The sequence below is a fragment of the Priestia sp. D3YE.R1 genome (assembly GCF_049199565.1).
Lineage (GTDB): Bacteria > Bacillota > Bacilli > Bacillales > Bacillaceae_H > Priestia > Priestia aryabhattai.
On record NZ_JBLTHW010000003.1, the window covers coordinates 1 to 57,671 of the forward strand.

54 protein-coding genes (1 of these 54 running past the window's edge) are annotated in these 57,671 nt (G+C 37.2%); 42 read left to right on the top strand and 12 right to left on the bottom strand.

From position 1 onward, the window contains the following. Nucleotides 1-70: 70 nt before the first annotated feature. The 4 genes from ACOZIR_RS18360 (at nucleotide 71) to ACOZIR_RS18375 (ending at nucleotide 2,696) form a co-directional block, all read left to right on the top strand. Nucleotides 71-1,321: a DNA polymerase thumb domain-containing protein gene (locus ACOZIR_RS18360; RefSeq protein ID WP_421535741.1), complete on the top strand. Its 1,251-nt coding sequence runs from the start codon at nucleotides 71-73 to the stop codon at nucleotides 1,319-1,321. 14 nt (nucleotides 1,322-1,335) lie between these two features. Continuing rightward, nucleotides 1,336-1,668 (top strand): YolD-like family protein, encoded by a 333-nt coding sequence (locus ACOZIR_RS18365; protein ID WP_045289582.1) that lies wholly within the window; start codon nucleotides 1,336-1,338, stop codon nucleotides 1,666-1,668. Between the two features lie 121 nt (nucleotides 1,669-1,789). Continuing rightward, a complete protein-coding gene (locus tag ACOZIR_RS18370; protein WP_045289580.1) occupies nucleotides 1,790-2,305 on the top strand; it encodes an SMI1/KNR4 family protein in 516 nt (171 codons plus the stop codon). 13 nt (nucleotides 2,306-2,318) lie between these two features. After that, nucleotides 2,319-2,696: an SMI1/KNR4 family protein gene (locus tag ACOZIR_RS18375; protein ID WP_045289578.1), complete on the top strand. Its 378-nt coding sequence runs from the start codon at nucleotides 2,319-2,321 to the stop codon at nucleotides 2,694-2,696. Nucleotides 2,697-2,941: 245 nt separating this feature from the next. Here the strand turns inward: ACOZIR_RS18375 and ACOZIR_RS18380 are convergent, their stop codons facing one another. Next, nucleotides 2,942-4,399 (bottom strand): pyridoxal phosphate-dependent decarboxylase family protein, encoded by a 1,458-nt coding sequence (locus ACOZIR_RS18380; protein ID WP_045289576.1) that lies wholly within the window; start codon nucleotides 4,397-4,399, stop codon nucleotides 2,942-2,944. Nucleotides 4,400-4,825: 426 nt separating this feature from the next. Between ACOZIR_RS18380 and hmpA the strand changes: the two genes are divergently transcribed. The 3 genes from hmpA (at nucleotide 4,826) to ppsA (ending at nucleotide 9,631) form a co-directional block, all read left to right on the top strand. Further along, nucleotides 4,826-6,046, top strand: coding sequence for an NO-inducible flavohemoprotein (gene hmpA / locus ACOZIR_RS18385; RefSeq protein WP_045289574.1), 1,221 nt, complete (start codon nucleotides 4,826-4,828; stop codon nucleotides 6,044-6,046). A gap of 357 nt (nucleotides 6,047-6,403) precedes the next feature. Next, on the top strand, nucleotides 6,404-6,679 hold the full coding sequence (locus ACOZIR_RS18390; RefSeq protein WP_237758353.1) for a hypothetical protein: 276 nt from the start codon (nucleotides 6,404-6,406) through the stop codon (nucleotides 6,677-6,679). A 345-nt stretch (nucleotides 6,680-7,024) separates the two neighbouring features. Continuing rightward, on the top strand, nucleotides 7,025-9,631 hold the full coding sequence (gene ppsA / locus ACOZIR_RS18395; protein ID WP_421535742.1) for a phosphoenolpyruvate synthase: 2,607 nt from the start codon (nucleotides 7,025-7,027) through the stop codon (nucleotides 9,629-9,631). A gap of 139 nt (nucleotides 9,632-9,770) precedes the next feature. On the opposite strand, the gene ACOZIR_RS18400 is transcribed toward ppsA, so the two are convergent. After that, complete coding sequence (locus ACOZIR_RS18400) at nucleotides 9,771-10,517, bottom strand: gamma-glutamyl-gamma-aminobutyrate hydrolase family protein (protein WP_421535743.1); 747 nt, start codon at nucleotides 10,515-10,517, stop codon at nucleotides 9,771-9,773. A 291-nt stretch (nucleotides 10,518-10,808) separates the two neighbouring features. Here ACOZIR_RS18400 and ACOZIR_RS18405 point away from each other — a divergent pair, with 291 nt between their 5' ends. From ACOZIR_RS18405 to ACOZIR_RS18450, 10 genes are all read left to right on the top strand, one after another. Next, nucleotides 10,809-12,347 carry an ABC transporter substrate-binding protein gene (locus ACOZIR_RS18405; protein WP_052942365.1) on the top strand — a complete coding sequence of 513 codons (1,539 nt, stop codon included), beginning with the start codon at nucleotides 10,809-10,811 and terminating at the stop codon, nucleotides 12,345-12,347. A gap of 59 nt (nucleotides 12,348-12,406) precedes the next feature. Further along, entirely contained in the window at nucleotides 12,407-13,360 is a 954-nt protein-coding gene (locus ACOZIR_RS18410; RefSeq protein ID WP_013082737.1) for an ABC transporter permease, read from the top strand. Nucleotides 13,361-13,375: 15 nt separating this feature from the next. After that, nucleotides 13,376-14,278 carry an ABC transporter permease gene (locus ACOZIR_RS18415; RefSeq protein ID WP_237758352.1) on the top strand — a complete coding sequence of 301 codons (903 nt, stop codon included), beginning with the start codon at nucleotides 13,376-13,378 and terminating at the stop codon, nucleotides 14,276-14,278. After that, on the top strand, nucleotides 14,275-15,273 hold the full coding sequence (locus tag ACOZIR_RS18420) for an ABC transporter ATP-binding protein (RefSeq protein WP_310878919.1): 999 nt from the start codon (nucleotides 14,275-14,277) through the stop codon (nucleotides 15,271-15,273). Before ACOZIR_RS18415 ends, ACOZIR_RS18420 begins: the two co-directional genes overlap by 4 nt. Beyond that, complete coding sequence (locus ACOZIR_RS18425) at nucleotides 15,266-16,255, top strand: ABC transporter ATP-binding protein (RefSeq protein ID WP_421535744.1); 990 nt, start codon at nucleotides 15,266-15,268, stop codon at nucleotides 16,253-16,255. Before ACOZIR_RS18420 ends, ACOZIR_RS18425 begins: the two co-directional genes overlap by 8 nt. A 182-nt stretch (nucleotides 16,256-16,437) precedes the next feature. Beyond that, on the top strand, nucleotides 16,438-16,920 hold the full coding sequence (gene ybaK / locus ACOZIR_RS18430) for a Cys-tRNA(Pro) deacylase (protein ID WP_045289895.1): 483 nt from the start codon (nucleotides 16,438-16,440) through the stop codon (nucleotides 16,918-16,920). 175 nt (nucleotides 16,921-17,095) lie between these two features. After that, nucleotides 17,096-17,380, top strand: a complete 285-nt coding sequence (locus tag ACOZIR_RS18435; protein WP_045289562.1) for a DUF5316 family protein — start codon at nucleotides 17,096-17,098, stop codon at nucleotides 17,378-17,380. A gap of 87 nt (nucleotides 17,381-17,467) precedes the next feature. After that, on the top strand, nucleotides 17,468-17,878 hold the full coding sequence (locus ACOZIR_RS18440; protein WP_045289560.1) for a GNAT family N-acetyltransferase: 411 nt from the start codon (nucleotides 17,468-17,470) through the stop codon (nucleotides 17,876-17,878). 578 nt (nucleotides 17,879-18,456) lie between these two features. Beyond that, nucleotides 18,457-19,803, top strand: coding sequence for an MFS transporter (locus ACOZIR_RS18445; protein WP_045289558.1), 1,347 nt, complete (start codon nucleotides 18,457-18,459; stop codon nucleotides 19,801-19,803). A 557-nt stretch (nucleotides 19,804-20,360) separates the two neighbouring features. Continuing rightward, nucleotides 20,361-21,329 (top strand): alpha/beta hydrolase family esterase, encoded by a 969-nt coding sequence (locus ACOZIR_RS18450; protein WP_421535745.1) that lies wholly within the window; start codon nucleotides 20,361-20,363, stop codon nucleotides 21,327-21,329. A 136-nt stretch (nucleotides 21,330-21,465) separates the two neighbouring features. On the opposite strand, the gene ACOZIR_RS18455 is transcribed toward ACOZIR_RS18450, so the two are convergent. Next, the gene (locus tag ACOZIR_RS18455) at nucleotides 21,466-21,621 is read right to left on the bottom strand and encodes an aspartyl-phosphate phosphatase Spo0E family protein (RefSeq protein ID WP_016763750.1); all 156 of its coding nucleotides are present in this window, start codon (nucleotides 21,619-21,621) and stop codon (nucleotides 21,466-21,468) included. A 328-nt stretch (nucleotides 21,622-21,949) separates the two neighbouring features. On the opposite strand from ACOZIR_RS18455, the gene ACOZIR_RS18460 reads away from it, so the two are divergent. Further along, entirely contained in the window at nucleotides 21,950-22,396 is a 447-nt protein-coding gene (locus ACOZIR_RS18460; RefSeq protein WP_045289556.1) for a hypothetical protein, read from the top strand. 71 nt (nucleotides 22,397-22,467) lie between these two features. Here the strand turns inward: ACOZIR_RS18460 and ACOZIR_RS18465 are convergent, their stop codons facing one another. Next, a complete protein-coding gene (locus tag ACOZIR_RS18465; protein WP_169746645.1) occupies nucleotides 22,468-22,608 on the bottom strand; it encodes a hypothetical protein in 141 nt (46 codons plus the stop codon). Between the two features lie 525 nt (nucleotides 22,609-23,133). Between ACOZIR_RS18465 and ACOZIR_RS18470 the strand changes: the two genes are divergently transcribed. After that, complete coding sequence (locus ACOZIR_RS18470; RefSeq protein WP_045289554.1) at nucleotides 23,134-24,585, top strand: NADP-dependent glyceraldehyde-3-phosphate dehydrogenase; 1,452 nt, start codon at nucleotides 23,134-23,136, stop codon at nucleotides 24,583-24,585. Between the two features lie 106 nt (nucleotides 24,586-24,691). On the opposite strand, the gene ACOZIR_RS18475 is transcribed toward ACOZIR_RS18470, so the two are convergent. Beyond that, on the bottom strand, nucleotides 24,692-24,988 hold the full coding sequence (locus tag ACOZIR_RS18475) for a hypothetical protein (protein WP_013082749.1): 297 nt from the start codon (nucleotides 24,986-24,988) through the stop codon (nucleotides 24,692-24,694). Nucleotides 24,989-25,478: 490 nt separating this feature from the next. On the opposite strand from ACOZIR_RS18475, the gene ACOZIR_RS18480 reads away from it, so the two are divergent. Both ACOZIR_RS18480 and fsa read left to right on the top strand, forming a co-directional pair. Further along, nucleotides 25,479-25,988: a hypothetical protein gene (locus ACOZIR_RS18480; RefSeq protein WP_045289552.1), complete on the top strand. Its 510-nt coding sequence runs from the start codon at nucleotides 25,479-25,481 to the stop codon at nucleotides 25,986-25,988. 58 nt (nucleotides 25,989-26,046) lie between these two features. Next, the gene (gene fsa, locus ACOZIR_RS18485; RefSeq protein ID WP_013082751.1) at nucleotides 26,047-26,715 is read left to right on the top strand and encodes a fructose-6-phosphate aldolase; all 669 of its coding nucleotides are present in this window, start codon (nucleotides 26,047-26,049) and stop codon (nucleotides 26,713-26,715) included. Between the two features lie 63 nt (nucleotides 26,716-26,778). Here the strand turns inward: fsa and ACOZIR_RS18490 are convergent, their stop codons facing one another. Continuing rightward, a complete protein-coding gene (locus ACOZIR_RS18490; RefSeq protein ID WP_310878924.1) occupies nucleotides 26,779-27,672 on the bottom strand; it encodes a sigma-70 family RNA polymerase sigma factor in 894 nt (297 codons plus the stop codon). 316 nt (nucleotides 27,673-27,988) lie between these two features. On the opposite strand from ACOZIR_RS18490, the gene ACOZIR_RS18495 reads away from it, so the two are divergent. Both ACOZIR_RS18495 and ACOZIR_RS18500 read left to right on the top strand, forming a co-directional pair. After that, the gene (locus ACOZIR_RS18495; protein WP_045289548.1) at nucleotides 27,989-28,513 is read left to right on the top strand and encodes a DinB family protein; all 525 of its coding nucleotides are present in this window, start codon (nucleotides 27,989-27,991) and stop codon (nucleotides 28,511-28,513) included. 189 nt (nucleotides 28,514-28,702) lie between these two features. Continuing rightward, on the top strand, nucleotides 28,703-29,752 hold the full coding sequence (locus tag ACOZIR_RS18500) for an aldose epimerase family protein (RefSeq protein ID WP_045289545.1): 1,050 nt from the start codon (nucleotides 28,703-28,705) through the stop codon (nucleotides 29,750-29,752). A gap of 61 nt (nucleotides 29,753-29,813) precedes the next feature. On the opposite strand, the gene ACOZIR_RS18505 is transcribed toward ACOZIR_RS18500, so the two are convergent. After that, the gene (locus ACOZIR_RS18505; RefSeq protein WP_013056562.1) at nucleotides 29,814-29,939 is read right to left on the bottom strand and encodes a hypothetical protein; all 126 of its coding nucleotides are present in this window, start codon (nucleotides 29,937-29,939) and stop codon (nucleotides 29,814-29,816) included. A gap of 65 nt (nucleotides 29,940-30,004) precedes the next feature. Further along, a complete protein-coding gene (locus ACOZIR_RS18510; protein ID WP_016763757.1) occupies nucleotides 30,005-30,427 on the bottom strand; it encodes a CBS domain-containing protein in 423 nt (140 codons plus the stop codon). Between the two features lie 216 nt (nucleotides 30,428-30,643). Here ACOZIR_RS18510 and ACOZIR_RS18515 point away from each other — a divergent pair, with 216 nt between their 5' ends. Further along, nucleotides 30,644-31,108 (top strand): hypothetical protein, encoded by a 465-nt coding sequence (locus tag ACOZIR_RS18515; protein WP_045289542.1) that lies wholly within the window; start codon nucleotides 30,644-30,646, stop codon nucleotides 31,106-31,108. A gap of 202 nt (nucleotides 31,109-31,310) precedes the next feature. Here the strand turns inward: ACOZIR_RS18515 and ACOZIR_RS18520 are convergent, their stop codons facing one another. Next, a complete protein-coding gene (locus tag ACOZIR_RS18520; protein ID WP_045289540.1) occupies nucleotides 31,311-32,543 on the bottom strand; it encodes a cytochrome P450 in 1,233 nt (410 codons plus the stop codon). Between the two features lie 267 nt (nucleotides 32,544-32,810). Here ACOZIR_RS18520 and ACOZIR_RS18525 point away from each other — a divergent pair, with 267 nt between their 5' ends. Then, nucleotides 32,811-33,707, top strand: coding sequence for a TetR/AcrR family transcriptional regulator (locus tag ACOZIR_RS18525; RefSeq protein ID WP_045289539.1), 897 nt, complete (start codon nucleotides 32,811-32,813; stop codon nucleotides 33,705-33,707). Nucleotides 33,708-33,973: 266 nt separating this feature from the next. On the opposite strand, the gene ACOZIR_RS18530 is transcribed toward ACOZIR_RS18525, so the two are convergent. Beyond that, the gene (locus tag ACOZIR_RS18530; RefSeq protein ID WP_045289894.1) at nucleotides 33,974-35,131 is read right to left on the bottom strand and encodes a xylose repressor; all 1,158 of its coding nucleotides are present in this window, start codon (nucleotides 35,129-35,131) and stop codon (nucleotides 33,974-33,976) included. A gap of 234 nt (nucleotides 35,132-35,365) precedes the next feature. On the opposite strand from ACOZIR_RS18530, the gene xylA reads away from it, so the two are divergent. The 14 genes from xylA to ACOZIR_RS18600 all read left to right on the top strand — a co-directional run bounded on the left by xylA (nucleotide 35,366) and on the right by ACOZIR_RS18600 (nucleotide 52,229). Further along, complete coding sequence (gene xylA / locus ACOZIR_RS18535) at nucleotides 35,366-36,703, top strand: xylose isomerase (protein ID WP_045289537.1); 1,338 nt, start codon at nucleotides 35,366-35,368, stop codon at nucleotides 36,701-36,703. A 57-nt stretch (nucleotides 36,704-36,760) separates the two neighbouring features. Beyond that, on the top strand, nucleotides 36,761-38,263 hold the full coding sequence (gene xylB, locus ACOZIR_RS18540; RefSeq protein ID WP_045289535.1) for a xylulokinase: 1,503 nt from the start codon (nucleotides 36,761-36,763) through the stop codon (nucleotides 38,261-38,263). Nucleotides 38,264-38,564: 301 nt separating this feature from the next. Continuing rightward, nucleotides 38,565-39,986, top strand: coding sequence for a D-xylose transporter XylE (xylE, locus tag ACOZIR_RS18545; protein WP_013082763.1), 1,422 nt, complete (start codon nucleotides 38,565-38,567; stop codon nucleotides 39,984-39,986). Nucleotides 39,987-40,367: 381 nt separating this feature from the next. Continuing rightward, nucleotides 40,368-41,777, top strand: coding sequence for a sigma-54 interaction domain-containing protein (locus ACOZIR_RS18550; protein WP_045289532.1), 1,410 nt, complete (start codon nucleotides 40,368-40,370; stop codon nucleotides 41,775-41,777). Nucleotides 41,778-42,091: 314 nt separating this feature from the next. Beyond that, the gene (locus ACOZIR_RS18555; RefSeq protein WP_421535746.1) at nucleotides 42,092-43,387 is read left to right on the top strand and encodes a CitMHS family transporter; all 1,296 of its coding nucleotides are present in this window, start codon (nucleotides 42,092-42,094) and stop codon (nucleotides 43,385-43,387) included. Nucleotides 43,388-43,397: 10 nt separating this feature from the next. Further along, complete coding sequence (locus ACOZIR_RS18560) at nucleotides 43,398-44,732, top strand: acyclic terpene utilization AtuA family protein (RefSeq protein WP_045289527.1); 1,335 nt, start codon at nucleotides 43,398-43,400, stop codon at nucleotides 44,730-44,732. Continuing rightward, nucleotides 44,713-45,024, top strand: a complete 312-nt coding sequence (locus tag ACOZIR_RS18565) for an AtuA-related protein (RefSeq protein WP_045289525.1) — start codon at nucleotides 44,713-44,715, stop codon at nucleotides 45,022-45,024. Before ACOZIR_RS18560 ends, ACOZIR_RS18565 begins: the two co-directional genes overlap by 20 nt. 28 nt (nucleotides 45,025-45,052) lie before the next feature. Then, the gene (locus tag ACOZIR_RS18570; RefSeq protein ID WP_045289523.1) at nucleotides 45,053-46,150 is read left to right on the top strand and encodes a chitobiase/beta-hexosaminidase C-terminal domain-containing protein; all 1,098 of its coding nucleotides are present in this window, start codon (nucleotides 45,053-45,055) and stop codon (nucleotides 46,148-46,150) included. Nucleotides 46,151-46,556: 406 nt separating this feature from the next. After that, nucleotides 46,557-47,495 (top strand): ubiquinol oxidase subunit II, encoded by a 939-nt coding sequence (locus tag ACOZIR_RS18575; protein WP_421535812.1) that lies wholly within the window; start codon nucleotides 46,557-46,559, stop codon nucleotides 47,493-47,495. Between the two features lies 1 nt (nucleotide 47,496). Continuing rightward, the gene (gene qoxB / locus ACOZIR_RS18580) at nucleotides 47,497-49,464 is read left to right on the top strand and encodes a cytochrome aa3 quinol oxidase subunit I (RefSeq protein WP_014460555.1); all 1,968 of its coding nucleotides are present in this window, start codon (nucleotides 47,497-47,499) and stop codon (nucleotides 49,462-49,464) included. Nucleotide 49,465: 1 nt separating this feature from the next. Beyond that, nucleotides 49,466-50,065 carry a cytochrome o ubiquinol oxidase subunit III gene (gene cyoC, locus ACOZIR_RS18585; protein WP_045289515.1) on the top strand — a complete coding sequence of 200 codons (600 nt, stop codon included), beginning with the start codon at nucleotides 49,466-49,468 and terminating at the stop codon, nucleotides 50,063-50,065. Continuing rightward, nucleotides 50,066-50,362 carry a cytochrome o ubiquinol oxidase subunit IV gene (cyoD, locus tag ACOZIR_RS18590; protein ID WP_025751946.1) on the top strand — a complete coding sequence of 99 codons (297 nt, stop codon included), beginning with the start codon at nucleotides 50,066-50,068 and terminating at the stop codon, nucleotides 50,360-50,362. Nucleotides 50,363-50,512: 150 nt separating this feature from the next. After that, nucleotides 50,513-51,007 (top strand): universal stress protein, encoded by a 495-nt coding sequence (locus ACOZIR_RS18595; RefSeq protein ID WP_026106550.1) that lies wholly within the window; start codon nucleotides 50,513-50,515, stop codon nucleotides 51,005-51,007. Between the two features lie 337 nt (nucleotides 51,008-51,344). Further along, nucleotides 51,345-52,229 (top strand): SDR family oxidoreductase, encoded by an 885-nt coding sequence (locus tag ACOZIR_RS18600; protein ID WP_016763765.1) that lies wholly within the window; start codon nucleotides 51,345-51,347, stop codon nucleotides 52,227-52,229. A 56-nt stretch (nucleotides 52,230-52,285) separates the two neighbouring features. Here ACOZIR_RS18600 and ACOZIR_RS18605 read toward each other — a convergent pair whose 3' ends face one another. Beyond that, entirely contained in the window at nucleotides 52,286-53,188 is a 903-nt protein-coding gene (locus ACOZIR_RS18605; protein WP_088048969.1) for a COX15/CtaA family protein, read from the bottom strand. Nucleotides 53,189-53,578: 390 nt separating this feature from the next. Here ACOZIR_RS18605 and ACOZIR_RS18610 point away from each other — a divergent pair, with 390 nt between their 5' ends. The 3 genes from ACOZIR_RS18610 to ACOZIR_RS18620 all read left to right on the top strand — a co-directional run bounded on the left by ACOZIR_RS18610 (nucleotide 53,579) and on the right by ACOZIR_RS18620 (nucleotide 57,010). Further along, a complete protein-coding gene (locus tag ACOZIR_RS18610; RefSeq protein WP_421535747.1) occupies nucleotides 53,579-55,015 on the top strand; it encodes an NAD(P)-binding domain-containing protein in 1,437 nt (478 codons plus the stop codon). 36 nt (nucleotides 55,016-55,051) lie between these two features. Next, nucleotides 55,052-55,378, top strand: coding sequence for a Na-translocating system protein MpsC family protein (locus tag ACOZIR_RS18615; protein ID WP_013082771.1), 327 nt, complete (start codon nucleotides 55,052-55,054; stop codon nucleotides 55,376-55,378). A 255-nt stretch (nucleotides 55,379-55,633) separates the two neighbouring features. Then, complete coding sequence (locus ACOZIR_RS18620) at nucleotides 55,634-57,010, top strand: NCS2 family permease (RefSeq protein ID WP_045289505.1); 1,377 nt, start codon at nucleotides 55,634-55,636, stop codon at nucleotides 57,008-57,010. A 79-nt stretch (nucleotides 57,011-57,089) separates the two neighbouring features. On the opposite strand, the gene ACOZIR_RS18625 is transcribed toward ACOZIR_RS18620, so the two are convergent. Then, nucleotides 57,090-57,671, bottom strand: the 3' end of a protein-coding gene (locus tag ACOZIR_RS18625) for an ArsB/NhaD family transporter (RefSeq protein ID WP_029714724.1). It continues 753 nt past the right edge of the window; only the last 582 of its 1,335 coding nucleotides appear in the window; its start codon lies beyond the right edge, outside the window — the gene reads right to left on this strand; it ends in the stop codon at nucleotides 57,090-57,092.

The following is a 57,671-nucleotide window of genomic DNA, read 5'->3' on the forward strand; positions in this document are numbered from 1 at the left end:
GAATTGCTGGAGCGCCGTGTGAGGTGAAAGTCTCACGCACGGTGTGGAACGGGGGAAAGCCCAAAAGAGAATGGAATCATACCAGATTTTACACTTAGTAGGCTACCTATCGTTATCTTCTGTTTCATGCGTCATACGTAGGCTAGATCCATTAAAAACAAAGTTGGCAGTTGTAGGAGATACAAAGCGGTCGGGATCAGTTGTGTTAGCTGCTACACCCTTATTAAAGAAAGAAGGGATCAAAACAGGCAGCCGTCTTTTCGACATTCCTAGAAGGAAAGATATCCATGTCGTCAACCCATCCATGGAAAGGTATGTCAAGGCTTCGAACTATATTTCTAGTTTAGTGTTACAGTATGTCGCTCCTGAAGATTTCCATGCGTATAGTGTTGATGAGTTGTTTATTGATGCAACAGCTTCTTTACATTTATTCGCTCACACACCAGAAGAATTAGCCCATAAAATCATCAACGAGATTTATCGTAAAACACGGCTGACAGCTACTGCAGGCATCGGTCCGAATCTCTTGCTGGCTAAGATTAGCTTAGATCATGAGGCCAAGAATAGCCCAACAGGGGTAGCTTATTGGCGATACGAAGATATTCCTTTCAAATTATGGTCGATTCACCCAATGAAGGATTTCTGGGGGATCTCATCCGCTACGGAAAGACGCTTGAAGCGTCTGGGCATTCACTCTATAAAAGAACTCGCTCTTTCTTCCAAAGATATGTTACGAAAAGAATTTGGCATTCTGGGTGAAGAGTTGCATCAACATGCAAATGGAATTGATTTTAGTCGCATTTCTGACGTGTATATTCCGAGCTCTCGATCATTCGGGAAGAGTCAAATTCTGTTTCGAGACTATACAAATCGAAAAGAAGTAGAATTGCTGCTATTAGAACTATTAGACAATGTGTGCTTTCGTTTACGTATGCATCAAGTCGTGGCACAAACCATTCATTTATCCATTGGCTACAGCAAACAAACAGGTGGCGGCTTCTCAAGACAAAAGAAGATGGGGCGGGCTTCGAATCTAAGTCAAGATATCTTCCCTTATTGTTTAACCATCCTACACACATTTGATAGCGGAATGCCGATTCGCTCCATTGGTATTTCTTTATCGACCACCAGTATTCAAGAAGAAGAGCAAATGAGCTTATTTGAAGATATTGACCAGCGTGAAAGAGCCTATGCCCTTGCTAAAACAATTGATGAAATTCGTATGCGCTATGGGAAGAATAGCGTTCTGCGAGCTTCAAGCCATCTCGAGCATTCAACAGCTCGTTATCGAAACGGCCTTTTAGGAGGTCATAAAGCATAAAGGAGGAAGATGACATGCAAAACAGAGGAATGAAAAAATGGCGACCGTTCGCCACTATGCCAGAGCAATACAGAGGATTACAAGAAATGATAAAAAAACAAGCAGAGGTACCTCAACCTTTTTTAACAGAAGATCAAATGGAACAGATTAATTTCACCTTGATTGAAGCGCTTCATACACATAAAAAAATGTACCTGACGTATTACAAGCACGGGCAGTGCATAACGGAAACAGGAATTATTCAATTTGTAGATTCTCTTGGAGGATTATTTGTTTTTATAGATGAAGGGGGTAAACAGACGAATAAAATGAGGTTAAGTGAACTAATTGATATTCGTTTTATGTAGGAGAAAGTAATAAAACAGTTTATTTACATAAGATTTCCATACATAATTAGTATAAACTTAATAAATACGCAATCATTTTTCATAGATTCATTTAATGATGTTATATAAGGAGGAGCACAGTGTGAAGCAGGTTTGGAATGAGTTTGAACAGTGGTTGAAAATACATCGGCCGGAAGCAGTAGGAACGCTTAATGAAGCTGCTGCTGAATCAGAAATTGCAGAGATTGAGCAAAAGATGGGACTAACATTCCCTGAAAACCTTAAAGACTGGTTAATGATACATAATGGACAGCGTGATGAATACATAGCGGCTATCGAAAATTATACTCTATTACCTTTAGAGGAGATTCTGTATACGTGGCAAACATTAAAAGAGCTTTTAGACGGAGGAGAATTTGAAGATTTCCCAGAAATTGAACCTATTGGGCCAGTAAAAAAAGAATTTTGGTGGAACCCGCGTTGGATCTCGATTGCTACGAATGGGGGAGGAGATGATATTTGTATAGATTTGGATCCCGCTGAAGGAGGCAAAACCGGCCAAATTATCACCTTTTGGCACGATTGGGAACAGCGTGAAGTAATAGCAGACAGCTTAGAAGAATGGGTGATGGCTACGATAACTCATACAGATCATTAAAGGGGAGCAGCAAATGATAAAGCCGGATATAGAGAGAATCTATAAAATTCTTAAAGAACTTCCAGGTACGTCGGTGAAGATAGAATTTGAAGATGAAGTTGGAGAAATCCTTTCTACTCCTTATTACATCTACCTTAAAAGCGAGTTTCTAGACGGACAATTAGGTTACAGAGAAGATTTAGAAGCAAATTCCCTTATAGGAAATCAAGAAGGAGATTGGCAAGAAAACTGGTTTGTCATAGGGTATGATGAAGAAATAGGCGGTGACCCGCTTTTTATTGATATAGCGAATGAAGATTATCCAGTTTTTACAGCTGAACATGGTATGGGTGAATGGGACGCTTTAGAAATGTATGATTCTCTAAAAGAGTTTGTAGAAGATGTTACTTAATTATGGCTTAGTTAAAAGATTTTGATAAGAGTACGGTCAGAAGAGGACAGAGAGTAGTTTAATATCTACCTAGCTGTCCTCTTTTGTAGTACCCATTAAACTTAGAAAGAATTTAGAGAAAGGAAGAGCGGAATGGTAGGAATCGATTTATGTATTACAGATACACAAAAACGCAAAGGCATTACTATCCTTCGCGTTCTTTACTCAATCTGTTGTAAACCAATAAACACCAAAATAAAAGATATTCACTTTATTAGGGATTGGTCATTACAATGCTCAATATAAAATTCATCAATCTTTTCAAAGATTTGTTGGATGGTTAAAGGTGAGATAAAAGGATTTAATAAAACTGCCCTCAACCAGCGCTTTCCTCTATAAGTAGGTAAAGATAAAAATACGTTTTGATTTTTCAATAAAAATTGTTGTAGCTTAAGGTTTAATTGATCTTGTTGTTTTTGCTGATACTCTTTTAAAAATAATCTAAAACAGCATATATTCGTATTTGATTCACCTGATAACTCTAAATAAGAGCGTTTTTTTACTTGGGATGTAAATTCCTTCGCAAATAAAAAGCTTTGATTTATTAAATTCTCATAGCCTTTTAATCCAATATGCTGAAGAGATAGGTATAACTTCAGAATATCAGCATGTCGAGTACCTTGAACACTTATTTCTCCCAAATTAGTAAACTCCGTTTCATTCATGTAAGGTGCTGAAATACGAAAATCTCTTTCCAACAAATCACGATTTTTAAATAAAACCATTGCGCATGTTTTGGCGACATACATCCACTTTTGTGGATTAAATGTAATGGAGTCTGCTTGTTCAATCCCGGAGAGAAGGCTTTTGTATTTTTCAGAAAAGACAAGTGCCCCACCATAGGCTGCATCTACGTGCAACCAAATACCGTGTTTTTTTGTTATTTCTGAAATAGGTAGTAAAGGATCAATGCTACCTGTAACAGTCGTTCCTGCCGTAGCTACAACTGCAAAAGGCTGCTTTCCTTCTTGGATGAGTATAGGAATCTTTCTTTCTAGATCTTGTGTATCCATTTGTGAATGAAGGTTACTTTGAACAGGAATGATACTAGATGTACCGATTCCTAATAGCATTGCAGCTTTATGTAAAGAAGTATGACTTGCTTCTGAAACTAAAATGACAGGTTGCTTTGTTAATGAAGTTAATCCGTTTTCTTTCACTTGGAGTATAGAATTCCGCGCAACTGCAAGAGCTTGAAGATTAGCAAGGCTGCCACCACTCGTTATAACTCCTCCAGCATTGCGACCTAAACCAAACATTTGTGTAAGTTGTTGAAGTACTTGAACTTCCATTTTAGAAAATACAGGAGACATTTCAAAACTCAACATATTATTGTTTAGTGCAGTAGTTACAAACTCACTCAAGCAAGAAATTAACGTAGGAATTGAATCCATGTGTCCCATGTATGTTGGAGTTAAAGGATTCATAGAGTACTTTAATATAGTTTCCAATTGTAAAAGAAGTTCTTCTATGGGAACACCATCTAAAGAAAATTTATCAAATAATTGTTCTGTAAAGTCAGGCAAAAGAGGTGGGTGACTTTCTGAATTAGCTGCATGATCCACAACTAAATTCATTACGGCCTTAATAAGTAGTTTGACCTCTTTGATGTTTTTTCCATTTGGCTCAATAAAAGAATCGACAGGGAAAACGCCAGTTTCCATTATTATCACGCTTCTTTCTTATTAATCTAACTATTCTAACAATAAGAAAGAGAAATGCAAGAACCAAATAGAGAGAAGGCTTTCTTTTATCGTTGAAAACTGCTAACAATTGAATAGTATATGGCTGCGATGATTAAAAGACCGCCAATAATATATAGGGTATATCTTAAAGTTTTGGTCATAGAGATATTCACCTTTCTGATTTAATTCTAACCCAATAAATTTTTATTAGTTTGTTTAAGCAAAGGAAATATGATGCATAAAAAGGATAGGTAGATTCTTCTTTTTTCTTAAAAAACCTGTTCATTACGGTAACTAGAGTTAGTATTTTCATTCCTGTATAGGATAATCCAAATTTAGCCATATTAAATTGTAGTGCCGAAAAAGATTAATACATATGAAAAATTCTTAAAAGGTGGATATTATATGCTTGATTCTAAAACGATTGAAATTGTCCAATCAACAGTGCCGGTTTTGAAAGAACATAGTAAACAAATAGGAAAGAGATTTTATGAATTGTTATTTGAAAAAGCGCCAGATTTATATAATATGTTCAATCAAACAAATCAAAAAAGAGGAATTCAACAGGAAGCATTAGGATATGCCGTGTATGCTGCAGGGGAACATATTACAAACTTAGAAGCCATTAAACCTGTAATTGAACGAATTTCACAAAAGCATCGTGCGATAGGGGTAAAGGCAGAACAATATCCAGTCGTTGGTGAAACTTTACTTCAAGCAGTAAAGGATGTTTTGGGAGATACAGCTTCAGATGAGATTATTGAAGCATGGGGAAAAGCGTACGGATATATTGCCAATGCTTTTATTGAGCTAGAAGAAGCTCTCTACGAAGAGACAGAGAGTCAACCTGGAGGTTGGGAAGGATATCAAAGCTTTTATATAGATAAGAAAGTAGAAGAAAGTGATAATGTAACATCTTTTTATTTAAAAGCTAAAAATAAGAAAGAAATTGCCTCTTATAAAGCAGGACAATACCTTACATTAGCAGCAAATGTTCCGGGAGAGAAATACACGCATATTCGTCACTATAGTCTTTCTGAAGCCCCTGGAAAGGATTATTATCGAATCAGTGTAAAACGAGAAGATGGGCATGACGGTGCGCCAGCAGGAATCGTGTCAAACTATTTACATAAACAAGTTCAGACAGGAGATACTCTTAAGTTCTCAGCTCCCGCTGGAGATTTTGTACTTGATCACAGTGAACTTCCCGTTGTGCTAATTAGTGGAGGTATAGGTATTACACCTTTGCTTAGTATGCTGAATACCATTGTAGAAAAACAACCTACACGTAAGGTTACCTTTCTTCATGCAAGCATTAATGGGAAAACGCATGCTTTTAAAGAACATGTGGCTCAACTAGATAGAGACAACAAAAATGTTACCTCCTTCATCTGTTATAGTTCGCCTAATGAAGGGGATCGACTAGGTACTGATTTTGATAAAGAGGGTTATATTGATTTAGAATTGTTACAATCGGTTGTTCCTTCAAAAGAAGCTGTCTTTTATTTCTGTGGATCGATTCCGTTTATGGAAGCTATCCTTAAAGCATTACGTAGATGGGATATACCAAATGAACGTATTCATTACGAGGTATTTAGTCCTGTAGCCCTTTTAGGAGAAAAATAAAAAAGTAATTATCACCAGTAAACAGAAAATGTTCGATTAACACACACGTCCTGTTTAAATAAATATGCTGTAAAAAAGCACTCTTGTGAGTGCTTTTTTACTTTGTCTTAAGGAGCAATTCTAAAAACGAGCATTTTATATATAGGTACTTCTACACTCTCTATGTACAAAAAAATGGAAAAAATTATCTTTGATAATTTATAATAATAGAGAACTATGTCGAATCCTAAATATTGGAGAGATTGCTATATGAGACGACTACTCCCTTTTATAATTTTTTCAATTTACTGCATTCCATATGCTTATTTATCTATGCGAAAGGATTTTGAGGACGATTCAAAGGTAAACTATATAATCATGGCCATAGTTACACTAGCACTGTCTTATCTAAGTGGGCTTATTAGAGCGGATTTATCACTTATTTTAGGAAATATCATTTCTTTTAGTACGTCATACTTTTATAACGCATTAAGGCTTCCTGATTCTAAATGGGAGAAATATTTTTCGCCCTTTAATTCTGTCGAACAAGTAGTACTGATAAGCCTTGCGGCGCTTGTGCTGCAGGTGATTATTTATACACTTGCTAGAAAACGAGCAAAGAGATATATTCGTAATACTATGGTTTCGGAATAGTTCAAAAAATAGAGGTAGTCATCTAATGAGCTAGGCTCTTCAGGTGACCAAATGAAAGAAGAGTTAAAATGAGGAAAGTTGCTGAAATTTTATTCTCTAAAAAGAAAGTGCTAAATGGGGAAGATCAACAAACACTTCAAACATGCACTTAGCTGTTTAAAAAAAGATACAAGTCAACCAGATAAGTTAGTTACACAACTTTCAAATGCGTAATTGCTGACAAAAAGATTTGTAACTCTCTTCCTACTTTAATTATACCACATAAAAAAACGCCGATATAGACTGTTTATTCTCATTTCCTGCTGGTAAAATCAATAAAACATTACCGGTTAGGAGAGATGTTGAATGAACTCTTTAGTTCTTAGCTTTCAAGAAATAAAAGATACACAGCTTTCACTTGTTGGAGGAAAAGGCTTGAATTTAGGGGCTTTATCAAAAATTCAAGGAATACAAGTACCGGAAGGGTTTTGTGTTACAGCAGTCGGATATCAAAAAGCCCTTGAACAAAATGAAACATTTCAAGCGTTACTGAATCAGCTGACGATACTAAAAGTAGATGATCGAAATCAAATTAGTGAAATCAGCGAAAAAATTCGCCAAACCATTCTGGAAATAAAAATTCCTTCTGACATGGTAAAAGCCGTTACTCATTATCTCTCTCATTTTTGCGAGGAGCATGCTTATGCAGTTCGTTCAAGTGCGACTGCTGAAGATTTGCCACATGCTTCTTTTGCTGGTCAGCATGACACCTATTTAAATATCAGAGGCAAAGAAGCCATTCTCCAGCACATTAGCAAATGCTGGGCTTCCCTGTTTACAAGTCGCGCGGTAACCTACCGGATTAAAAATGGATTTGACCATAGTCAAGTGCACACATCTGTTATTGTTCAACGAATGGTTTTTCCGCAGGCTTCAGGCATTTTATTTACCGCTGACCCCGTTACCTATAATCGAAAGCTGCTATCCATTGATGCGGGATTCGGACTTGGAGAAGCACTGGTGTCTGGTTTGGTCTCTGCCGATTGCTATAAAGTACAAGAAGGAAAAATCGTCGATAAAAAAATAGCAGCTAAAAAGGTAGCTATCTATGGATTAAAAGAAGGCGGAACAGAAGCGAAGGAAGTTCCTTCTGGTCTGCAAAAAACGCAAGCGCTCACTGACTCTCAAATTTTACAATTAGAACGCGTTGGAAGACAGCTTGAAGCTTATTTTGATTGTCCTCAAGATATTGAATGGTGCTTGGCTGATGATGCATTTTATATTGTCCAAAGTCGTCCGATCACTACTTTATATCCAATTCCTGAAGCGCATGATCCGGAAAATCGCGTTTATGTATCTGTTGGACACCAACAAATGATGACCGATGCCATGAAACCACTGGGATTGTCTTTTTTTCTGTTAACAACTAATGCACCGATGCGTACAGCCGGTGGAAGGCTGTTTGTTGATGTTACACCTATGCTCGCTTCACCTGACAGCAGAAAAATGATGTTAGGTGCCATGGGACAACATGATCCGCTCATGAAAGACGCACTTACAAGCATAATAGAGCGAGGAGACTTTATAAAACCTTTACCAAATGATCAAAGTTCCGGTAAAAGCAATAAAAGCGTGCCGCCTACGAAGCCTAAGGCACAAATCGAAAACGACTCGACAATCGTTTCTGACTTGATCAAGAAGAATCAAGCATCAATAGAAGAGCTAAAACAAACCATCCAAACGAAATCAGGGCTGGAATTAGTCGATTTTATTTCAGAAGATATCGGGACATTAAAGAAGATTTTATTTGACCCACAAAGTACAGCTGTGTTTATGGCCGCTATGGATGCTTCATCATGGATCAATGAAAAAATGGAGACGTGGCTAGGTGAAAAAAACGCAGCAGACGCGCTTTCTCAATCTGTACCAAACAATATTACCTCAGAAATGGGTCTGGCGCTATTGGATGTCGCGGATGTAATTCGTCCTTATCCAGAAGTCATTCATTATTTACAGCATGTAAAAGATGATAATTTTTTGGAGAACCTGGTTAAGTTTGAAGGTGGACTGGAAACCAAAGACGCTATCTATGATTATCTCAGCAAATACGGAATGCGATGTCCCGGAGAAATCGATATTACGAAAACTCGTTGGAGCGAAAAACCGGCTGCACTTATCCCTGTGATTCTTGGTAATATTAAAAACCTTAAACCCAATGCCAGCAAACAAAAATTTGAAAAAGGCCTGCAGGAAGCCTTGAAAAACGAGCAAGAGCTGTTAAACCGCTTGAAGCATTTGCCGGATGGTGAACAAAAAGCAAAAGAAACAAAAGAAAGAATTGATCTCCTCCGGAATTTTATCGGTTATCGTGAATATCCTAAATACGGCATGATTAACCGTTATTTTGTTTATAAGCAGGCTCTGCTGAAAGAAGCCGCGCAGCTCGTAAAAGCCGGCGTTATTTATGAATCAGAAGATATATACTATTTGACGTTTGAAGAACTTCAAGAAGTCGTGCGCACATATAAGCTTGATCATCAAATCATCAGCAAGCGAAAAGAAGAGTACAAATTATATGAAAAGCTAACACCTCCGCGTGTGATCACGTCTCAAGGTGAAATTATTACCGGTGCGTACAAACGAGAAAACCTCCCGTCCCAAGCAATTGTAGGTTTACCGGTTTCGGCAGGGGTGATAGAAGGGCGAGCGCGCGTCATTTTAAATATGGAAGATGCTAATCTATCAGATGGAGATATATTAGTCACTTCCTTCACTGACCCTAGCTGGACCCCGTTATTCGTAGGGATAAAAGGGCTTGTTACGGAAGTTGGCGGACTGATGACTCACGGCGCAGTCATCGCACGTGAATACGGATTGCCAGCAGTTGTCGGAGTAGAGAATGCTACTAGGCTGATAAAAGACGGTCAGCGAATTCGCGTACATGGAACAGAAGGGTATATTGAAATACTGTAAAAGCCAAAATACTTGCACTATTTTATCTAATTAATAGATGAAGATTTGTCTAGGTTTCTTTACGCATCTTCAGTTAATACAAAAAGGCAGGCCATAATGGCCTGCCTTTTTCATATTGGTAGTAAAGTAGATTGAAACATCAAATGCTGACTTTTTTCCCAGCCGACTGTTTCACATGCTCCATAAACAGTTTAAACAAGTTCAGCATTGAAATATGTTGTTTTGCCATCATTTCTGGATGCCACTGCACGCCGACTACAAATTGATCTCCTTGTTTTTCAATGGCTTCAATGACTCCATCTTTTGCCCATGCGGAAACTTCAAAACCTGGCGCTACGTCTTTAATCGCTTGGTGGTGAAATGAGTTAATAAGAGCTTGATTACCGTAAAGGTCATGTAGGCGTGTGCCGTCTTTAATCATGATGGAATGAGAAGGGTCGCTTGTATTGTTGTATTGATCATGTTTAATAAATGCCTCTTTAATATCTGACATGTCTTGATAAAGAGTGCCGCCGTAAGCAACGTTTAAAATTTGTAAACCGCGGCAAATCGCTAATACCGGCTTTCCTCGATCAATTACATGCTTTAACAATAGCTGTTCAGACTGATCCCGTGCTAAAAAAGGTGAACCCGTTTTGGTTGTCGGTTCTTCACCGTATAAAAGGGGATTAACGTCTTGTCCACCTGATAAAATTAGCCCGTCTATACTTTCTGCCTGCGCTTTAATCATTTCTTCATCTTTTAGCACTGGCAAGATAAAAGGAACTCCGCCGCTGAGCGCTGTTGATTCGATATAGTCGTTATTCACATACGCTCGCTTATAGCCTGGAAAGCGTCCTCCTTGATCCACAATAATGCTTCCTGATATACCAATTAAAAATCCCACTGTTGTTTTCTCCTTTTTTGTTAAATTACCATTTCTTGAGATGTTTTTTCTTTTTTACTGCGCTGATAAGGTGTTCTCAATCGCTTGCTTTATAAGAAATAAATGGTTTTTTTGTTCAACTATTATACATATATACCATATTTATTTAATAGAAAATGGTATAATAGCCTCTGTATGTTAAAAATACTAATTGCCAAAGGTAGATGGTAGTGCTACAATTGTTCACATTCCTACTATTCTTCTTATTATAGTCGGATTAAAATTTTATACAAGGAAATAGGAGTGATTTTAGTGAAAAGGACTTATTTACTTTTCATCTCTCTTTTAACCATTGTCCTCATGGTAGCAGGGTGCAGTGGTAATGCAAGCAAAAATTCTTCAAGTGAAAAAGAAGGAAAAGAAGGCGGAACGCTAAACGTCGCGTCTCAAAGTGAGCCAGCAACGCTAGATGCTCAAATTACTGGGGACTCAGATGTGAAAGACGCAACGCGCAGTATCTACGAAGGACTAATGATTTTAGACGACAAAGGAAATCCTAAGCCTGACTTAGCGTCTAAAGTAGATATTAGCGATGATAAAAAAACATACACGTTCCAATTAAGAAAAGGGGTTAAATTCCATAATGGTAAAGAAATGACTGCAGATGACGTTGTCGCTTCTATTAACCGCTGGATTAAGCTATCGTCTCTTGGAAAAACAAACTTCTCTGGTGCTGAAATGACCAAAACCGGTGATTATACGGTAGAACTTCATTTACCATCACCAAATGTTAACACGCTTTCTTTATTAGCTGATCCAATCCCCGCAGCAGCTATTTTACCAAAAGAAGTCGTTGACAATGCATCTGATGAAGGGATCAAAGACTACATAGGAACAGGTCCGTATAAAGTAAAAGAATGGAAGAAAAATCAATATCTTTTATTAGAGAAATTTAAAGATTATTCTTCGAAAGGCCGCGAAGTTAAGAAAACTCCTCACGTCGATGAAATTAAGATTAGTTTCGTAAGCGATGAGTCAACTAGGATATCTGGTATTACAACCGGACAATTTGACGTTGCGCTATCTGTATCAAGCGATAATGCCAAACAAGTTGAAGGCAGTCAAAATGCAAAAGTAGAAACATCACCAGGCGGATTTATGGGACTTTTCTACAACGCAGATAAAGGTGTCTTTAAAGACATCAATGCACGAAAAGCAGTTAACGCAGCCCTTAACTCAAAAGATATTTTAGACAGTTCTTACGGAAGCTCAGATTATTACAAGCTTTCTTCATCCATTGTGAACAAAGAGTATCCAAACTACTACAGTACAGCTGGAAAAGAAGAATATAACCAGCATGATAAGAAAAAAGCAAAAGAATATTTGAAGAAATCTGGTTATAACGGAGAAGAAATTCGCTTAATGGCTTCTCGTGATTACCAAGATCAATACAATACAGCTGTTGTGGTTCAACAAGAATTAAAAGACATTGGTATGAATGTAAAATTAGAAGTATACGACTGGGCGACATTCAGCGATAAAATGAGTGATACAAACCAATGGGACATCTATCCTGTTGACTGGAATGCTCGTTCTACCATCTTCCAAGGATTCTGGACTACAAAAGGTACATCAGTTGAAAAATCAATGGACTACTTAAACAAAATTAAAGCTGCTCCTTCTGTTAAAGAAGCGCGCGGTGACATTGATGCCATTCAGCAATACGTATGGGACGAACTTCCGTTCACGCTTATTGGTCATAAAGTGAACATCAATGCCGTTTCTAACAATGCAAAAGGCTATGAATATAATTTAGGTCCAATTTTCTACAATATGAGTTTAACAAAATAATATCTTATTATTCTAATAAACAGAGGGCATATGCTCTCTGTTTTAGAAAGGAGTTTACGATGGGAGCTTACACACTTAAGAGACTTTTTGCACTAATTCCTGTTTTATTCATTGTATCTATTGTTGTGTTCTTAATTACGCGCTTAACGCCTGGGAGTCCCGCAGCAATCATCTTAGGACAAGGCGCAAGTCCGGAACAAATTGCAGCGCTAAGCAAAGAAATGGGATTGGATGAGCCTGTTGTTAATCAATACTTTATTTGGCTATCTAACATCTTTCACGGAGATTTTGGTTATTCCTACTTTTTAAATAAACCTGTGCTCGGGGCGATTTGGGATAACGTAGGTCCTACAGTTTCTCTAGCTATACTCGCGCAAATTTTTGGCGTGGCGTTTGCTTTACTATTTGGTATATATGCAGCTAAACATAAAGGAACGATTCGTGATGAAAGCATTATGGGAGCCAGTCTTTTAGGTATTTCCATTCCTAGCTTTCTTCTCGGTTCATTCCTTATTTTGCTTTTTGCTGTACAGCTTCGAATTTTCCCTGTTTCAGGATACGTTCCGTTAAATGCTGGATTATTTGAGTACTTAAAATATTTAGTTTTACCAACGATTACGCTTGGAGCGATTCAAGCTGCATTAATTACGCGTATGACGCGTTCATCTTTACTCGATACCATTTCTGAGAACTTTGTTAAAACAGCAAAAGCAAAAGGATTAAATGAACGTACAATTATGCTTAAGCATACGCTGCGCGTGAGTTTTTTACCGATTTTAACAGTTATCGGAGAATCATTTGCGGGACTTGTGACCGGAGCGGCAGTAACAGAATCATTATTTAACATCCCGGGATTAGGTCAGCTGATTGTTTCATCAATTGAACGCCGAGATTACGCGCTTATTCAAGGAGCTGTACTTTTAATTACGGTTGCTTATGTGGTCATCAATTTAGTTGTTGATTTGCTGTACGCCGTGATCGATCCGCGTGTACGCAATTCTTATCATGATTAAAGGAGGGTAATCAATGTGAACGCACAACAAAATACAGAGACCATTTCAGTACCTGCAAAGAAAAAAAGAAACCCAGCGGCAGCGCGCTTCTTCTCAAATCGTTTGCTAGTAAGAGGAGCGATACTTATTTTATTATCTATTTTGATTGCTGTTTTTGCTCCGCTCATTTCTCCTTTTGGTAGCTTACAAATCGACCCTGCAAATCGATTAGCACCGCCGTCAAGCACGCACTGGTTTGGAACGGATAACTTTGGACGAGATGTATTTAGTCGGACAATGTACGGCGTCAGAATATCGTTAATGATTGGAGCCGCAGTAACGATTATTGCTACTGTACTGGGTTTAATCGTTGGACTTTTATCTTCTTATTATAAAATTCTTGATTATATTTTAATGAGAATTTGTGACGGCTTGTTTGCTTTTCCATCTATTTTACTAGCAATTGCCATCATGTCTGCTTTAGGACCTAAAACAAGCAACGTTATTATCGCACTGAGCCTTGTATTTATTCCTTCGATTGCGAGAATTGTTCGTTCAGCTGCGCTTGTTGTAAAAGAAAAAACGTTTATTGAAGCGCTAAAAGCTCAAGGAGCAAGCTCACTTCGAATCATTTGTTTTCATATAGCGCCAAACGTCTTATCGCCTTTAATCGTTCAAGTAACATACGTGTTTGCTGTGACGATTTTAACAGAGGCTTCGCTAAGCTTTTTAGGAGCCGGAATTCCTGCGCCAACACCAAGCTTAGGAAATATGCTGTATGACGGAAAGCTTGCCATTTACAACGCGTGGTGGATGACCGTGTTTCCAGGTGTATTCATCATTTTAATTGTACTTGGCCTTAATTTATTTGGTGACGGTCTGCGCGATTGGTTAAATCCGAAAAACGTAATGCTGAAGAAAAGGAGGAAAAAACGTTGAGTAACGCCCTTTTAAAAGTAGAAGACTTACAAGTAACTTTTACAACGTATAGCGGAGAAGTAACGGCTGTTGACAATGTATCTCTTCAATTAAATAAAGGAGAAGTATTAGGCATTGTCGGTGAATCCGGATCAGGAAAAAGCGTAACGTCCGAATCTATTCTTCAGCTACTAGATGAAGACCTAACAAGCTACGATGGTAAGATTTTGTTTGAAGGAAAAAACTTATTGGACATGTCTTCAAAGCAAATTCAAAAGTTAAGAGGAAACGAAATCTCAATGATTTTCCAGGATCCCATGTCTTCATTAAATCCCGTTATGCCAATTGGAAAACAAATTGCTGAAGTGATTCGTCTGCATCAAAAAGTCTCTAAAAAAGAAGCGCAAAAGAAAGTCGTAGAGCTTTTAAGACTAACCGGCATTCCGTCTCCAGAACAGCGAGCAAAAGAGTATCCGCATGAAATTTCGGGTGGAATGAGGCAGCGCATTATGATTGCGATGGCTTTAGCCTGTGAGCCGAAGCTTCTTATTGCCGATGAGCCAACAACGGCTTTAGACGTAACCATTCAAGCGCAAATCCTTGACCTTATGATGGATTTAAAAGACAAGCTCAACATGGGCGTGCTGTTCATCACCCATGACTTAGGAGTTGTCGCTAATATTTGTACAAAAGTAGCCGTGATGTATTTAGGACAAGTGATGGAAGAAACGGACGTTAAAACGCTGTTTTCAAAGCCGCTTCATCCTTATACAATGGGCTTAATTAAGTCGGTTCCTCATTTAGATGGTGACAGAACAAAAGAGCTTTCGTCTATTCCAGGAACGGTTCCGCCGCTTTCAAACGTGCCAGACGGCTGTCGTTTTGCACCAAGATGCCCGTTTGCAACGGAAAAATGCCATAAAGAAGTACCCGTTTTAGAGCATGCCGATGATACGCATCGCGTTCGATGCTGGCACTATGAAAAAATTCAAGAAGGAGAGGTTGCGTATGTCTAGTGAAGCAAAACAGCAAAGCGCCAAGCCCTTGCTTGAAGTTCGCAACCTGCAAAAATACTATCCGGTTCGTTCAGCTTTAGGAAAAGCGAAGGGACAAATCAAAGCGGTTCAAGATTTATCCTTTGATATTTATGAAGGTGAGACGTACGGATTAGTAGGTGAATCTGGCTGTGGAAAAAGTACAGCAGGGCGCACGCTTTTAAAATTAGTAGAACCAACGGACGGAGAAGCACAGTTTAATGGAGAAAGTATTTTCGAATCCAAAGCATCACGCTTACGGACAATTCGTAAAGATTTGCAAATGATTTTCCAAGATCCGCATACTTCCCTTAACCCAAGGAAAAAGATTGGGGCTTCCATTCAAGAAACATTAACAATTCATAATGTAGGCGCCAAAAGCGAACGAAAGCAGCTTGTCATTGAATTATTAAAAAAGCTTGGGTTTAACGAAGAAGATTACAACCGCTATCCGCACGAATTTTCAGGTGGTCAGCGTCAGCGCATAGGAATTGCGCGTTCATTGATTTTAAACCCAAAGCTTATTATTTGTGATGAGCCGGTTTCAGCACTGGACGTATCCATTCAAGCACAAATCTTAAACTTGCTGCGCAGTTTGCAAAGAGAAATGAAGCTTTCGTATCTCTTTATCTCCCACGATTTAAGCGTCGTAAGGCATATTGCGGACCGCGTTGGCGTGATGTATTTAGGTAGACTAGTAGAAGAAGGACCAACAGATGAGATTTTTTCAAATCCTCGTCATCCTTACACAAAACTTCTTTTATCATCTGTCCCGGCAATTCACGAACATGAAAAACGTGAAAAAATTGAGGTTAAAGGTCAAATTCCTTCTCCTCTTAATCCACCTTCAGGGTGTGCGTTTCATAAAAGATGCCCGTTCGCATTTGACCGCTGCATGAAAGAAACACCTGAAGATACAGTGATTGATAGCAAGCATAAAGTAAAATGTCACCTATATAGTTAAGGTGGAAATCTTAACTATATAAACTATAGATAAACGTATTGAGGCAGTAGAACAATTGAATGTATGGAATGAAAAAAGCCACTAGCGTCTCTAGTGGCTTTTTTAGTAAACAAAATAATCTACCTATCCTAATATATGGAGATATGAAAACAAAACGTGTTATGATGGTATCGGTGATAATTATGGGTAAAAAAGCAGATAAAACGAACGTAATGCGAATTTTAGATCAGAAAAAGATTGAGTACAATTATTATTCTTATGAAACTAAAAATCTGAGTGGGGTACAGGTAGCTACTTCGCTCGGAGAGGATCTTGCTAAAGTCTTCAAGACACTCGTGACCGTAGGGAAATCAAAAGAACATTATGTCTTCATGGTACCGGTTGAAAAGGAGCTTGACTTAAAGAAAGCGGCAAAAGCAGCTGGTGAAAAGTCTTTAGAAATGATTCCTCAAAGAGAGCTGTTGCCACTTACAGGATATGTTCACGGCGGGTGTTCTCCTATCGGAATGAAAAAGCAGTTCACAACCTTCATTGACTCTACGGCAGAAGACTGTGAAACGATTTACTTTTCAGGCGGGCGTGTAGGTCATCAGATACAGCTACCACTAAGTGACTTATCAAAAGTAATTCGTATACGTCCGGCAGACATCACAAAAGATAGTTAAAATGTAGTTCCCTTGAGCGAAACGCACTTAGACATAAGCGTTTCGCTTTTTTAGTTACCTTAATTATTGTCTTTTTACTTGTTGAAGTAAAGAAAATAAAAGTAAAAATATAGAAAAAATGATATTATATAGATAATGTGTAGGGGATTATAAAAAAACTAGGAGGAAGACAGAGATGATTAAATCAATTATTGGTGGGTTCATTTTATCTTTTATTCTTTTAGTAGCATGTACAATAGCTAACGTAAATTCAGAAACAGTACTTTTCACCGCTTTCATTCTATTAGTAGGGGTAGCCATCATTATATCTGGAGCAGCTGTAAGCGGTGATCGAATGAGAGCCAATCTTGCCACAGAATCAAAAACAGACAAGAAGTGGAGAATTACAAATTCTATAAACCTTATGTTAGCTGCCGCTCCAGTTCTCGGGGTATTTCTTCTCATTCACTACTTCGTATAGTTTATTCTTTGGCATATAAGTGCAAGCCGTAAGGTCCTAAAAAATAAACTAATTATTCATAAGATAATAGCGAAAAGAGGCGCTAGAATGAAAGAAATCACTTCACTTGCGGTAAGTTCGGCCATAAAAAAACTTTTATCTTATGCAACTTTAGAAGAGAAGGTTGATGAAGAATATAAAAAATACATTTGTTTGCCAAGTCGGAAATTATATAGTATTGAAATAAATGGAGGAACCGTTAGCTGTATAGGAGTTGAATTTTTTAACGCTAAGGAAGCTGTTATAAAACATATAGCTGTTTTACCAAAAGAGAGAGGGAAAGGAATAGGAAGCAGCATGATTCGCTTTCTTTGTAAGAACTATGATATACATTCTATTTTTGCTGAGACAGATAAAGAGGCAGTAAACTTTTATTCTAATTTTGGCTTCCAAATAACAAGTTTAGGTGAAAAATATCTCGGAGTGGAACGCTTTTTGTGTGAATTTAAAGTTAAATGAGATAAATTAAGGTCGCCGATGCAACAACATTATAGAGCATCTATGGCTGTATATATAATAAGGGATAAGATTAAAATTCGATAATTATCTTAAATTTAGGTTAGAGCTTAGTACAAGTTATGTTTATTCTACATATTATGTAAATGTAAGCAGCTTACACTTACAAGTTGAAAAGAGTATTTTCTTAACCATGTTCTTACTTAAAGAACATGGCTTTTTTTCTGTTTGTCATATAAATTAGAAAACCGAACTTTGTAAAATTTTTGTATGAATAATTAGAAAATATTATATTTTCTAATAAATCAATAGTACAATATATAAATAGAAGGGAGGATTAACACTACATATGTAATAGACAGCTGCCGCTTTTAAAACCGCTTATTTTGTTATCTATAGATGATATTGAAATGAATTATCCAACCTTTTTTAAGCGCTCTCATTATATAAGTAATTGGTTGAACAGGTTTTATAGAAAGCAATACAATCTAGCTGTTTAAAAAGATTTGCTGGTAAATTACTTACTACTTCATGTTACAGGAGAACCAACATTAAACACTCAAAGAAAAGAGGGATCACTCATGGCTCATACCAGTGAAGCTGCAAACAACAGGCGCGTTACAAGTAATATTTTCAAAGGATCTGTTGGAAATTTAATTGAATGGTACGATTGGTATGTTTACTCTGCTTTTGCCGTCTATTTTTCATCACAATTCTTCCCAGAAGGTGATTCAACAAGTCAGCTGCTTAACACAGCGGCGATCTTTGCTGTCGGTTTCTTGATGCGTCCAATCGGTAGTTTATTAATGGGACGCTACGCGGATCGATATGGTCGTCGGGCTGCGCTTACCTTATCTATTACCATTATGGCGAGCGGTTCTTTTATTATCGCCTGTACTCCTAGCTATGGCACCATAGGATTATTATCTCCTATTATTCTAGTACTAGCGCGTTTGCTGCAAGGAATTTCCTTAGGCGGAGAATACGGAACGTCTGCAACTTACCTTTCTGAAATGGCAAGCAGCGGGCGAAGAGGATTTTATTCAAGCTTTCAGTATGTGACGCTTGTTGCTGGTCAGCTGGTGGCATTAGGTGTTCAAATTATTCTGCAAAACGTTCTTAGTGAAGCAGATATGATTTCATGGGGCTGGCGTATTCCTTTTGTTATTGGAGCAATCGGAGCACTAAGCGTTTTATGGCTGCGCCGTACAATGGATGAATCAGAACAATTTTCTAAAATGGACTCTGAAAGCCGTGAAAATGCAGGGACAATTAAAGCACTTATGAAGCATCCTAAAGCGGTGTTGACCGTTATTGGCTTAACATTAGGAGGAACGGTCGCTTTTTATACGTATACGACGTATTTGCAAAAATTTATGGTAAACAGTGTAGGACTAGATAAAGGAGTCGTAAGCTGGATTAACTTCTGTGCGCTGCTTGTATTTGTTGTCATTCAGCCAATAGCAGGTATGCTATCTGATAAAATTGGACGCAGACCGCTGTTAATGAGCTTTGGGATTTTAGGAACATTATTGACTGTACCGCTGTTTCTTTTTATGAAACAAGCACATAACCCAGTCATGGCTTTTTTATTAATGACAGTTGGACTTATCATTGTAACAGGCTATACATCTATTAACGCTATTGTAAAAGCTGAGCTTTTTCCAACAGAAATTCGAGCTCTTGGTGTAGGATTACCATATGGACTTACAGTTGCTATATTTGGAGGCACAGCAGAATTTATTGCCCTATGGCTAAAAAGTATCGGCCATGAATCACTTTTCTTTTTCTATGTAGCAGGGTGTATTGCCATCAGTTTTCTTGTTTATTGGCGTATGGGAGAATCCTCTAAAGATTCATACATAGAGTCCGAGTTGAAAACAGATGACAAAGACGACAACATCCCGCCAAATAATGTGAGTTTTTAATTTTTTTTAAACAAATAATCGTTCGATAACATAAAGAGGACTGGCTATAAAAAGCCAGTCCTTTTTTATACACTTGAAAGATATTTATTTTGTAGTTGGTTCAGAATATGGAAAGATAGGTTCTTTTAAGCTAAACTCATGCGTGCCTTCTTCGATAAGACCCACTGTTTTATCGCTATCGTAAAGGGCTAGCCTTACTAACCTATCCGTGCTGCACAACTTTTTTCTGTAGTAGGATTTTTGTCTATTATTTGGTGATAATAAGTCCTCGTATGGTCTCATTCCAGTAATGTTTAAAATGAGGCTTTGCCTTAGCCATTTTGAACACTTCCTTTAAAATTTTCCTGATTGGCTAGTCGTTATACTAAGTTTAATAAAATCACCTAAAGTTGTTATCCAACGCAGTGCGTAACTTACCTCATGAATTTGTACGACTAAAGAATGAAGAGGAAAATAATTAAAGGCATATACAAAAGAAGAGCTACATAATAAAAGGATTATTTTGTGATATAACGAAATAGAGAGTATACATCAGAAATAGAGAGAGGGTAAACTTCGTGAATACTTTATGTTCCTTTTTTATGAATCCAGCTTTAACTGCTTCAACGTTTTTAATAGAATTACAGAGTGCGTTCTTTCGTCCTATTTGGAAAGAGTATAATTATGATGATTATTTTACCTACAAGGTATATGTTCCAAGTACATATACTGGATTAAGTAAAGTACCATTAATCGTTATGCTTCATGGATGTCAACAAGATGCAGATGATTTTGCTGCGGGTACGGAGATGAATAAGCTAGCAGAAGAAAAAGGTTTTATTGTTCTCTATCCTCAGATGAATTACTTTGCTAATTCCAACGGGTGCTGGAATTGGTTTTATGAGTATAACCAGTTTCGCGGTAATGGAGAGCCAGACATAATAAAAGATATGATTGATCACATAACCGCTAAATATGCGATTGATTCTACTAATATATACCTTGCTGGCATGTCAGCTGGAGGATTTATGGCAAATGTGATGGCTATTGCTTATCCTGATGTATTTAAAGCGGTAGGCATTCATTCAGCAGGCAGTAATGCGTATGCTGTAGACCTCATCACAGCTGGAGAAGTCATGCTATACGGCTCTTTCAATCCTGAACTTGACGGTGATGAAGCTTATAAAAAAATGGGACCTTATGCACGGCCTGTTCCCATCATTACGTTTCATGGTCAATCAGATACAACAGTCAATCCAATTAATGCGTCTACATTAATTCAGCAGTGGATTTATACATACAAGAATTTCGGTATAGACCTACATGAAAATGCTGCTTTTTATACGTCACAAGACAACGGAAATCATTATAGCTACATAATGTCTGACTACGTAGATGCAGAAAATAAAATCTGGATAAAAAAAATTATGGTAGAGGATATGGGGCATGCATGGTCAGGAGGAAATGACAATGGATCAGATACTGATTCAAAAGGTCCTAATGCTTCAAAAATGATGTGGGATTTTTTTGAAGCCCAGAATGATTAAATAGAGCATGAAAGAGCATTCACAATGTACCACTACATAATATCAGCCTTTCATTTTTTTGAAACGAATAATCGTCTACCAACAGTAAAAAAGGATCTTATCGAAAGATCCTTTTTGTGTTATCAGCCAGCATTTCTTAACAAGTAGCTTCAAACCGATTTAACAATACATCTAGATCCTGACTGATTTTAATCGTATTACTACTTGTAAACCCTTCTTCTAGGGCAATCATCATCATCATTTTTCGTATAAATTCTATCTTTATCAGCAGTAGTCTACATTTGAAACACATTAAGTTTCCTCCACTTGCCACGTCATTTTAAAGGTTTAAATTATTGAATTATTTATGTGAAAACGGTTCAAATCTTAAAAATATAACCTAAAAAATATAGTAACAAATAGATAGTGTCGAAGTCTGTCGTATTTTGAATTCAAATATTTTCATTTGAAAAGAATTAACTCTTAAACGTTTTGCTGGAAGCTGTACTCTGTCTTAGTCATGATTGCTCCACCGGTTATAAAATAACCCACGGAGTAACAGAGCTTACTCTGTTTTGCGGATATAGGCATAATCCGATTACATTTAGGCATGTTAACATAAGAAAGGAGAAGTTAATAATATGCCCAATGTCATAAGAATTCTTCAATTGCTTCTTCCATGGATTTCCCTTGTTCTTATGCAAAAAAAATCAATTAGAACCTATTTTCCCGCTTCTCTTTTTGCCTCATCGTTAGTAATTGGAATGTGTTCATTAGCTATTCCTTACAAGTGGTGGAGGGTAAAAGGAGGGTGGAAAGGGAAAATTTTAAACGATAGCAGTTTTATTTTTAGCCCCTTTTTAGTAGGAACACTGTGGATCTTTCATTTTACGTTTGGTAGCTTTAAACGATTTTTCTTCGTTAATTTACTTATGGATTCACTATTTGCTTTTCCGCTAAGTTACTTGTATCAAAAATTGGACTTATTTACGTTAGTCAGCTTTAAACCAAAACATATCTTTTTTTCATTTATTAGTTTCTGTTTAACTATTTATGGCTATCAGGCACTGATAAATAAAGATAAATAATAGGTGAGGGCCGTTTCTAACTGCTTTAGACTTTGTAAAAAGCGCAACAAAAAAGCGTCTGTTAAGACGCTTTATATATAATACATATACTGCTCTTCTTTATTGGCATTTGTTGTTTCATGGATTATTTCTTCCGGGATATTGGACGTCCGGTTAGTAAAAAGCATAAACAAAGCAATAATTGATGCCATAAAACCTAAAGTAACAATCACAATAAATCCCTCCCTTTAGAATATATATTCTACTTTCATTTTCATTTTCCTATCTTTATTTTATACCCTTATTTTATTTTCTCAACACATAAAATAAAAAGAGTGTATGCATTGTCTGGATTTCCATCCAAAGTAAATACAATCAAGGGAGCTTAAAACAGACATTTCACTTAAAAAAGTAGGAAACCATAAAGATTTCTTCGTATTCGGGACATGAATCATTAAAATTATTAATCATTGAGATAACTTATTTGTATTGTACGAATGAAAGAAATTTATATATATTAAAAATACGAAATATTCATTAAATTATACGAGGCTTTGTTTTGAGTTAAAAAGAAAAAAGCTGCTGCTTTAAAGGCAACAAGCAAGCAGTATAAGATTAAGGAAGTTACACGGGATATAAAAGTTATAGAAATGAATACAGGTAGAATTCTTTTTGCTCAAATATTCACAGAGTTTTCATTCGTAAAAAAGACTGAAAATTTTGATAATTAATTTCACTTTTATTAAGGGGGACTTTTTATGACAACAACGGTTTTAAATGTATCAACTTATTCTTTTTATCTTAACGGTGAGTGGAAAGAAAGCAAATCAGGGCAGACGATCGATATTGTTTCTCCATACCGTCATGATGTGATTGGAAAAGTGCAGGCTATCACAAAAGAAGAAGTCGATGAAGCAGTACATGCCGCACAGAAAGCTCAAAAGGGGTGGGCAGAAACTTCTCTGCAAGACCGTGCAAAATATTTATATAAGTGGGCAGATGAGCTGGTAAAAATGCAGAGTGAAATTGCCGAAATTATTATGAAAGAAGTTGGAAAAAGCTTAAAAGATGCAAGGAATGAAGTCGTGCGCACAGCTGATTTCATTCGTTATACAGTTGAAGAAGCACTTCATATGAATGGAGAAAGCATGAAAGGAGATAGTTTTCCTGGAGGTTCTAAGTCTAAAGTTGCCATTGTTGAACGTGTACCTTTAGGGGTTGTCCTCGCGATTCCTCCATTTAATTATCCGGTAAATTTGTCAGCTGCTAAGCTGGCGCCTGCGCTTATTTCAGGAAATGCAGTGATCTTCAAGCCCGCAACGCAAGGAGCGATCAGCGGTATTAAGATGATTGAAGCTCTTGATCAAGCAGGTATTCCACAAGGACTTGTAAACGTCGTAACGGGTCGCGGATCTGTAATTGGTGATTACTTAGTTGAACATAAAGGCATTAACATGATTTCGTTTACCGGAGGAACAAATACGGGTACTCAGTTAGCTAAAAAGGCAGGCATGATTCCTCTTGTGCTAGAACTAGGAGGAAAAGACCCAGGTATTGTATGTGAAGATGCAGATTTGCAGGAAGCAGCAAAACATATTATCAGCGGAGCATTTTCTTATTCCGGTCAGCGCTGTACAGCCATTAAACGTGTACTTGTGCATGAAAAAGTGGCAAACGAGCTGGTCGACATCCTAAAAGAAGAAGTACATAAACTATCAGTGGGTTCTCCTGAAGATGGATGTACGATCGTTCCATTAATTGATAGCAAGGCAGCGGACTTTATTCAAATTTTAATTGCAGACGCACTCGGAAAAGGTGCAGAAGTTGTGACTGGAAACAAGCGGGAAGGAAACCTTATCTACCCTACGCTTTTAGATGACGTGAATGATACTATGCGTGTAGCATGGGAAGAACCATTTGGTCCTGTGTTACCAATTATCCGCGTCGCTTCTGATCAAGAAGCCGTTGACATAGCAAATGAATCAGAATTTGGCTTGCAAGCAAGCGTTTTTACAAAAGATATTAATAAAGCCTTCTCAATTGCAAATAAAATTGAAGTCGGTTCCGTTCAAATCAACGGCCGCACAGAACGCGGTCCCGATCATTTCCCTTTTATCGGTGTAAAAGGATCCGGTATGGGCGCTCAAGGCATTCGTAAAAGTATTGAATCGATGACTCGTGAAAAAGTAACGGTATTAAACCTTCAATAATTGAATTCCCAGAGCTCTCCAAATCGATCCAGTAGAGTGTAGAGAATCTCAAAGGAAAAAGCCTGTGCTCCAAAAAGTACAGGCTTTTAAACGTCTTATTTACCTATCACTCGATTCCATCTTTATAGTTTTTATGCCAGTTTTTATCACCTTTGTGCTCAATATCTTCAACGGTTTTTTCAAGCTCTGACATAATGAGTGTTTTCACTTGATAGATGGTATCAAAAAAAGCTTTCTCTTCATCCGGATTCGGCTTTATTTTGGCTGCTGCTGAAATATCAACATATCTGCGATGTTCAGTTGTTAATTTATCAAGCGCATCAAAAATATGAGAGGTCAGAACAGCAACCTCCTTATGATTATCAGGCAGCTTTTCTTTTAATGTTTCAATTCTTTTATCCATGTTAAAGTCCCCCTATAACGTGTTGTATTTATGTAACTTTCCCACTAATAAAAATGAATAACCTTAAATAGCAAAAATTCATAGGAATTAGCACGTGAAACAAAATTATACTACAGGATATCATGTTAAAGTGAAAAATTGGTGAAATGGGAGGGTATATTTTTGCATAGAGGGTATGTAATAAAAGTCGGTTTTTTTGCAGAGATAGTTACCTTAAAATACATTGAAGCAAGCAATCAATATAAAAGTTCATCTATTTTTAATAGATGATGACCTTTTTTGACTATTTTATAAGATTTTATGACTTTTTTTGAATGAATTTGATTGTTTTTGATGATTTTTCGAATAATCTGATATATAATGAAAGCGTAAACAGTAAAACATGTCGGTTGGTTAAGAAAAACATCCACAAAAACTGGATTCATTATTACATAAAATCAGACCTCTGTTTTTATAAAAATAAATAGAATTTGAGAAAAGGAGAATGAGGATGGACATATTGGATGCAAAAATAGTGAATACAAAGTACGGTTTAGAAACATATCTGGATGTATCAGAAAGCGTAGAAATAAAAGAAATTCATATGCCGAGTTCAGAAAATCAATCTCATAAAATTAAATTTGGAATCAAGTATTTTCTTTTAAGAGAAGGAAAGTATTACGATAGCCAAAAAGGTTATTTTTGGCTTTGTATGAATCACGATTTTAGCAGCCTTATGCTGAGTGAAACGGAAACAGAGAGTTTGTTTGCAGTTAAAAGTGAAGAAGAAAGAGAAGCAACAAAAACGCTATTAGCAGAATGGTTTATCAAAACGAATGCGTACAAAGAAGTCATCAACGAATGTATCCATCAGATTAAAACGGAGAATATTCGTACAGAAGAAGACATTGAAGACCGAGTGGACGCCATACAATTTTTAGAAAAATTAAAGGTATTAACTGCAAAAGAGATTGAAAACGCTTCTATAGAAAATCTATATGCCCTGCAACAAATTGGTTAGGCTATAGTTCGCAAGTTGAAATGCAGATTGATGTACAACAATAAGGAGGAATAGTGAGATGAAATTTTTTATTGATACAGCAAACCTTGAGGATATTAAGAAAGCATACAAAGTAGGTGTTCTGGCTGGTGTGACAACCAATCCATCTTTAGTAGCAAAAGAAGGCGTAAGATTTGAAGACCGCATCGAAGAAATCCTTCAAATGGTACCGGAAGTTGAATCCGTTTCCGCTGAGGTAACGCCTGACGCACTTTCTGCTGAAGACATGATCGCTCAAGCAGAAGAACTGATTAAAATTAACGACGGAGATAAAAATATTACGATTAAGCTGCCTATGACATTGGCTGGCTTGGAAGCGACGCGCTATCTTGCAAAAAAAGGCGTAAAAACAAATGTAACCCTAATCTTTACAGTAAACCAAGCGCTTTTAGCAGCTCGTGCTGGAGCGACGTATGTTTCTCCATTTTTAGGACGTCTTGATGATATTTCAGAAGACGGGGTACAGCTAGTATCTAAAATTGCTGAGTTATTCCGCGTTCAAAATATCGACTCTCAAATTATTGCCGCATCTGTAAGACATCCGGATCATGTAACGCGCGTAGCACTTGCAGGGGCTCATATTGCCACAATTCCATACGCTGTTATTGAGCAATTAGCAAAACACCCGTTAACTGACCAAGGAATGGAAAAATTTGCAGCAGATTGGGAAAAAGCAGTTAAAGCTTAACAAAAAATCATATCAATAAAAAAAGCTTGGAATAAGCTATGCTTACTCCAAACTTTTTTTATTTTAACTAGCTAGTTTCTTTTTACGCAAACGCTCTAAGCGTCGCTGCACGCTATTTCTCGAACGCCCGAGCAGCTCTCCAATTTCTCGCTGATTGCGCTTTTCCTGATAAAACATACGCCACAATCTGGCATCTTCTTCTGCTGTCCACTTTTTATGCTCGTATTTAGGGCGCTTTACATAGTCTAGCTTTCTTTGTTCATCCACCCACGCTGGTTCTGGAATAAGCGTATTTTTAGGTATTTTAAAAAAGTTAAGGCACGATTTATTTTGTTCAGCCCACTTCCAAAAAGATTGAATGTCAATTCCCATGAATGTTCTTGTCTTGGCGATGATCATTTTATACGGTAGATTCTCTTTATGAATCCACTTGTAAATTGTATGAACATCTATTTCAAGGCAGGCTGCTAGTTCACACGCTGTAATATGTCCTACGTGCGATTTAGCTCCATACACCTCTAAACGACTTAACCTCGATTCTAGTGCTTGCACACTTCGCTGCAATTTAGCTGATATGCGCGAAAGGGATTTTACTCCGTAATACCTTAGCAAATATTCGTCTTCTTGTACTGTCCATCTTCGCATCGCAGTTTTTCGTGTTAGTCCCAAAACTTTTATGCGCGTAGCAATAGAAGAAGGACTTCTGCCTAAGGAGTGTGCCATTTCACGGTTATTCATGAGATCAATGTTCTCCTGTAAAAAAGCATCTTGTTCAAGCGTCCATTTTTTACGTAAAGCTGTATCTGAAGCACGAAGATTTAATCGAGTAAGCCGTTTATTAACCGATTCCTTACTTCTATGTAAATGCTCACCCATCTTTTGAAGCGTCATAGCGCCATAGTGTTGGATAAGAAATCTATCTTCTTCTTTTGTCCATCGCTTTTGATTTTTACTCACTGTTGTCTCACTCCAATTCAAACGGAAAGCTCAAGATGAAAAAGTCGCTAGCAATCTATTTTACCGATGAGCAGTATCCATCCAGGCTGATACTCACTGCGTTCTAGCCTATGTATATTTTATCATATTTCTACAGAAAAACCAAACATGTGTTCTGTTTTTTGTTTTAGTAAGCCTTAAAGTAAGTAGAAGATTAGCTTCTACCTTTAATAGAAGTTAATTGTGGTAAAATTGACTATAATCGCAAGAATTTTCACATAACTGACAGCTCATTATTATTACGTTGAAAGTCATATTTGTCGAAAGGGGAATTTATATGAATTTTAATTTAAAAGAAGCGATTGAAATACTTGAGCATACGCCACAAACGCTTGAAAAATTTTTATCGGGACTATCTGCAGGGTGGCTGCATTGCAATGAAGGAGAAGGAACTTGGAATACCTCGGAAGTAATAGAACATTTAATAGAAGCAGAAAAAAACAATTGGATACCAAGGCTAGAATTCATCCTTCAAGAAGGAAAAGGGGAAGCTTTCCCTCCGTTTGACCGCTATGCTCATTTACACAAGGAATCTACTAGTTCGATTGATGAAAAGCTTCTTGAATTCAACATGATAAGAATGCAGAATTTACAACAACTAAAGCTTCTAATTAAGCATGAAAAGCTTCTTGAAATGAGAGGAGAACACCCGGAGTTTGGCGAGGTAAAAGTCAGAGAGTTGCTCTCGACTTGGATTGCTCACGATTTAACGCATATCGCCCAAATTGTTCGAGTAATGGCAGAACGATACAGAGAAGATGTAGGACCTTGGGAAGAATATTTAGGAATACTAAAGAAATAGCAACGACAAACGGTAGCCAGCCTTTATCATTCAAGCTTGAATTAGGAAATGTACACGATTACAATAAAATGAGAATAATGAAGATTCAGGAAGGATTGCAGAGGGAACTATAAAAACATATCCGATGTTTATAAGATATAGGGTCCGTTAAGCAATTTACGAATAAAAAGAGGATTGGACTGATTAAAAATGAAAGTGAATTTTGAGAAATTTGGCGAACTAAACAATCAAGCTGTACATGCTTATACTTTATTAAATGATGAAGGGCTTAAAATCACCTGCCTTGACTATGGATGTGTGATATCAAATATTGAAATGCCGGATTCGGAAGGGAAGATTGAAAGTGTTGTGTTGGGATTTGATTCAATAGAAGAATACCAAAAGTATTCTCCTTATTTCGGAGCTGTGGTCGGACGCGTAGCGGGGCGTATAGGTGGAGCAGCGTTTGAACTTAATAATGAAACCTATCGTCTAGAGAAAAATGAAGGAAACAACCATTTGCATGGCGGAGCAGAAGGATTTAGTCACAAAATATGGAATGCCAAAACAATTGATGCAAGTGATCATGTAGGCGTTGAATTTACATATGTAAGTAAAGACGGAGAAGAAGGCTATCCCGGCAACCTTGAAGTGAAAGTGACGTATACATTAACGAATAAAAATGAGTTCCATATTTCTTACGAAGGAACAACAGATCAAGATACTCTTATCAATTTAACAAATCATACGTATTTCAATTTAAGCGGAAATCTAAAAGAAACGGTGTTGGATCATGTTTTGAAGCTGAAAAGTAACCAATTCTTAGAGTTGAATGATGATCTTTTACCTACTGGAGAAGTGTTAAACGTCACAGATACCCCATTTGATTTTAGAGAAGGGCATAGTCTCAAGGAAGGAGTGCAATCCACACATCCGCAAAATATATTAGTGGGTAAAGGATACGATCATCCATTTCTTTTAGAAGCTGAAAATCAGATGTCATTATTTGATCCTGCGAGCGGCCGCAAAATAGAAGTCAAAACGGATCAGCCTTCAGTTGTTCTCTATACGGGGAATCATCTAGACGAAGAGTTCGAAATTAGAGGGGTTCACTCAGAGAAATACCTTGGCGTTTGCTTAGAAACACAAGGTTTGCCAGACGCTATTCATCATAAGCATTTTCCTTCTTGTGTATTAAAGCCCGGTGAGAAGTATGAAGCATATACTCACTATACATTTATAACTGATCGCCGCCTGTAACAAAGCGGGATGATAAAAAGGATTACAAACGAGCCTCTGCCGATTGTAATCCTTTTTATTGTTATTTTTTCTTTTGGCTTTTTGCACGATTAGCGTCAAGCTCAGCCGCATATTCCTCTTGAGACTTTCCTTGCTTTTGACTCTCAGACTGAATCTTTTTAAATTTGTTATCGTTTAAATTTGGCATATTAGCACCTCCTTGCAGACAGGGTTATTTTGTACAAGCATTAAGGATTTATATGCTAAAAAGTTTTAATGAACTTGATTAGAAATTTCGCTTAATGCCGCACCGGCTTCATCAACATATACGTTCACTGTCGCAAGGTCGCCGATTGCACAGATTCCAACCATATTATTATTCTCCACTACAATAATGCGGCGAATTTGATGGTCAGCCATCATACGTGCACACTCATGAATATCCGTATCCGGAGAACACGTAATTACATCTTTAGTCATACAATCATGGCAATGCACAGTGTTGCAATCTTTTCCATCCGCCACACAGTTTAACACGATATCACGGTCTGTGATCATTCCCATTACTCGATTTTCTTGACACACCGGCACAGAGCCACAATTAATATCACGCATTAATTTTGCAGCTGCTGTTATTGGATCGTGCGGTGCACAAGCTTTCACATCTTTAGTCATAACTTCACGTACTGTAGTCATTTTTAATTCCTCCTTTTAAACATTCACCTCCGTATTTTCTCCATGCACATGCAGAATATGAGAATCAATAATTTCCTGAAAGCAAAAAATCTTGTAATAAAAGGTGAATAAAAGAACTAACACAGTGTAATAAACACATAAAAAAGAGCCTATTACACAAACTAAAAAGAATATGATTTAGCTTACATTTTTGTAACGGCAGGAGTTGGGTACATAATGAAAGGAAAGTTAACGCTTTTGGCATTACTTTTATTGCCTTGGCTGTCTATAGTAAAAGTTGATAAATTTGTCTTTAAAAGATACCTACCTGTTTTAACATTTAGTTCATTAGTTATTGCTTTTATCAGTGAGTTATCTAAAAGCTTTACGTGGTGGAAAGTGAGGAAACCTCTTTTCCCTAAATTTTCAAGCGATATATCTTTTATCTTTGGACCGTTTTTTATAGCTAATTTTTGGGTCTTTAAGCTGACTTATGGGAATTTCAAAAAATATTTGTTAATTAACGTCCTATTTGACTATCTATTTGCGTATCCTTTGACCAGTCTGGCAGAAAAACTGAAGGTATATAAAATGGTAAACATGACGCGCTTTCAACTTTTTCTCATCTCAATTGCCACTGCTCTTATTAATTATTTGTATCAGCATTTTATAGAAGGTGTATTAAGGCAAAGAAGGCAATAGCTGATAGTTCGTTAACGAGCTCATCGGCATTTAAGTTTCGTTTACTGCCAATTGTAAATGGTATTGAGTATTTTCAAGTGTAGTACATAAATACTTAGCAGAGATACTAAAAGTGCAATAAATAGCGGAATAACAAAAAGAGAAGCGTGACGGAGAAGGTAAATCTCTTTCACGTTTCTCTGCTTTATTACGTACATAACCTTTATTTATACACCGTCATGGGCAAGTATGTTAAAGATTGACCCGTAGCTGAAGCTGTTAAATGCGGTTCTAATTCAAAATCTTCAAATGGTTCGATATGAGAAAAGACCTCTAAAAATGCTTCTAAGATAATTGTCATTTCAAGTCGGGCAAGAGGGGCGCCCAAACAAAAATGAGGTCCGTTTCCGAATGTTAAGTGCTTTTTATTAGTTGGACGATGAATGTCTACAGAAAAAGGGTTTTCAAACATATTTTCATCCATATTACATGCACTCATCCACGCAATCACGACATCTCCTTTTTTTAGCTTAACGCCTAATAGCTCGTTATCTTGTTTAACCGTGCGATCTCGTCTGGAGATATGAAACCGATATCGAAGCATTTCTTCTACTGCTTTTGGAGCTAATTCTCTATTGCTTCTCAGCTCGCTGTATAACGACTTGTCGTCATATAAGAAAGAATAAAACATATTTGCAATGGCGTGACTTGTGGTTTCAACTCCTGCACCTAAAAGCAGCATGGTAGCATGCACAATTTCTTCATCTGTGAATGTTTCACCATCAACTTCCGCTTGAATTAAGTCTGAAATAATATCATCAGAAAGGTTGGAGCGCTTTTCAACGACAATCGGGTAGAGGTATTGAAAATATTCAGCTCCTGCACGTTGCTTTTCTTGTTCAATCTTTTTTAATCTTTCTTGGTCATAAGGCTGAAAAAGAATATCTACCCACTTTTTGAACTGATATCGGTCTTTTACCGGTACGCCGAATAAATCTGCTATAACTAAACTAGGAAAAGGAGAAGATAAATCTTCAACAATATTAATAGTTGAATTCTTTTGTATCGCTTCTACAAGGTCTGCTGCAATTTGTTTGATTCGCGGTTCCCAGTTCTTTAAACTGCGAGGAGTAAAGGCAGCAGCAAGCAAAGATCGCGCTTTCCGGTGGTCAGGAGGATCTAAGTTTGTAAGATTGGTGATTGGAGACGTGCTTTTTTTCTTGCTATTATCTCCAACAAAAATAGTGGTTCTTTGTCCATCGCTTGAAAAAAATTCGTAGTTGCTCAAGACTTGTTTAACATGTTCGTATTGGAATACATTCCATGTGTTTGTTTCTTCATGAAAATAAACGGGGGAGTTGTTCAACATTTCTTTATACCATTGGATAGGGAAAAACTCTTCTGCACGTGATTGAAATTTTGGAATTTCTGTAACGGGAATGACTTCTTTGTTCATATGATCTTATTCCTCCTTCAGAATAGGTATAGATTTGGAATTTACTAGCTACATAGCGCTCAGTAGTTGTCACTTGCTAGATAAATAGTTACTTTGTCGAATTAACCTATACTATTAGTACATTTTTATACATATAGTATAAAAATGTACTAATAGTATATAATTATTTTTACTTGGTTATCAAGGAAAAAGGATAAAATTCACGTAGGAAAAGGCAGATAAGTTATACTAAATAAAAAGTAAATTGTAAACAGAGGAGTAACAGCAATGAATCAAAAACAGCTCGATATTTTAGGGCATACACACCAGCTTTTTATGGAAAAAGGATACGTAGACACTTCGGTACAAGATATATTAGAAAGAAGCGGGATTTCAAAAGGAACATTTTATAAATATTTCTCATCTAAAAGCGAACTGCTTATCTCATTACTTTCGTCTCTGCAAGAATCACTTATTCTACAAAGAGAAAAAGTAGCCATTGAATATAGAGAGGATAATCAGAAGGGATTTCAAGAACAGATGATCTTTATGATGAACTTTGCAGAGCAAAACAAAATTCCTGAAATGATTGAGAGTACACTCATTTTAAATGAAGTTAAAACATTTCATTATATAGAAGAATTAAAAGCGGCAACATTCAACTGGATATATGAACGTTTTCAGCAGATTTTTCCGTCTAAGACTTCTCCTTATTTATTTGATGGAGCTGTGCTGCTAGAAGGAATGCTTAACAATATGTTTAAAATGAACAAAGCGCTGAACTATCCATTACCTATTGAACAAATTGTCCGTTATTGTATGAAGCGTACAGAGGAAATCGTAATCGAAGTAGCAGAACAAAAAGAACAGTTATTTAACCCTTCCGTTTACTCTGCGGTATTTAATGAGAAAACAGAAAGTCATTTTTCGACAGATCTGACGCGTGTAACTGCGAAGTTAAAACGGGTGATTGAAAATAAACTAACAAATGAAGAGGAACGAAAGAGAAGTCTAGAATTTGTTACGTTTATATCGGATGAATTACTGCAAAATGATACGGAGCCTCGCACATTTATTATTCAGAACTCTCTTTTATCGCTAGAGAAAATCAATACTCTCGCACAGACCAAAGAGTTAGAGGAATATAAGGAAGTCATAACTACTCTGACAAGACATGATTCATAATTTGAAAAGCAGGTAAACTAACCCAAAAGGCAAGACTCTCCGTAGTTTAGAAAAGAGCAGGTTGCTAATAACATATAAACAGCCAGTTGCCGTTATGATAGGTGACTGGCTGCATAGGATGAAAAGGTGAGGGTGGAGACAGACCTAACACTCTTAATAGAAGAGGGTAATTCTTTCCCTTTTATAGCAAATCAATTCATCGAAAGTAGCTTCTTCATTCTTAAGATCAAACGTGATATAGTTTGCTAACCTTTACGTTCACTTAACTAACTTATAGGGGTAACACTTAAAAAAGAATCAATAACGATAGAAACAGCTCCTAAAGCAGGTGCATTTTTTCCTAACGAAGAAGGCAATAGTTCACATTTATTGTCTAAATGAGAATGGACTCTAGAAGAAACTTCGTTTTTAATCGTATTTAAAACAATAGGATGAGATTCAATTATATGATTTCTCAAGATAACAGCTTCTATATCAAATGTATTAAGAATATTGGTTAATCCAATTCCGATATAAAAGCCAAAGTTTTGAAGTGCATTTAATATTTCTACATCATTTTTATTTGCGCGTTCCACAATCTCTTTTCGAGAAATATTCTTTTCTTCTTTAGAGAGCGAAGCCAGTAACGCTTTTTCAGAAGCATATAATTCCCAACAGCCTCGATTTCCACAGCTGCATTTGGGTCCATTAAAATCTATCGTCATATGACCCATTTCCCCAGAAAAACCCTGAACACCTTTATACAATTCGTTGTTAATAACAAGTCCAGTTCCAATTCCGATATTAATACTGATGTAAACGATGTTTTCATAGTTTTTTGTCATACCAAATACTTTTTCACCGTATGCTCCTGCATTAGCTTCATTTTCAACAAAAACCGGAACATTAAACTCACTCTCAATTAAAAACTGCAAATCTTTGATATTCCAATTTAAGTTAGGCATGAAAATAATTTGCTGATGACGATCTACAAGACCTGGAACACAAATTCCTATTCCGACTAGACCATAAGGGGACTGAGGCATATGGGTTACAAAACCATGAATAAGTGCAAATAAAATCTCTTTTACTTCACTAGCGGAAGAACTAGACAAGTCAGAAGTCTTCTCGAGAATAATATTTCCTTCTAAGTCGGTTAGAATTCCGTTAAGATAGTCGACTCCTATATCAATACCAATCGAGTAGCCTGCATTCTTATTAAAAACAAGCATTACAGGTCTTCTGCCACCTCTAGATTGCCCTGCCCCAATTTCAAAAATAAAATCTTTTTCAAGCAGTGTATTTACTTGGGAGGAGACAGTAGACTTGTTTAATCCTGTAATCTCAGAGAGAGTTGCCCTGGAGACAGGGGAGTTCTTTAAAATTTCATCTAATATTAATTTTTGATTCATTTTTTTTACTAAAGCTTGATCTGCAATTTGAATAATAACCACTCCTTTGTTTATCTATCGAACTAAGTTGGTGTTTTTTGAAGCTTGAATTAGATATTTAAAAGTATCATATCTAATATTATAACTAAATTTTCTAAAAAAAACATTGAAAAAAACATTTATTTTGTATATGATGAGATAAAGTTAGTTTATTGGATAAACAAACTAACTCAATTAAGATAGTTGATGGATAAACTTGTTCACTTAAATCAAAGGGGGAAATGACAAATGGTCCAAACTAGTACTAATAAAATTAATTATTTTGAAAGCGTAAACAAAGTTTTATACGAAGGTAAAGATTCTAAAAATCCTTTAGCTTTTAAATACTATAACCCTGAAGAAGTAGTAGGCGGTAAAACGATGAAAGATCAGCTGCGTTTTTCTGTTGCTTACTGGCACACGTTTACAGCAGATGGTACGGATCCTTTTGGCGCAGCTACTATGCAAAGATCTTGGGATAGATATGATGGAATGGATTTAGCAAAAGCGAGAGTTGAGGCAGCTTTTCAACTTTTTGAAACATTAAATGTTCCATTCTTCGCATTTCATGATCGAGACATTGCTCCGGAGGGCAGTACGTTGCAAGAAACAAATAAAAATCTTGATGTTATCGTCACTATGATCAAAGAATACATGCAAACAAGTAACGTAAAGTTATTATGGAACACAGCGAATATGTTTACAAATCCCCGGTTCGTTCATGGTGCAGCTACTTCTTGTAATGCAGATGTATTTGCTTATGCGGCGGCTCAAGTAAAAAAGGGGCTTGAAACAGCAAAAGAACTAGGTGCAGAAAATTATGTATTCTGGGGCGGCCGTGAGGGATATGAAACACTGCTTAACACAAATTTGCAGTTAGAGTTAGATAACTTAGCCAGATTTATGCATATGGCTGTAGATTACGCAACCGAAATTGGATATACGGGGCAGTTTTTAATTGAGCCTAAACCTAAAGAGCCTACGACACATCAGTATGATACCGATGCAGCAACAACTATTTCATTTTTAAGACAATACGGATTAGATAAATACTTCAAACTTAATCTAGAAGCTAACCACGCAACGTTAGCTGGGCATACATTTGAACACGAATTACGAGTAGCCAGAGTACAAGGCTTATTAGGATCAGTGGATGCAAACCAAGGTGACCCTCTTTTAGGCTGGGATACAGACGAATTCCCAACGGATTTATATTCTACAACGCTAGCAATGTATGAAATCCTGCAAAATGGAGGGCTGGGCAGCGGAGGATTAAACTTTGATGCTAAAGTGCGCAGAGGTTCTTTTGAACAAGACGATTTACTCTATGCTCATGTAGCAGGAATGGATGCGTTTGCTCGAGGGTTAAAAGTAGCACATAAATTAGTAGAAGATCGTGTTTTCGAAAATGTTATTAACGAGCGCTACAGCAGCTTTAAAGAGGGAATTGGGCTTGAGATTGTGGAAGGAAAAGCTAACTTCCATACACTGGAGCAGTACGCGTTTAAAAATCCGAATATTGTGAATAAATCAGGAAGACAAGAACGGTTAAAGGCCATTTTAAATCAATATATTTTAGAAGTTTAAAAGACAAACGAGAGTAGAAACAATTCTACTCTCGTTTATAAACGCGGAGGTATCAAGATGAAATATGTAATTGGAATTGATCTAGGAACAAGCGCCGTAAAAACGATTTTAGTTGATACAAAAGGCAAGATTTGCGCTGTGGTTTCTAAGAATTATCCTCTCCTTCATGAAAAAACAGGGTATAGTGAACAGAATCCAGAAGAATGGGTTCAGCAGACGGCTAGTGCTTTAAGTGAATTAATTGCTAACGCTAATATAAAACCCGAAGATATAGAAGGAATTAGTTATTCTGGACAAATGCATGGCCTTGTGATGCTGGATGAAAACTACAACCTATTACGTAACGCCATTTTGTGGAATGATACAAGAACAACAGAACAATGTCATCATCTCTATAAAGTCATTGGAGAAAAACGTCTTTTAAAGATAACAAAAAACCAGGCTTTAGAAGGATTTACTCTTCCTAAATTATTGTGGGTAAAAGAGTATGAACCGGCTATATTTGAAAAAACAGCTGTATTTATGCTGCCTAAAGATTATTTACGCTTTAAAATGACCGGCTTTATTCATAGTGAATATTCAGATGCTGCCGGTACATTATTATTAAACATCAGCAAGAAAAAATGGGATGATGAGCTTTGCCAATTAGCAGGAATCAATATTAATCTTTGTCCGCCACTAGTTGAATCTAGTGAATGCATAGGCAATATTAGTGAAGCGTTCTCTCAAAAAACGGGATTAGCCACTTCAACGAAAGTATTTGCAGGTGGAGCAGATAATGCCTGCGGAGCAATTGGCGCCGGCATTTTATCATCAGAGGAAACACTATGTAGCATTGGGACATCGGGTGTTGTTCTTTCTTATGAGGAACGAAGCGATAGAGACTTTGATGGAAAAGTCCATTATTTTAATCATGGAAAAGAAAATGCCTTTTATACGATGGGTGTTACGCTATCTGCGGGGCACAGTTTAAGCTGGTTTAAGGACAATTTCGCAAAAAACGTCACGTTTGAAGAATTATTGGCTGACCTAAAAAATGTCCCAATCGGCTCAAACGGCCTTTTATTTACCCCTTACTTAGTCGGGGAACGTACACCGCATGCAGATGCTACGATTCGCGGAAGTTTTATAGGAATGGATGCCTCTCATAAAAAGAGAGACTTTACGCGAGCGGTTATTGAAGGTATTACGTTTTCTTTAAATGAGTCAATTGAAATCTTTCGAGAAAACGGAAAGGAAATTACGTCTATTGTATCCATTGGGGGCGGAGCAAAAAATGATCATTGGCTTCAAATTCAAGCAGACGTTTTTAATGCGAAAATCGTAAAGTTGTCTACTGAACAAGGCCCAGCGTTAGGAGCAGCCATGCTAGCAGCTTATGGCTGTGGCTGGTATAACTCATTGGAAGAGTGTGCAAACGTATTTATTACGTCTTCGAAAACATATTATCCTAATGCAGAACATGTACAAGTCTATAAACAGCTTTATGAATTATATAAAGAAGTATATCCTCAAACACACGACTTAAGTAAAAAGCTAGGCGAATTTAAAAGGAAGTAATAGGTTGAAAAATATGCAACCTTGCTTTAAAAAGGAGCTTCATATAAAAGTAACTTGTATCAATTGATTATGGTTGTATATCGATATACCTGACACAAAAGGAAGTATAGAAAATGCTGTAGTAAGATTTGATTCAATAGAAAAATACGTACATTAGAGGGGAGGATAAGAGCAGTTAGTCGAATGGACGAAGAAAATTTCTTTTGTGCTCCAAGAATTTGAAAACGCATTCAAATAAGTGCGAACTCAGTTAGAAATAGAACTTCTACTGTTACTCTTAACTAACTGCTTTTAACAACGCATGAAACAAAATCGAAACTCATTATATATTTTTTCTATTACCTTAGTTGCCGCTATCGGGGGGTTACTGTTTGGATATGATACAGCTGTAATATCTGGAGCTGAAGAATCATTAAAGGTGTATCTTATTGACAGCTTAGGGTTAGGATCTTTAGCACACGGTGTTACTGTATCAAGTGCTTTAATAGGATGTATTATTGGAGGATTGGTATCTGGTTATTTTGCGACGAAACTAGGACGCAAACAATCACTTATACTAGCAGCTATTCTTTTTATAGTCTCAGCGTTAGGAGCTTCTTATCCTGAGTTTTTATTTTTCACAAAAGGGGAACCGACACTCTCTTTGTTACTAGCTTTTAACTTCTACCGCATTATAGGTGGGATTGGTGTTGGCTTAGCATCAGCCATTTGTCCCATCTATATAGGAGAAATTGCACCGGCAGATATTCGCGGCAGATTGGTATCGTTCAATCAATTTATGATTATTTTTGGAATGTTAGTCGTTTACTTCGTGAATTGGGGTATTGCAAATGGGGAAACCTTAGAATGGATTAATGATGTAGGTTGGAGATACATGTTTGCTTCAGGAGCTATTCCAGCTTTACTCTTTGCAGCACTCTTGTTTTTAGTTCCTGAAACGCCTCGTTACTTAGCTATACAGAATCAAGATCAAAAAGCTTTAGCCATACTAACTAAAATTAATGGATCTTCAGAAGCGAAAGCAATTTTAGAAGATATTAAACAAACAATTTCTACCAATGTTTCGTCTGAAAAATTATTGGCATATGGAAAATTAGTTATCGTTGTAGGTATACTGCTTTCTGTATTTCAACAGTTTGTAGGAATCAATGTAGCTCTATATTATGCTCCGCGTATTTTTGAAAGCATGGGAGCGGCTAAAGGTTCTTCTATGCTGCAAACCATTATTATGGGATTAGTAAACGTTATTTTTACAGTAATTGCAATTTTGACAGTTGATCGTTTGGGAAGAAAACCTTTATTAATAACAGGGTCTATCGGAATGGCCATTGGAATGTTCGGTGTAGCAAGCATGGCTTTTTCAAACATCATTGGTATAGGGACGCTTGTATTTATCATTATTTATACAGCTTCCTTTATGATGTCATGGGGACCAATTTGTTGGGTGCTCATTTCAGAGATTTTTCCTAATAAAATTAGAGGTCGTGCTGTAGCTATTGCCGTAGCTGCTCAGTGGGCGGCTAACTATTTTATTTCCTCTACATATCCCGTGATGATGGAATATAGCGGAGGATTAACATATGGTTTTTACGGTTTAATGAGTGTACTTTCTGCTTTATTCGTCTGGAAATTTGTTCCTGAAACGAAAGGTAGAACTCTCGAACAAATGGAAAATATGTGGAGAAAAAAACAAGGGGCTTCAAAGAGTAAGAAGGCCATATAACTATTGAGCTTTTACTTAGAGAAAAGATGAATATAAAACTTTCAAAAACACCTAAACTATCTTTAGGTGTTTTTAATATGTAATCTTTATGAAGAAAGTGGATAGCTTTTTTAAAAGATATTGCTATAGTGATAAGTCTCTTTGAAAATAGAAATATAGTTTTCTTTATGAGGAGTGTTTCATCGTAAATATAAATAACGGTGCAATGAATTTACACATTAGTAATAGTAATGGAGAAAGCGAGGTTATATTCACTTATGTAAATCAGATTATTCAAATTAATTGAGCGGACTCTGTTTCAAAAAAGAGAAAATTAGTTGATAATTATAAATAAAGCAAGAATCTACTCTCAAGTTATTATAGAAAGGAGCTTACAATACTGTGAGGAATACATTCCCAGAGCACATAGAGGTCGACTTCTCTTCTAAAAAGTTTAACTGGTGGCATGCAGTTATAAATTCGATAAATGATGGTATTCTAGTTATCGACAGAGAAGGGATTGTTAGATTTATTAACCCAGAGTATACAAAGATTACAGGAGTAAAAAGTGATATTATCGGAAAGCCACTAATAGAATATCGCCCAGGAGCTCAGTTAACAAATACTCTAAAAGATCAACAATGCAGAGTAGGCGTATATCGAAAAGAAAAAAATCGGGAATATATGGTGGATATGGCTCCAATTATAATAGAAGGTAAAATTGCAGGAGCCGTATCGGTTTGTAAAAGTCTTAATGAAGTTGACAAGTTATCAAAGGAATTGAGAAGACAAACCGAAAAGTTAAAGAATTTAGAAAACCGAATGGATTCTATCTACGAAGCAAAATATACATTTGAACAAATAATTGGTGGGGAAGGAGGGTTGAGGCACGTTGTTTATATAGCTGAAAAAGTAGCAGAATCTCAATTTCCTATTCTTGTAACTGGGGAAAGCGGCACAGGAAAAGAATTATTTTCACAGGCTATACATAATAAAAGTGAGCGCAAGCATGGTCCTTTTATACCTGTAAATTGTGCAGCTATTCCTTCGTCTCTGTTAGAAAGTGAACTTTTTGGATATGGAGACGGTGCTTTTACAAATGCTAAAAAAGGCGGGAAGGCTGGACTATTCGAGATAGCAAACAACGGAACTATATTTTTAGATGAAATTGGAGATATGTCCTATGATCTTCAGGCTAAGTTGTTAAGAGTTCTGCAAGAGAAAAAGATCAGAAGGGTAGGAGAAGCTACTGAACGTGCAGTTGACGTAAGGATCATTGCTGCTACGCATCGCAATCTACACCAGCTTGTGAATAAGAAACAATTTCGAGAAGATTTATTTTATAGACTTAATGTCATTCAATTAGAGATACCTCCTTTAAGAGAAAGGAGAGAAGATATACGTAAACTTGTCTATTCCTTTATTGAGCACTCGATTACAAATACTTCCTACACAATTGACGGCTATACACTAGACTTTCTTCAAGCCTATCATTGGCCTGGCAACGTAAGAGAATTAAAAAATGTAATTGATTACGCCACATGTATGACGGAAGGTACAGATATTTTATTTCATCACCTTCCAGAATTTATGATTAAAAATGAAAAAAGATTTTCAGGCGTTGCAGGTAAAACGGAAAAAAGCAGTCAAACACTGCAACAAGCTACACAAGATAAAGAGTGTGAATTTATTCAGGAAATATTAAGAAAATATCCAAATAATATTGAAGGAAAAAGGAAAGCAGCAGAGGTTTTAGATATTTCTTTAGCTACTTTATACAATAAAATGAAAAAATATCATATTCATTTCTAAGACTTTAGAAAGATGTCTAGATTTTTAGAAATACAGAAGAATATGTATTAAGAAGCCTATTTTTTTGCTGGGCAGTGATTATTTCTAAAATAGTAGAATTTAGATTACAAAAACAAAAAAAGAAAGCAGTTTAATTGTTAACGCTTTCTTTTTTGTTTTGTCGTAAATTTTTTTCAACACATGTTGAAGGGGTTTAATAAAGGTTTGTTTCCATTTTTATATATTCTTGGCATGAATCCTGCAAGAACAAAAAGTACCGAAGGTTTTTACATCTAAGATTTTTGAATCTGTAAATTTAGGGCAGGGGGGATTACATGTTAGCACTTTTAGGGTTTTTAATTATTGGCGTATTTTTATTTTTAATTATGACCAATCGTTTATCTGTATTGATTGCCTTAGTTCTCGTGCCAACTGTTTTTGCGTTGATAGGCGGATTTGGGCTAGAAATGGGAGACATGATGTTAGAAGGCATTATAAAAGTAGCGCCTACAGGTATTATGATTGTTTTTGCAGTTTTGTACTTCGGTTTAATGATTGATACAGGCCTATTTAATCCTATGATTTCTAAAATGCTTCGTCTAGTTAAAGGAGATCCGTTAAAAGTAGTCGTAGGGACAGCTATCGTCACAATGCTTGTGTCATTAGACGGAGACGGTGCATCCACTTTTATGATTACAATTACAGCGCTGCTACCTCTTTATAAGAGATTAAAGATGAACCCTCTTATTTTATCAGGAGTGGTTGCTTTAGGAGCAGGAGTTATGAACCTAGCTCCTTGGGGAGGCCCTACTGCTAGAGCCATGACGACATTTAATGCAGATTCTTCCCAATTATTTAACCCTGTTATTCCCGCAATGATTGCTGGGATTGTATGGGTGTTAGCATCTGCTTTTTGGCTTGGGAAAAAGGAGAGGCAGAGGCTAGGAGTCATTGAACTGGAAGCACATATACAAGGGTTTACAGAACATGCAGCTGCTCTAGAAGCAAAAGGACCACGGCTTTTTTGGTTTAATCTTGCTTTAACAATTTTGCTTCTTATCGCGTTAATTAAAGTATGGCTACCTTTACCGATTTTATTTATTGTGGCTTTTGTAATTGCTCTTTTAGTGAATTATTCCAATCCAGAAGAGCAGCAAAAACGCTTACTAAGCCACGCAAACAACGTGTTAATTGTTTCTACGATGATTTTTGCTGCAGGCATTTTTACGGGTATTCTGACAGGAACAAAGATGATAGATGGAATGGCTTCTGCAATGGTTAGTATTATCCCTGAATCACTAGCTTCTTACTTACCTGTACTAGTAGCGGTTACAAGTATGCCTCTTAGCTTAGTGTTTACACCGGATGCTTACTATTTTGGAGTGTTACCTATTATTAGCCAAACGGCTTCTAACTTTGGTATCGATCCAATTGAAATTGGCAGAGCAGCTATTTTAGGACAGATGACGACTGGGTTTCCATTAAGTCCTTTAACCGCCTCAACTTTTATTCTTGTCGGGTTAGCGGGTGTAAATTTAGGCGATCATCAGCGTTTTATCTTTAAGTGGGCGTTTGGAACGACCATTGTTATGACAATTGTGGCATTAATAACAGGAGCAATTACTATTTGAGGTGATGAAAATGATAAGAATTGGATCAGGAGCGGGTTTTTCAGGAGATCGATTAGAACCGGCTGTTATATTGGCTGAAAAAGGAAATTTAGATTATTTAGTATTAGAATGTTTAGCTGAAAGAACAATCGCACTTGCTCAAAAAAGAAAAAGTCAAAATTCTTTAATGGGTTACGATCCCTTGTTAGAAGAAAGACTAGAGATTCTTTTACCTATTATTAAGAAAAAGAAAGTGCGGATTATCACAAATATGGGAGCAGCCAATCCAATAGGTGCTGCTAAAAAAGTTGTTGAAATAGCTAATCGACTAAACATTGAGATAAAGGTAGTAGCCGTAACGGGAGATGATGTACTAAAGTCGATAGATAGAAATGGATTGACTCTAGAAACAAATGAACCGATATCTCATTTTGATAACGTCATATCCGCAAACGCTTACCTAGGTGTAGAAACAATATTGCCAGCTCTAGAGACAGAGGCTCAAGTTATTATTACTGGTAGAGTAGCAGATCCGTCTTTATTTGTTGCTCCAATGGTGCACCACTTTGGATGGTCTTTAGACGACGTAGATAAAATTGCTCAGGGAACAGTAATTGGACACTTATTGGAGTGTGGGGGGCAGGTAGCTGGTGGTTATTTTGCTGATCCGGGAAAAAAAGAAGTCTCAAAGCTTGCTGAATTAGGTTTTCCATTTGCTGATGTTAAAGAAGATGGGACAGCCATCATTACTAAAGTAGAAGGGACAGGAGGAGTCATTAACTTAGCTACTGTAAAAGAACAGCTTCTTTACGAAGTAACTAACCCCCATCAATATATAACACCGGATGTTATTGCAGATTTTACTTCCGTTCATTTACAGGAAATTAAATTGAACCAAATTCAAGTGTCTGGTGGAACAGGTATACCAAGGCCTGAAACGTTAAAAGTCAGCGTAGGTTACGAAGCAGGTGTTATTGGAGAAGGGGAAATCTCCTACGCCGGATCCAATGCTGTAGAAAGAGCTAAGCTAGCTGGTGAAATTTTATATAAGCGTTTAAAAAATAAAGTAGTCGACTTAAGAATTGATTATATTGGTATTTCTTCCGTTCATAGAGTCTCTTTTCAAGAATCAGCTCCTTATGAAATTAGGCTGAGAGTAGCAGGGAAATGTCTTACTTCAAAGGAAGCTGCTAAAATCGGAGAAGAGGTAGAAGCTCTTTATACAAATGGACCCGCAGGCGGAGGCGGAGCAAGAAAGTATGTTAATGAGGTAGTAGGAATTATTTCTACGTTGATTTCACGTAACAAAATAGAAACACAGCTTACATTAAAGGAGAGCTTAACAAATGAAAAAGAAATTATATGAACTTGCTCACAGTCGAGCTGGAGATAAAGGAAACACGCTTATGCTATCACTAATTCCATATGACGAAAAAGACTATTTCTTGCTACGTGAAAAAGTGACTGCTTTGGAAGTAAAAAAACACTTAAGAAATATTGTAGAAGGAGACATTGTTCGCTACGAAGTTCCTAATATATCAGCATTTCAATTTGTATGTCACCGCGCGTTACTTGGTGGAGTCACTACTTCTTTAGGAATGGATACGCACGGAAAGAGTTTAAGTTATGCCCTTCTAGAAATGGAAGTAGACATTTGAATAATAGTATAAAGGAGGTACTTTATCAGTGAACAATACGTCAATACAAAAAGTTCTAAGTTTTATTACTGTAGGAGTTCTTATTCTAGCTTTCTTTCCTTTAAATATTGTTGCGGCAAAAGAAGAAAATAATTATAGAAACGTAAAAAAACCAACCTCTTCAGTTTTATCAGGTACTTATTATTTGGAGCAGAAGGTTGAATTAAAGACAAACACACCAGGGGCGAAGACTTACTATACACTTGATGGGAGCACTCCAACTACTAAAAGCACTCAGTATACAAATCCAATCATTATTAATAATGATACGGTGCTTAAAGCAATTTCCATAAGAGGAAACGCGAAAAATAAAAATCAAAAGAATCATAGTGATCTAGCTATATTTACTTATTCATTTGAAAGTAGAGAATCTATAGCTACTCAATTTTTATCATTCACTTATAAAACAATGCCCTACCGACTTTATGTGCCTAAAGACTATGATTCTACAAAATCATATCCCTTGGTGCTATTTTTACATGGAGGTGGTGAACGAGGAAATGATAATAAAAAACAGCTTCTTGGCAACGACGGAGCTATCGTTTGGGCTTCACCAGAAAATCAACGAAAGCACCCCGCTTTTGTTTTAGCTCCTCAAGCTCGTAATGTACCAAGCGGAGGCTTTACCGTTACAAGAGACGATAACAATAAAGTCGACTTAGCAAAAGTATTCGAAACATCAGAGGATTTAAAAACGGCTTATGAAATTCTACAAAGTGTAAGAAAAGCCTACAATATAGATAGTAATCGCCTTTATTCTACAGGACTATCTCAGGGAGGGTTTGGCACATTTAACTTAAATATAGAACACCCTAATTTGTTTGCTGCTATGGTTCCAATAGCGGGAGGAGCCAATCCAGCTAAAGCGCACCTTCTTACCCACAAACCAATATGGGCATTTCATGCTGAAGACGATTCTGTTATTCCTGTTACCTATTCAAGGAATATAATAGAGGCTATAAAGAAAGCTGGGGGGCATCCACTATATACGGAATATCCTAAAGAATTAAAGTATGATCATGCTTCATGGGTTCCCACGTATCAAAATCAGAAAATGATTGATTGGATGTTTCAGCAGGTCAAATAAGCAAATCAGTAAATGTTAAAGCTCAATACTTCATCTAATACTTATGAAAAACTCTTTCAGTTAATAAAAACTGGAAGAGTTTTTTGCTTTTATTAGGCTAGTCACAAGGCAATGCTGACCCTCCTCTTACACACCACATTTACCCAAATATGTGACGAATTTATGGTAAAGGCGTTCAAACTACATAAAAATCGCTTCAAGTGTGATAAATATCACACCCTTTAACAACACAACATGATAATTTTTTAGGAGTAAGCAATATGTCATGACAAAATTCAATATGTTAGGAGGTTTTTAGCCTTTTGATCTGTTGAGATGCATCTCTAATATGAACGTTTATATACCATTATTATGTACAGAGATTTAGAGGAAGGGAGCCTGAACTTAGGTGAGAAAGCAAAAATCAATGCATATTAGCAAGTTAATCATTCTCTCCGTATTCATTACAATTTTTTTAGCAGGCTGTGATAATCGTTATTTGATTTTAAATCCTCAGGGGGCGGTGGCTCAAAAAGAATACCATTTAATTATTTTTTCCATATTTTTATGCACAATTGTCGTTATTCCTGTTTTAGGTCTGCTTGTGTATATCGTTTTACGCTACCGTGATAAGCCTGGAAACAAGGCTCCGTATCGACCAGACTGGGACGATAGCAAGCGTCTTGAATTTATTTGGTGGGGAATCCCCATTATTATTATCGGCATTTTAGGTTTCGCTACGGCCAAGACGACTTATGAATTAGTAGATCCGCCGAAAAAAGATGTAAAGCCGCTAACGATTGAAGTAACGTCTCTTGATTGGAAATGGTTATTTCAATATCCGGATCAAGATATTGCGACAGTCAACTATGTCAAAATTCCAAAAGATGTGCCCGTTCAATTCGTGCTAACGTCAGACGCACCTATGAATTCTTTTTGGGTACCTCAGCTGGGAGGACAATTATATACCATGCCGGGAATGGCCATGGGGCTTTGGCTGCAAGCTGATCACAAGGGAGAATATTTTGGTTCAGGAGCGAATTTTACGGGTGAAGGGTTCGCCCATATGAACTTTAAAGTTAAATCTACATCGACAAAAGAATTTAATCAGTGGGTAAAACAAGTAAAAGAAACAGCACCAGCTTTAACAAAAGCTGATTATAACAGTCTTGCAAAACAAGGTCTTTCTTTGGAGAAATCGTATTCTACCATTCCTAAAGGTTTGTTCCAAGAAATTGTCATTAAAAATGGCGGTCAATATTATAGTCAGCATCACCATATGAAAAATGAAGATATGAAGACCATGAATGTGGCTTCTGATGAACAAGCACATACACAGCACAAGCACCAGGAAGGAGGAAAATAAGTTGTTAGACAAATTAAAAGATTTTTCATCTCATTTTTTTGTGACAGGGGAGCCGATGATTTACGGAGCAGATGTCGCCATTTTGTTAACACTAGCCGGTATTATTTTTGTTCTTACATATCTTAAAAAGTGGAAGTGGCTATGGCGTGAATGGCTCACAACGGTGGATCATAAGAAAATTGGAATCATGTATATGCTCTCTTCATTGTTAATGCTGTTTCGAGGCGGAGTAGATGCATTATTAATGCGTATGCAGCTAGCATTTCCCCAGTGGCATTTTCTAGATTCTAATCATTACAATGAAATTTTCACTACGCACGGAACCATTATGATTCTATTTATGGCAATGCCGCTTATGTTTGCTTTCTTTAATATCGTTGTGCCGCTTCAAATTGGAGCAAGAGATGTCGCCTATCCTTTTTTAAACGCGGTAAGCTTTTGGCTATTTTTCTTTGGCGCCATGCTTTTCAATTTGTCGTTTGTAATCGGAGGCTCGCCAGATGCAGGGTGGCTAAGTTATCCGCCGCTTTCTGGCATGCAGTTCAGTCCTGGACCAGGTCAAGATTTTTATATTTGGGGCATTCAAATATCAGGTATTGGCAGCTTGGCTTCTGGAATTAATTTCATTATGACCATTTTAAAAATGCGTGCGCCCGGTATGAAACTTATGCATATGCCGCTATTTACGTGGTCTGTTCTAGCAAGCTGTATTATTATCATTTTCGCGTTTCCTGTATTAACCGTAACGCTTGCTTTATTGTTTATTGACCGCTTCTTTGACGGACACTTATTTACCATGACCGGCGGAGGAAATCCAATGATGTACATTAACTTAATTTGGATGTGGGGACATCCTGAAGTGTATATCGTTGTACTTCCTGCATTCGGCATTTTTTCTGAAATCGTTGCAACGTTTTCTCAAAAGAAAATATTTGGCTATAAATCTATGGTTTTTTCAATGATGATTATTAGCGTTTTATCGTATTTTACATGGGTACATCATTTCTTTACGATGGGTGCAGGCGCTAATGTGAATGTGTTTTTTGCTATTACCACGATGGCCATCGGAATTCCAACGGGCGTTAAAGTGTTCAACTGGTTATTTACGATGTTCCGCGGCCGTATTCAAATGACGCAGCCAATGTTATGGACAATTGCTTTTATCCCGTGCTTTGTTGTGGGAGGAGCAACGGGTGTTATGCTTTCAGCAGCTCCTGCAGACTATCAGTATCACAATAGCTACTTTTTAGTTGCACACTTTCACCAAGTGTTAATCGGAGGCGTTGTATTCGGCTTTTTTGCAGGTTTGTACTATTGGTGGCCGAAAATGTTTGGCTTTAAACTAAATGACCGTCTTGGTAAATGGGCATTTTGGACGTGGAATATTGGTTTTTACGTATGCTTCATGCCTCAATATGCATTAGGATTTATGGGGATGACACGCCGTATTTATACGTACGATTTTGACATGGGATGGGGACCGCTGAACGTTATCTCTACAGTGGGAGCCTTCTTTATGGGCATAGGGTTTATTTTTCAAGCATGGCAGATTCTTCATGGCATTAAGTACGGAGAACGAGATGTAACAGGAGATCCTTGGAATGGACGTACATTAGAATGGTCCATCCCTTCACCGCCGCCGCACTACAATTTTGCAGTAATTCCCACAGTAACCGGGCAAGATGCGTGGTGGACGATAAAAGAAGAAAGAAAAAAGAAAAAAGCGAAGGAAACAGCGGCTTTTTCTCCAATTCATATGCCTAAGAATTCAGGCATTCCATTTATCATGTCGGTTTTCTGGTTCATTGCTGGTTTTGGTTTAACGTTCCACTGGGTATGGGTAGCGATATTCGGTTTGACAGGAGTAGGAGCTTGTTTACTAGCTCGTTCTTTTCAATACAACTCGGACTATTATATTCCCGTGGATGAAATTCGACATACAGAAGATTCAGTAGGGAGGGTGGGGTAACATGGCATATGCGACAGCACACCACGGAGAACATCATCATGAACATGATGAAGAAATCAAAGTTATGGGTTTTTGGCTTTTCCTCGTAACGGACTGCATCTTATTTGGAGCATTATTTGCTACGTATGCCGTTCTTGTTAATCATACTGCAGGAGGCCTTACAGGAAAGGAATTTTTTGAAGTCCCAGGATTTGTTTCTGAAACGTTTATCTTATTAACGAGCAGCTTTACAAGCGGATTAGCCGTGTTAAGCATGCACAAAGGAAAAATAAAGCCTTTAATTGGCTGGCTAATCGTAACTCTGCTTTTAGGTGTATACTTTGTTGGCCTTGAAATTCATGAATTTCAAACAATGGTTCACGAAGGAGCAACCATTTCTACGAGCGCATTTTTTACGGCTTTCTACACGCTGGTTAGTACACACGGGCTACACGTCTCTGTCGGAATCATTTGGATGATTTCAATTACAATCCAGTTAAAACGATACGGAATTACCTCTGTAACAAAACGAAAAGTGACGATTATAAGCTTATACTGGCATTTTCTTGATGCCGTCTGGATCTTCCTTTACACGGTTGTGTATTTAATGGGGGTGATGTAGATGGAGAACCACGGGTCGTTAAAAGCTTATACAATAGGATTTATTTTCTCGATTATTTTAACCGTTATTCCTCTGCTGCTGGTATTAAACCACGTACTTGCTAAAAATATATTACTAGCTAGCATTCTAGGAATGGCCGTGCTTCAATTTTTTGTTCAATTGTTTTTCTTTATGCATATTAAAGACGGAGAAAAGCCCCGTTATAATGTAATGGCTTTAATACTCGGAATCGTTTTTGTTATTACAATTGTAGCAGGATCTATTTGGATAATGACTTTTAACTCTCAAGTTCAATAAAAATAGAGCCGTGTACGATGTGCACGGCTCTATTTTTTATTAATCCTTCTACATTGTGATAAAAATCACATATTTTCGCTTGCGCAAGAAGTACAATAAAAGTGTAGCAAAGAAAGTTCTTTATAAACGAAAGACAAAGGAGAGATTATGATGAATATGGCTTATCGTAACATCCTCGTAGCAGTAGACGGTTCTGTAGAAGCGGAGTGGGCGTTCAAAAAAGCAGTTAACAGTGCGAAAAAAAATAACGCTCATTTGATAATTTGTCACGTTATCGACATACAGGCGCTAAGTCCATCACCTTATGCATTCTATACGGATACACGCTTTCAAGACGCAGAGAAATTTGCTGAAGAACTTTTAACCAACTATAGTAACCTAGCCATTAAGGCTGGAGTAACGAAAGTCGAAACATTAATTGAACATGGTTCTCCTAAAACAAAAATATCTAAAAAAATTGCTCCCGATAAGCACGTTGATTTAATTGTATGCGGTGCAACCGGGTTAAACGCGGTAGAGCGTATCTTAATCGGAAGTGTATCTCAGCATATTTTACGCTATGCCAAATGTGATGTGTTAATCGTTCGCACGCCTAAAGAAGCTGAAGAGGAGTCAAAACCTTTACAAGTAGAACTAACAGAGTAGCCAGGCACAGACGAGAAATAAAACTTGTTGTGCACAGCAAAATACAAAGCCCTCACCATTTATTTAAAGAGGGGAGATAAACGTATTTTAGTTAAAAGAACATCCGAACAAGGAGTCAAGATTCTTAAGGGAGAACTTGACTCGTTCGGATTTTTTTATTGTGATGGTGAATGTCGTTTTCATGTATACAGCTGTTGATTGCAGGGGAATGGCAGAAAGAAAGGTGAGGATAGTAGAGCACATTATACATGTTTATTAAAGAAGAAGAGGGGAAGAACAAGCATATAGAAAACTTTTCCTTAGTTGGTTAAGGTTGATTTATAAAGGAGTGAGGAATATGTCAAAGTTAAATAATCCATTAACTCAATATTTCCATGAAGACTATCCAAAGCAGTATCAAGAACCGCCTGGTGTACAAAAAGAAATGAACGTCATCCCAGACTGCGGGGAGAACAGTTACATAGGTGCAGGTAAATTAAAAGGCAGAAAAGCTCTTGTGACAGGTGGAGATTCAGGTATTGGCCGAGCAGCAGCTATCGCTTACGCAAGAGAAGGAGCGGACGTTGCGCTTAATTACTTGCCGCAAGAGCAAGCTGATGCAGAAGAAGTAAAAAAGCTTATTGAAGCAGAAGGAAGAAAAGCAGTACTCATACCTGGTGATGTAGGCGAAGAATCTTTTTGCAAGGAGCTAGTAGAAAAAGCTTATAAAGAATTAGATGGATTAGACGTTTTAGCACTCGTAGCAGGTAAACAGCAGGCAGTAGAAGATCTTGCTGATTTAGAAACGGACCAGCTGCGCAAAACCTTTGAAGTAAATGTATTCTCTTTATATTGGACCGTAAAAGCAGCGCTGCCTTATTTACCAGCAGGTGCTTCGATTATTACCACAAGTTCTGTACAAGGCTATAGCCCAAGTCCTAATCTATTAGATTATGCAGCTACAAAGTTTGCCATTAACGGATTCACTCGCGGACTAGCCAAGCAACTAGCTCCAAAAGGTATTCGCGTCAACTCAGTTGCTCCAGGACCTATCTGGACGCCGCTGCAAATTTCTGGAGGGCAGCCAAGCGATGCTATTCCAGGCTTTGGACAAGATACACCTCTACAGCGTGCTGGTCAGCCGGTAGAGTTAGCAAATGTATACGTATTTTTAGCTTCAACGGATGCAAGCTATGTAACAGCTCAAGTTTACGGAATTACAGGCGGAATAGAACTAGCTTAACTCAAAAAAACACGTGCAGTTATGAACTGCACGTGTTTTTTTGAGTTATTTCTGTTTTAATGTCTTCTTCCTTTTAAAGTCTGTACACAAATGTAGCTAAGCGTAGCGAATAACGCTGTAATAAATGCCGAGTGAGACAGTGTAGCAAAGACATTTAAACGAGACATGACAACAAATATACCGCTAAATATTTGAGCAATGGTTAAAGCAAACGCAATGATGGACGCGTAGTAAATATCACGGCGAGTTTCTTTATACTGCTTGATGGCAGATACCATAATCCAAATGATAAGAACAAACAGCACAAGAGCAGCAAATCGGTGGGCAAAATGAATGCCCGTTGTTCCCGAAAGCTTTGGAATAAGAGTATTGCCGTAACAAGCAGGAAAGCTTGTACACGCTAAGCTTGCACCTTTGTGACGCACATATGCACCTAAATAAATATCGCAGTAGGTAAATATAAGCGTAAACCATGCGAGCCATCTAAATTTGCCTGTAACGGCTCCTTTAATAAAATGATCCGAACGGTCCTTTTGAATAACAAATATTGAAAGTAAAAATACACCGGTAAACGCAATAAGCGAAAGACCGAAATGCAGTGCTAGCGCCTCAGCTGACTGAGGCCAGATAACGGCAGAAGCCCCGAGCAATGACTCGATAACGATAAATGCAATACTCATAATCGCTAAAATTTTCACTTCACGGTTTCTGCGATAACGAATCCAAGCCCAAATAGAAAATGCTAAAACAAGAAGACCTGCAAATGCGGTAATCAAACGATGCGTATATTCAATCATTGTTGCTACTGCGTATTCGGGTATTAACTGCCCGTTACACAATGGCCACTCGTTTCCGCACCCTAATCCAGATCCTGTAGTTGTGACCAGACTGCCGGCAATCATTAAAATAAACATAACAATCGTTGTAAATATAGCTGTTATTTTAAATAAATTTCTCATACGTTGACTCCCTTTGTTGAGTTACTAATTATGACTATAGATTTGATGAATACGATAGTCAAGTAGTAGAGCGTAATTAACAAATAACTGTCACAAACTCGCACATGTTTCCCTTAAATTTGATGTCAGAAAAGCTTTCTTTACTAAACTTTTTAATGGTTTTTTCCTTTTAAACAATGTAAATATGCTTTCATACATAAGATATAAAAAATTATATTAGTGATTTTGTACAATTTGCAAAAAAAAATTTAGAGAGAATGGAGATACAATCATATTCCAAAAGTGATAATATAAATATAAAACAAACGATGTTATAAAACCTATCATTTCATGTTAGATATATAACGAGGTTTTTAGCAAAAAGAAACTTTATTGAAAGGAGAGATAGCAATGAGCTTAGATGCTTTAAATAAAAGAGTAGTAACCGATCTTTCTTACCTTTCCTTTAGGAAACCAACAGAAGCACAGCCAATCATCCCTAAAAGCGGACACGTATACGATGTAATCATTGTTGGAGGAGGTCAAAGCGGTTTAGGAACGGCCTTTGGGTTACTGCGAGAACGCGTGTCAAACATTCTTGTTATTGATGAAAACCGTTCAGGTTTAGAAGGTCCGTGGGAAACGTATGCACGAATGATTACGCTGAGAACACCAAAAAACTTAACGTCTATTGATTTAGGTATACCTTCGCTTACGTTTCAAGCGTGGTGGGAAGCACAATTTGGCTCAGAGGGCTGGGAAGCTCTTGACAAAATTCCAAGAGGAGATTGGATGAATTATTTGCGCTGGTACCGGAGCATTCTTAACCTTCCTGTGGCAAATGAAATAAAATTAATGTTAATTGAGCCGACGGAAACAGGTATTCATCGCTTGCATATTGAAGGAAATGGAGCTGCATGTCCTACACTGATGGCACGTAAAGTTATACTAGCTACAGGAATTCAAGGAGGAGGAGAGTGGCACGTCCCGCCTATGATTTCTGAAAAGTTGCCGCTTCACCTTTATTCTCACACTTCCCAAACCATTGACTTTACCGCGTTAAAAAACAAAAAAATTGCTGTTTTAGGAGGAGGAGCTTCCGCGTTTGACAACGCCAACTATGCACTTTCCAAAGGAGTTGCTGAAGCTCATGTATTTGTTCGCCGAAAAGAACTTCCGCGTATTAACCCAATCAGACAAATGGAAGCTTCAGGAATGATTGAACGTTTTCACGCTTTATCAGATGCTGAAAAGTATGAAGTGATGGCTCACTTTTTTGAATACAATCAGCCGCCTACGAATGATACATTCGGACGCGCTTCCTCATGGCCGGGTTTTCATTTACACGTACATGCACCGTGGCTGGATGTCGAAGAAAAACAGGATAAAGCAGTGGTAACAACTCCTCAGGGAATCTTTACATTTGACTATTTGATTATTAGCACAGGGCTTCTAACAGATCCGGCTCTTCGTCCAGAATTACGCCTCGTTGAAAAACACATCGCCCGCTGGAGCGATCATTACAAAGCACCACATGAAATCGCCAATCCAGTATTGGATGCCCACCCTTACCTTAGTAATGGCTTTGCTTTTTCAAATCGCGATGGGGAAGGCCAAAAAATGGTATATGGCCTTTTTGCTTTTAATTATTCCGCTTTAATTAGCTGTGGAATTTCCGCTTCCGCTCTCTCAGGTCTAAAATATGCGATACCAAAGCTCGTATCAGAAGTAGCCAATCAGCTTTTTATTGATAACCGCCATGAGAATTTAACCAATTTCTTTGACTATAATGAGCCTGAATTTATCGGGAGCTGGTCAAAGGACGATAATCAAATAAAAACAATATAGCAAAACACATTTTTAACAATGAAAAAGGTGAAGCATATGGAGCCGATCTCTAAAAAGAAGATAGCTACTTTGTATACTCAAATTAGCCAAGAGATTTTTAATGTAGGCGTGAATACTCAAAAAATAGATATTATTGATAATAAAATTCTGATTCTAGCTCAATCAAAAAGAATGCCGGCACTAGAAGCCCTCAGTGAAGAATATAGAGAATTAGTGATGTCTCTTGATGCCGCTTTGTCGACTAAATATAAAAAAATGCTAAAGCAAAAAGTAGAGCTTTTATTTGATATCGAGGTCACTTCTTTATTTAGAGATTATGATCCTGTTACAGAGAATTCTTGTACAGTTATTTGCTTTAAATAACTTCTCTATATAAATTGCAAAACGTTCGATGACATCGTTTGTTTCGCAAAACACGTAAAAGACGGATGCTTATCTTCTGTTTACAGAAGCAAAGAGCCGTGAAGATAGAAGGATTTCCTTCTGTTTTCACGGCTCTTTTTATAGATATTTTCATAAAAAAGGAGTGGAAAAATGGCTACATATACACTTGTTGATAAAGGGGCTGTAAAAACTAGTTAAAAGAATCCAATCGATCATTAAAGGAGTGAAAAGCAAGTGGCGATGAATGAAAAAATGGAAGCTCAGCATATGGAACTAGCAAAAAACTCAGCACCTAATCCTTCATGGTTAGATAAGCTGTTTCATTTAACCGAACGTAAAACAGATGTCAAAACAGAAATTCTTGCGGGAATTACTACTTTTGTGACGATGAGCTATATTATCTTTGTTAATCCGACGATTTTAGCAGACGCAGGCATTCCAAAAGAAGCGGCAATTGCGGCAACGATTTTTGCTACTGTCTTTGCAACTCTTTTATTTGCACTGTGGGCGAACATGCCTATTGCAGTAGCACCCGGAATGGGGCTAAACGCTTTTTTTACGTATACAGTAGTATTGGGTGAAGGGTTAACGTGGCAAACAGGTTTAGGAGCCGTATTTATTTCAGGGGTTGTGTTTTTTATTTTAACGATAACAGGCTTGCGCAAGAAGATTATTGAAGGGATACCCGCTATTTTAAAAAGTGCTATTTCCGTTGGAATCGGTCTATTTATTGCTTTTATCGGTTTTAAGCAAGCTGGAATTATTGTAAGCAACAAAGAAAATTTAGTAGCGCTTGGACAACTTACAAAACCGGGTCCATTACTTGCTTTATTAGGTTTTATCGCAGTAACTGTATTAACTGCTCGAAAAATCAAAGGAGCTGCTCTGATTAGTATTTTACTGATATCAATTACGGGGATGGTGCTGGGCATAGTAGAAGCACCTAAAAGCATCAGCAGCGTTGTGTCGTTTTCAATGCCGAACATGTCAGAAACTTTTTTACAAATGGATATTAAATCTGCTCTTCATTACGGTCTTTTCTCTATTATTTTTTCATTTACACTTGTGGAGCTATTCGATAATTTAGGATCAATGATTGGATTATCTAAAAAAGCTGGATTAATGGATGAAAAAGGAGAAATTAAAGGGTTAGATAAAGCGCTTATGGCAGATTCTCTTGCGACTGTAGCCAGTGCTGCTATGGGATCTACCGCAATGAACGCGTATGTAGAAAACGCTGCGGGAATTGCAGAAGGAGGCAAAACGGGCCTTAAAGCACTGGTCGTTGCCATATTGTTTTTAGTGAGTCTTTTATTTACGCCATTAATTAGTATTATTCCTTCTTTTGCTACAGCGCCTATTTTAATTATGGTTGGTGCTCTTATGTTAACAGAAATCAAAAACATTCCTTTAGATGAGATAACAGATGCTGTGCCTGCTTTTTGTACCATTATTTTGATGCCGTTAACGTTTAGTATCGGCGAAGGCTTAGCGCTAGGGTTTTTATCTTATACATTCGTTAAATTGTTAGCCGGCAGGGCGAAGGAAATCCACTGGATTATGTATATGATTAGCGCCGCTTTTATTATCAACTTCGTTTGGGCTGCTTGAGCGCATATATCTAGAGCAAAAAAGACTTCTCAGCTGAGAAGTCTTTTTACTGTTCATGTAAATTTTAATTGCTCTTTCCTTACAGGAATAAAAGGTAGCGAAGAAAGATATATAACGTTGAAATCAAAAGAGATACAAGCATAATTGGAGCTCCAATTTTCAAAAAATCCATAAAAGAAAATTTATGTCCTTTTTTTACAGCCATGCCAGCTACAATGACGTTGGCAGATGCTCCAATTAACGTACCGTTTCCTCCCAAACATGCTCCTAGAGCCAATGACCACCATAGTACATTGATTTGAGCAGAATCAGGGCTCATTCCCATTCCATGAGCCATATCTTGAATAAGTGGAATCATTGTAGCAACAAAAGGAATGTTATCAATAACAGCTGAAGCAATTCCGCTAATCCACAAAATCAGATAAGCTGACAGTGCGATATTGCCGTCTGTAACGTTTAACGCGCCAGCAGCCAGCTTTTTAATAATGCCTACATCAATTAAGCCTCCGACAAGAACAAACAAACCTGCGAAGAAAATAATCGTTGTCCATTCAACAGAATCAAATGCGCTTTCTACTTCATCATGAGTTCTTAATCCAATTACCAGTAGTACAGCAGCACCTGTAATGGCTACCATAGCCGCATCAATGTGCAAAACAGA

What these genes read in the sequence shown, in the direction of transcription:
- ACOZIR_RS18375 (WP_045289578.1), top strand. Translation starts at nt 2,319, where the DNA reads ATGATAAAGCCGGATATAGAGAGAATCTATAAAATTCTTAAAGAACTT.
- ACOZIR_RS18460 (WP_045289556.1), top strand. Translation starts at nt 21,950, where the DNA reads ATGCCCAATGTCATAAGAATTCTTCAATTGCTTCTTCCATGGATTTCC.
- ACOZIR_RS18520 (WP_045289540.1), bottom strand. Translation starts at nt 32,543, where the DNA reads ATGAACAAAGAAGTCATTCCCGTTACAGAAATTCCAAAATTTCAATCA.
- ACOZIR_RS18410 (WP_013082737.1), top strand. Translation starts at nt 12,407, where the DNA reads ATGGGAGCTTACACACTTAAGAGACTTTTTGCACTAATTCCTGTTTTA.
- ACOZIR_RS18495 (WP_045289548.1), top strand. Translation starts at nt 27,989, where the DNA reads ATGAATTTTAATTTAAAAGAAGCGATTGAAATACTTGAGCATACGCCA.
- ACOZIR_RS18435 (WP_045289562.1), top strand. Translation starts at nt 17,096, where the DNA reads ATGATTAAATCAATTATTGGTGGGTTCATTTTATCTTTTATTCTTTTA.
- ACOZIR_RS18610 (WP_421535747.1), top strand. Translation starts at nt 53,579, where the DNA reads ATGAGCTTAGATGCTTTAAATAAAAGAGTAGTAACCGATCTTTCTTAC.
- ACOZIR_RS18565 (WP_045289525.1), top strand. Translation starts at nt 44,713, where the DNA reads ATGAAAAAGAAATTATATGAACTTGCTCACAGTCGAGCTGGAGATAAA.
- ybaK (WP_045289895.1), top strand. Translation starts at nt 16,438, where the DNA reads ATGGGTAAAAAAGCAGATAAAACGAACGTAATGCGAATTTTAGATCAG.
- hmpA (WP_045289574.1), top strand. Translation starts at nt 4,826, where the DNA reads ATGCTTGATTCTAAAACGATTGAAATTGTCCAATCAACAGTGCCGGTT.
- ACOZIR_RS18475 (WP_013082749.1), bottom strand. Translation starts at nt 24,988, where the DNA reads ATGGATAAAAGAATTGAAACATTAAAAGAAAAGCTGCCTGATAATCAT.
- ACOZIR_RS18575 (WP_421535812.1), top strand. Translation starts at nt 46,557, where the DNA reads ATGCATATTAGCAAGTTAATCATTCTCTCCGTATTCATTACAATTTTT.
- ACOZIR_RS18560 (WP_045289527.1), top strand. Translation starts at nt 43,398, where the DNA reads ATGATAAGAATTGGATCAGGAGCGGGTTTTTCAGGAGATCGATTAGAA.
- ACOZIR_RS18615 (WP_013082771.1), top strand. Translation starts at nt 55,052, where the DNA reads ATGGAGCCGATCTCTAAAAAGAAGATAGCTACTTTGTATACTCAAATT.
- ACOZIR_RS18525 (WP_045289539.1), top strand. Translation starts at nt 32,811, where the DNA reads ATGAATCAAAAACAGCTCGATATTTTAGGGCATACACACCAGCTTTTT.
- xylA (WP_045289537.1), top strand. Translation starts at nt 35,366, where the DNA reads ATGGTCCAAACTAGTACTAATAAAATTAATTATTTTGAAAGCGTAAAC.
- xylE (WP_013082763.1), top strand. Translation starts at nt 38,565, where the DNA reads ATGAAACAAAATCGAAACTCATTATATATTTTTTCTATTACCTTAGTT.
- ACOZIR_RS18380 (WP_045289576.1), bottom strand. Translation starts at nt 4,399, where the DNA reads ATGGAAACTGGCGTTTTCCCTGTCGATTCTTTTATTGAGCCAAATGGA.
- ACOZIR_RS18440 (WP_045289560.1), top strand. Translation starts at nt 17,468, where the DNA reads ATGAAAGAAATCACTTCACTTGCGGTAAGTTCGGCCATAAAAAAACTT.
- ACOZIR_RS18480 (WP_045289552.1), top strand. Translation starts at nt 25,479, where the DNA reads ATGGACATATTGGATGCAAAAATAGTGAATACAAAGTACGGTTTAGAA.
- ACOZIR_RS18555 (WP_421535746.1), top strand. Translation starts at nt 42,092, where the DNA reads ATGTTAGCACTTTTAGGGTTTTTAATTATTGGCGTATTTTTATTTTTA.
- ACOZIR_RS18470 (WP_045289554.1), top strand. Translation starts at nt 23,134, where the DNA reads ATGACAACAACGGTTTTAAATGTATCAACTTATTCTTTTTATCTTAAC.
- ACOZIR_RS18510 (WP_016763757.1), bottom strand. Translation starts at nt 30,427, where the DNA reads ATGACTACAGTACGTGAAGTTATGACTAAAGATGTGAAAGCTTGTGCA.
- ACOZIR_RS18445 (WP_045289558.1), top strand. Translation starts at nt 18,457, where the DNA reads ATGGCTCATACCAGTGAAGCTGCAAACAACAGGCGCGTTACAAGTAAT.
- ACOZIR_RS18500 (WP_045289545.1), top strand. Translation starts at nt 28,703, where the DNA reads ATGAAAGTGAATTTTGAGAAATTTGGCGAACTAAACAATCAAGCTGTA.
- ACOZIR_RS18515 (WP_045289542.1), top strand. Translation starts at nt 30,644, where the DNA reads ATGAAAGGAAAGTTAACGCTTTTGGCATTACTTTTATTGCCTTGGCTG.
- ppsA (WP_421535742.1), top strand. Translation starts at nt 7,025, where the DNA reads ATGAACTCTTTAGTTCTTAGCTTTCAAGAAATAAAAGATACACAGCTT.
- ACOZIR_RS18425 (WP_421535744.1), top strand. Translation starts at nt 15,266, where the DNA reads ATGTCTAGTGAAGCAAAACAGCAAAGCGCCAAGCCCTTGCTTGAAGTT.
- ACOZIR_RS18600 (WP_016763765.1), top strand. Translation starts at nt 51,345, where the DNA reads ATGTCAAAGTTAAATAATCCATTAACTCAATATTTCCATGAAGACTAT.
- ACOZIR_RS18390 (WP_237758353.1), top strand. Translation starts at nt 6,404, where the DNA reads ATGGCCATAGTTACACTAGCACTGTCTTATCTAAGTGGGCTTATTAGA.
- cyoD (WP_025751946.1), top strand. Translation starts at nt 50,066, where the DNA reads ATGGAGAACCACGGGTCGTTAAAAGCTTATACAATAGGATTTATTTTC.
- cyoC (WP_045289515.1), top strand. Translation starts at nt 49,466, where the DNA reads ATGGCATATGCGACAGCACACCACGGAGAACATCATCATGAACATGAT.
- ACOZIR_RS18505 (WP_013056562.1), bottom strand. Translation starts at nt 29,939, where the DNA reads ATGCCAAATTTAAACGATAACAAATTTAAAAAGATTCAGTCTGAGAGT.
- ACOZIR_RS18360 (WP_421535741.1), top strand. Translation starts at nt 71, where the DNA reads ATGGAATCATACCAGATTTTACACTTAGTAGGCTACCTATCGTTATCT.
- ACOZIR_RS18605 (WP_088048969.1), bottom strand. Translation starts at nt 53,188, where the DNA reads ATGAGAAATTTATTTAAAATAACAGCTATATTTACAACGATTGTTATG.
- ACOZIR_RS18455 (WP_016763750.1), bottom strand. Translation starts at nt 21,621, where the DNA reads ATGTGTTTCAAATGTAGACTACTGCTGATAAAGATAGAATTTATACGA.
- ACOZIR_RS18595 (WP_026106550.1), top strand. Translation starts at nt 50,513, where the DNA reads ATGAATATGGCTTATCGTAACATCCTCGTAGCAGTAGACGGTTCTGTA.
- ACOZIR_RS18365 (WP_045289582.1), top strand. Translation starts at nt 1,336, where the DNA reads ATGCAAAACAGAGGAATGAAAAAATGGCGACCGTTCGCCACTATGCCA.
- xylB (WP_045289535.1), top strand. Translation starts at nt 36,761, where the DNA reads ATGAAATATGTAATTGGAATTGATCTAGGAACAAGCGCCGTAAAAACG.
- fsa (WP_013082751.1), top strand. Translation starts at nt 26,047, where the DNA reads ATGAAATTTTTTATTGATACAGCAAACCTTGAGGATATTAAGAAAGCA.